49 protein-coding genes, 5 tRNA genes and 2 pseudogenes (1 of these 56 running past the window's edge) are annotated in these 56567 nt (G+C 72.5%); 15 read left to right on the top strand and 41 right to left on the bottom strand.

The window, feature by feature from the left end; genetic code table 11:
* Nucleotides 1-323: the 5' portion of a hypothetical protein gene (locus AB0469_RS33130; RefSeq protein WP_366455174.1), read on the bottom strand. The gene continues 274 nt to the left of window position 1, outside the view; only the first 323 of its 597 coding nucleotides appear in the window; the start codon lies at nucleotides 321-323; the stop codon falls past the left edge of the window.
* Between the two features lie 203 nt (nucleotides 324-526).
* Nucleotides 527-1939, bottom strand: a complete 1413-nt coding sequence (proS, locus tag AB0469_RS33125; RefSeq protein ID WP_366455173.1) for a proline--tRNA ligase — start codon at nucleotides 1937-1939, stop codon at nucleotides 527-529.
* A gap of 131 nt (nucleotides 1940-2070) precedes the next feature.
* Between proS and AB0469_RS33120 the strand changes: the two genes are divergently transcribed.
* Nucleotides 2071-2778 (top strand): methyltransferase type 11, encoded by a 708-nt coding sequence (locus AB0469_RS33120; RefSeq protein ID WP_366455171.1) that lies wholly within the window; start codon nucleotides 2071-2073, stop codon nucleotides 2776-2778.
* A gap of 3 nt (nucleotides 2779-2781) precedes the next feature.
* Here the strand turns inward: AB0469_RS33120 and ftsH are convergent, their stop codons facing one another.
* The 6 genes from ftsH to AB0469_RS33090 all read right to left on the bottom strand — a co-directional run bounded on the left by ftsH (nucleotide 2782) and on the right by AB0469_RS33090 (nucleotide 12385).
* Nucleotides 2782-4713, bottom strand: coding sequence for an ATP-dependent zinc metalloprotease FtsH (ftsH, locus tag AB0469_RS33115; RefSeq protein WP_366455170.1), 1932 nt, complete (start codon nucleotides 4711-4713; stop codon nucleotides 2782-2784).
* Between the two features lie 118 nt (nucleotides 4714-4831).
* Complete coding sequence (gene ffh, locus AB0469_RS33110) at nucleotides 4832-6406, bottom strand: signal recognition particle protein (protein WP_366455169.1); 1575 nt, start codon at nucleotides 6404-6406, stop codon at nucleotides 4832-4834.
* Nucleotides 6407-6509: 103 nt separating this feature from the next.
* Nucleotides 6510-8942 carry a [protein-PII] uridylyltransferase gene (locus AB0469_RS33105; protein WP_366455167.1) on the bottom strand — a complete coding sequence of 811 codons (2433 nt, stop codon included), beginning with the start codon at nucleotides 8940-8942 and terminating at the stop codon, nucleotides 6510-6512.
* A gap of 16 nt (nucleotides 8943-8958) precedes the next feature.
* Nucleotides 8959-9297, bottom strand: coding sequence for a P-II family nitrogen regulator (locus AB0469_RS33100; RefSeq protein WP_042811392.1), 339 nt, complete (start codon nucleotides 9295-9297; stop codon nucleotides 8959-8961).
* Nucleotides 9294-10640, bottom strand: a complete 1347-nt coding sequence (locus tag AB0469_RS33095) for an ammonium transporter (RefSeq protein ID WP_366455166.1) — start codon at nucleotides 10638-10640, stop codon at nucleotides 9294-9296. Before AB0469_RS33095 ends, AB0469_RS33100 begins: the two co-directional genes overlap by 4 nt.
* A gap of 263 nt (nucleotides 10641-10903) precedes the next feature.
* Entirely contained in the window at nucleotides 10904-12385 is a 1482-nt protein-coding gene (locus AB0469_RS33090; protein WP_366455165.1) for a hypothetical protein, read from the bottom strand.
* 406 nt (nucleotides 12386-12791) lie between these two features.
* On the opposite strand from AB0469_RS33090, the gene AB0469_RS33085 reads away from it, so the two are divergent.
* Nucleotides 12792-13460 (top strand): bifunctional DNA primase/polymerase, encoded by a 669-nt coding sequence (locus AB0469_RS33085; RefSeq protein ID WP_366455164.1) that lies wholly within the window; start codon nucleotides 12792-12794, stop codon nucleotides 13458-13460.
* 105 nt (nucleotides 13461-13565) lie between these two features.
* Here the strand turns inward: AB0469_RS33085 and ftsY are convergent, their stop codons facing one another.
* Nucleotides 13566-14783, bottom strand: a complete 1218-nt coding sequence (gene ftsY / locus AB0469_RS33080; RefSeq protein ID WP_366455163.1) for a signal recognition particle-docking protein FtsY — start codon at nucleotides 14781-14783, stop codon at nucleotides 13566-13568.
* A 143-nt stretch (nucleotides 14784-14926) separates the two neighbouring features.
* Between ftsY and AB0469_RS33075 the strand changes: the two genes are divergently transcribed.
* Both AB0469_RS33075 and AB0469_RS33070 read left to right on the top strand, forming a co-directional pair.
* Entirely contained in the window at nucleotides 14927-16384 is a 1458-nt protein-coding gene (locus tag AB0469_RS33075; RefSeq protein ID WP_366455161.1) for a cytosine permease, read from the top strand.
* A gap of 61 nt (nucleotides 16385-16445) precedes the next feature.
* Nucleotides 16446-17432: an LLM class flavin-dependent oxidoreductase gene (locus tag AB0469_RS33070; protein ID WP_366455160.1), complete on the top strand. Its 987-nt coding sequence runs from the start codon at nucleotides 16446-16448 to the stop codon at nucleotides 17430-17432.
* Nucleotides 17433-17475: 43 nt separating this feature from the next.
* Here the strand turns inward: AB0469_RS33070 and AB0469_RS33065 are convergent, their stop codons facing one another.
* The 4 genes from AB0469_RS33065 to AB0469_RS33050 form a co-directional block, all read right to left on the bottom strand.
* A complete protein-coding gene (locus AB0469_RS33065; RefSeq protein WP_366455159.1) occupies nucleotides 17476-18906 on the bottom strand; it encodes a sugar porter family MFS transporter in 1431 nt (476 codons plus the stop codon).
* Between the two features lie 182 nt (nucleotides 18907-19088).
* The gene (locus AB0469_RS33060) at nucleotides 19089-22895 is read right to left on the bottom strand and encodes an AAA family ATPase (RefSeq protein ID WP_366455158.1); all 3807 of its coding nucleotides are present in this window, start codon (nucleotides 22893-22895) and stop codon (nucleotides 19089-19091) included.
* 218 nt (nucleotides 22896-23113) lie between these two features.
* Nucleotides 23114-23329: a hypothetical protein gene (locus AB0469_RS33055; RefSeq protein ID WP_042810367.1), complete on the bottom strand. Its 216-nt coding sequence runs from the start codon at nucleotides 23327-23329 to the stop codon at nucleotides 23114-23116.
* Between the two features lie 372 nt (nucleotides 23330-23701).
* Entirely contained in the window at nucleotides 23702-23983 is a 282-nt protein-coding gene (locus AB0469_RS33050) for an acylphosphatase (protein WP_079429972.1), read from the bottom strand.
* A 130-nt stretch (nucleotides 23984-24113) separates the two neighbouring features.
* Here AB0469_RS33050 and AB0469_RS33045 point away from each other — a divergent pair, with 130 nt between their 5' ends.
* Entirely contained in the window at nucleotides 24114-24962 is an 849-nt protein-coding gene (locus AB0469_RS33045) for a CAP domain-containing protein (RefSeq protein WP_366455157.1), read from the top strand.
* Nucleotides 24963-25053: 91 nt separating this feature from the next.
* On the opposite strand, the gene AB0469_RS33040 is transcribed toward AB0469_RS33045, so the two are convergent.
* Nucleotides 25054-25665 carry a flavodoxin family protein gene (locus AB0469_RS33040; protein WP_366455156.1) on the bottom strand — a complete coding sequence of 204 codons (612 nt, stop codon included), beginning with the start codon at nucleotides 25663-25665 and terminating at the stop codon, nucleotides 25054-25056.
* A 126-nt stretch (nucleotides 25666-25791) separates the two neighbouring features.
* On the opposite strand from AB0469_RS33040, the gene AB0469_RS33035 reads away from it, so the two are divergent.
* Nucleotides 25792-26208, top strand: coding sequence for a helix-turn-helix domain-containing protein (locus tag AB0469_RS33035; RefSeq protein WP_366455155.1), 417 nt, complete (start codon nucleotides 25792-25794; stop codon nucleotides 26206-26208).
* On the opposite strand, the gene mutM is transcribed toward AB0469_RS33035, so the two are convergent.
* The 9 genes from mutM to AB0469_RS32990 form a co-directional block, all read right to left on the bottom strand.
* Nucleotides 26181-27050 (bottom strand): bifunctional DNA-formamidopyrimidine glycosylase/DNA-(apurinic or apyrimidinic site) lyase, encoded by an 870-nt coding sequence (gene mutM, locus AB0469_RS33030; RefSeq protein WP_366455154.1) that lies wholly within the window; start codon nucleotides 27048-27050, stop codon nucleotides 26181-26183. The genes AB0469_RS33035 and mutM overlap by 28 nt on opposite strands.
* 193 nt (nucleotides 27051-27243) lie before the next feature.
* Nucleotides 27244-28074: a ribonuclease III gene (gene rnc / locus AB0469_RS33025; RefSeq protein WP_366455153.1), complete on the bottom strand. Its 831-nt coding sequence runs from the start codon at nucleotides 28072-28074 to the stop codon at nucleotides 27244-27246.
* A 19-nt stretch (nucleotides 28075-28093) separates the two neighbouring features.
* Entirely contained in the window at nucleotides 28094-28267 is a 174-nt protein-coding gene (gene rpmF, locus AB0469_RS33020; protein ID WP_003965982.1) for a 50S ribosomal protein L32, read from the bottom strand.
* A 2-nt stretch (nucleotides 28268-28269) separates the two neighbouring features.
* Nucleotides 28270-28938 carry a DUF177 domain-containing protein gene (locus AB0469_RS33015; RefSeq protein WP_366455152.1) on the bottom strand — a complete coding sequence of 223 codons (669 nt, stop codon included), beginning with the start codon at nucleotides 28936-28938 and terminating at the stop codon, nucleotides 28270-28272.
* Between the two features lie 110 nt (nucleotides 28939-29048).
* On the bottom strand, nucleotides 29049-30101 hold the full coding sequence (locus AB0469_RS33010) for a cell division initiation protein (protein ID WP_366455151.1): 1053 nt from the start codon (nucleotides 30099-30101) through the stop codon (nucleotides 29049-29051).
* Nucleotides 30102-30216: 115 nt separating this feature from the next.
* Entirely contained in the window at nucleotides 30217-30696 is a 480-nt protein-coding gene (coaD, locus tag AB0469_RS33005; protein WP_042809258.1) for a pantetheine-phosphate adenylyltransferase, read from the bottom strand.
* Between the two features lie 14 nt (nucleotides 30697-30710).
* Nucleotides 30711-31289, bottom strand: coding sequence for a 16S rRNA (guanine(966)-N(2))-methyltransferase RsmD (rsmD, locus tag AB0469_RS33000; protein WP_366455150.1), 579 nt, complete (start codon nucleotides 31287-31289; stop codon nucleotides 30711-30713).
* Nucleotides 31290-31362: 73 nt separating this feature from the next.
* Nucleotides 31363-33564, bottom strand: a complete 2202-nt coding sequence (gene recG / locus AB0469_RS32995) for an ATP-dependent DNA helicase RecG (RefSeq protein ID WP_366455149.1) — start codon at nucleotides 33562-33564, stop codon at nucleotides 31363-31365.
* A gap of 26 nt (nucleotides 33565-33590) precedes the next feature.
* Entirely contained in the window at nucleotides 33591-35237 is a 1647-nt protein-coding gene (locus AB0469_RS32990; protein WP_366455148.1) for a DAK2 domain-containing protein, read from the bottom strand.
* Between the two features lie 241 nt (nucleotides 35238-35478).
* Here AB0469_RS32990 and rpmB point away from each other — a divergent pair, with 241 nt between their 5' ends.
* On the top strand, nucleotides 35479-35664 hold the full coding sequence (gene rpmB, locus AB0469_RS32985; RefSeq protein ID WP_007266795.1) for a 50S ribosomal protein L28: 186 nt from the start codon (nucleotides 35479-35481) through the stop codon (nucleotides 35662-35664).
* A 133-nt stretch (nucleotides 35665-35797) separates the two neighbouring features.
* Here the strand turns inward: rpmB and thiD are convergent, their stop codons facing one another.
* The gene (gene thiD, locus AB0469_RS32980) at nucleotides 35798-36598 is read right to left on the bottom strand and encodes a bifunctional hydroxymethylpyrimidine kinase/phosphomethylpyrimidine kinase (RefSeq protein ID WP_366455147.1); all 801 of its coding nucleotides are present in this window, start codon (nucleotides 36596-36598) and stop codon (nucleotides 35798-35800) included.
* Nucleotides 36595-37575: a thiamine-phosphate kinase gene (locus AB0469_RS32975; RefSeq protein WP_042816782.1), complete on the bottom strand. Its 981-nt coding sequence runs from the start codon at nucleotides 37573-37575 to the stop codon at nucleotides 36595-36597. Before AB0469_RS32975 ends, thiD begins: the two co-directional genes overlap by 4 nt.
* 245 nt (nucleotides 37576-37820) lie before the next feature.
* Between AB0469_RS32975 and AB0469_RS32970 the strand changes: the two genes are divergently transcribed.
* On the top strand, nucleotides 37821-38054 hold the full coding sequence (locus tag AB0469_RS32970) for an Lrp/AsnC ligand binding domain-containing protein (RefSeq protein ID WP_042816780.1): 234 nt from the start codon (nucleotides 37821-37823) through the stop codon (nucleotides 38052-38054).
* Between the two features lie 23 nt (nucleotides 38055-38077).
* Nucleotides 38078-38569 (top strand): DUF3515 domain-containing protein, encoded by a 492-nt coding sequence (locus tag AB0469_RS32965; RefSeq protein WP_366455191.1) that lies wholly within the window; start codon nucleotides 38078-38080, stop codon nucleotides 38567-38569.
* Nucleotides 38570-38662: 93 nt separating this feature from the next.
* Here AB0469_RS32965 and AB0469_RS32960 read toward each other — a convergent pair whose 3' ends face one another.
* Genes AB0469_RS32960 through AB0469_RS32950 form a run of 3 tightly spaced genes read right to left on the bottom strand, consistent with a single transcriptional unit; the run spans nucleotide 38663 to nucleotide 41619 of the window.
* Nucleotides 38663-39820, bottom strand: coding sequence for a D-alanine--D-alanine ligase family protein (locus AB0469_RS32960; protein WP_042816778.1), 1158 nt, complete (start codon nucleotides 39818-39820; stop codon nucleotides 38663-38665).
* Between the two features lie 39 nt (nucleotides 39821-39859).
* On the bottom strand, nucleotides 39860-40870 hold the full coding sequence (locus tag AB0469_RS32955) for an NAD(P)H-dependent glycerol-3-phosphate dehydrogenase (protein ID WP_042816776.1): 1011 nt from the start codon (nucleotides 40868-40870) through the stop codon (nucleotides 39860-39862).
* Nucleotides 40867-41619, bottom strand: a complete 753-nt coding sequence (locus tag AB0469_RS32950; RefSeq protein WP_366455146.1) for a lysophospholipid acyltransferase family protein — start codon at nucleotides 41617-41619, stop codon at nucleotides 40867-40869. The genes AB0469_RS32955 and AB0469_RS32950 overlap by 4 nt, the downstream gene beginning before the upstream one ends.
* A gap of 216 nt (nucleotides 41620-41835) precedes the next feature.
* Between AB0469_RS32950 and cofC the strand changes: the two are divergent.
* Nucleotides 41836-42486 (top strand): annotated as a pseudogene (cofC, locus tag AB0469_RS32945) (2-phospho-L-lactate guanylyltransferase); the annotation flags it as partial.
* A 305-nt stretch (nucleotides 42487-42791) separates the two neighbouring features.
* Here the strand turns inward: cofC and AB0469_RS32940 are convergent.
* From AB0469_RS32940 to leuC, 4 genes are all read right to left on the bottom strand, one after another.
* Nucleotides 42792-43478 carry an HU family DNA-binding protein gene (locus AB0469_RS32940; protein WP_366455145.1) on the bottom strand — a complete coding sequence of 229 codons (687 nt, stop codon included), beginning with the start codon at nucleotides 43476-43478 and terminating at the stop codon, nucleotides 42792-42794.
* A gap of 144 nt (nucleotides 43479-43622) precedes the next feature.
* Nucleotides 43623-43850, bottom strand: coding sequence for a hypothetical protein (locus AB0469_RS32935; RefSeq protein ID WP_042816772.1), 228 nt, complete (start codon nucleotides 43848-43850; stop codon nucleotides 43623-43625).
* Nucleotides 43851-43987: 137 nt separating this feature from the next.
* Nucleotides 43988-44581: a 3-isopropylmalate dehydratase small subunit gene (gene leuD / locus AB0469_RS32930; protein ID WP_366455144.1), complete on the bottom strand. Its 594-nt coding sequence runs from the start codon at nucleotides 44579-44581 to the stop codon at nucleotides 43988-43990.
* Between the two features lie 3 nt (nucleotides 44582-44584).
* Nucleotides 44585-46009: a 3-isopropylmalate dehydratase large subunit gene (gene leuC / locus AB0469_RS32925; protein WP_366455143.1), complete on the bottom strand. Its 1425-nt coding sequence runs from the start codon at nucleotides 46007-46009 to the stop codon at nucleotides 44585-44587.
* A 188-nt stretch (nucleotides 46010-46197) separates the two neighbouring features.
* Between leuC and ndgR the strand changes: the two genes are divergently transcribed.
* The gene (gene ndgR / locus AB0469_RS32920) at nucleotides 46198-46914 is read left to right on the top strand and encodes an IclR family transcriptional regulator NdgR (protein WP_007266782.1); all 717 of its coding nucleotides are present in this window, start codon (nucleotides 46198-46200) and stop codon (nucleotides 46912-46914) included.
* A 175-nt stretch (nucleotides 46915-47089) separates the two neighbouring features.
* On the opposite strand, the gene AB0469_RS32915 is transcribed toward ndgR, so the two are convergent.
* From AB0469_RS32915 to AB0469_RS32875, 9 genes are all read right to left on the bottom strand, one after another.
* Nucleotides 47090-47162, bottom strand: a tRNA-Glu gene (locus AB0469_RS32915).
* Nucleotides 47163-47183: 21 nt separating this feature from the next.
* Nucleotides 47184-47255, bottom strand: a tRNA-Gln gene (locus AB0469_RS32910).
* Nucleotides 47256-47277: 22 nt separating this feature from the next.
* A tRNA-Glu gene (locus tag AB0469_RS32905) sits at nucleotides 47278-47353 on the bottom strand.
* 61 nt (nucleotides 47354-47414) lie between these two features.
* Nucleotides 47415-47487, bottom strand: a tRNA-Glu gene (locus AB0469_RS32900).
* A 27-nt stretch (nucleotides 47488-47514) separates the two neighbouring features.
* Nucleotides 47515-47586: transfer RNA gene (locus tag AB0469_RS32895), tRNA-Gln, on the bottom strand.
* 88 nt (nucleotides 47587-47674) lie between these two features.
* Nucleotides 47675-48403, bottom strand: coding sequence for an HAD family hydrolase (locus AB0469_RS32890; RefSeq protein ID WP_366455142.1), 729 nt, complete (start codon nucleotides 48401-48403; stop codon nucleotides 47675-47677).
* A gap of 266 nt (nucleotides 48404-48669) precedes the next feature.
* Nucleotides 48670-50145: a glutamate--tRNA ligase gene (gene gltX / locus AB0469_RS32885; protein WP_366455141.1), complete on the bottom strand. Its 1476-nt coding sequence runs from the start codon at nucleotides 50143-50145 to the stop codon at nucleotides 48670-48672.
* Nucleotides 50138-50926 carry a fumarylacetoacetate hydrolase family protein gene (locus AB0469_RS32880; protein ID WP_042816643.1) on the bottom strand — a complete coding sequence of 263 codons (789 nt, stop codon included), beginning with the start codon at nucleotides 50924-50926 and terminating at the stop codon, nucleotides 50138-50140. Before AB0469_RS32880 ends, gltX begins: the two co-directional genes overlap by 8 nt.
* A gap of 87 nt (nucleotides 50927-51013) precedes the next feature.
* Nucleotides 51014-51202, bottom strand: a complete 189-nt coding sequence (locus AB0469_RS32875; RefSeq protein WP_366455140.1) for a hypothetical protein — start codon at nucleotides 51200-51202, stop codon at nucleotides 51014-51016.
* Nucleotides 51203-51781: 579 nt separating this feature from the next.
* Between AB0469_RS32875 and AB0469_RS32870 the strand changes: the two genes are divergently transcribed.
* From AB0469_RS32870 to AB0469_RS32855, 4 genes and pseudogenes are all read left to right on the top strand, one after another.
* On the top strand, nucleotides 51782-55543 hold the full coding sequence (locus AB0469_RS32870) for a nitrate- and nitrite sensing domain-containing protein (protein WP_366455139.1): 3762 nt from the start codon (nucleotides 51782-51784) through the stop codon (nucleotides 55541-55543).
* 9 nt (nucleotides 55544-55552) lie between these two features.
* Nucleotides 55553-55966 carry a roadblock/LC7 domain-containing protein gene (locus AB0469_RS32865; RefSeq protein WP_042820501.1) on the top strand — a complete coding sequence of 138 codons (414 nt, stop codon included), beginning with the start codon at nucleotides 55553-55555 and terminating at the stop codon, nucleotides 55964-55966.
* Between the two features lie 152 nt (nucleotides 55967-56118).
* The gene (locus tag AB0469_RS32860; protein WP_267012008.1) at nucleotides 56119-56511 is read left to right on the top strand and encodes a DUF742 domain-containing protein; all 393 of its coding nucleotides are present in this window, start codon (nucleotides 56119-56121) and stop codon (nucleotides 56509-56511) included.
* Nucleotides 56492-56567, top strand: a pseudogene (locus tag AB0469_RS32855) (ATP-binding protein); the annotation flags it as partial. The gene AB0469_RS32860 and the pseudogene AB0469_RS32855, both read left to right, overlap by 20 nt.

Raw genomic sequence — 56567 nt, 5'->3', positions numbered from 1 at the left:
GGGTTGAGGAAGACCAGGGAGAACCCGCTGCTGGCGTGCGGCTCCTCGGAGTGGTCCAGCCCCATCTCCTCGGCGATCGCGAGGAATCTGCGGTTGTGGTAGCGGCCCGCTCGCGAGGTGTCACGGACTCCGCGGGCGGCCGCGATGCCGTGGACTGCCTCGTGCAGCAGTCGCTCGAAGGAGAGTTCGGCGCCACAGGCGGACGAGGACTCTCCGATCAGGGACTCGGGCGCGGCAAGGTCAGGCAGCTCGGGGTGGTACCGCTGAATGTCGGCCCACGCCTGCGCCAGCTCTGCGGCGAGAACAGGTGGTGTCGTGCTCACGTCGTGACAACGAGCCGGGGTGCCCCGGTGTTCCGATTCCGGGCCATTCCAAATTTTTTGCACGTACCAGTCAGTTCAGTCTCATGCGTCCCGACGAGGACGGGTGCGCCGATCCCAGGAGGAGTCGGTACGTAACGCCGACCAAAAAAATCAGCCCCCGGCGTGCGGCCGAAGCCGCGCGCCGGGGGCGTGGAAGCTGGGGCTCAGTACGAGCGCGCGACGATCGCGAGGGTACCGGGGGCGTCGTCCGCCTCCGGAACCGACCCGTCCTCGGCCACCAGGCAGCGGACGGTCACGGCCTGCTCGCCGAGCTTGGCCTCGCCCTCCGGGCCCAGGACGCTCCACGGGATCCGCGCCCAGCCGCCGGCGAGGGCGGCCTCGGCGGCCTCCTCGATGGTGGCGACGTCGGTCGTGCGGGACACCCGGCGCTCGCGGGACTCGCGCAGCAGCTGGGCCTGGTCCTCGTCGAGGACCTTGGGCAGCAGGTCGGCCAGCGCGTCGATCTGCACCGGCTCCTTCCCGCCGGGGATCCGGCGGGCCAGCATCGCGGTGCCGTTCTCCAGGTCGCGGGGGCCGATCTCGATGCGGACCGGTACGCCCTTGAGCTCCCAGTCCACGGCGCGGCGGCCGAACGGGGTGTCGACGCGGTCGTCGACGTGCACGCGCAGGCCCGCGGCCTTCAGCTGCGCACCGATCTCGCGGACCTTGGCCACGGCCTCGTCGCCCTTGATCGCCATGACGACGACCTGGACGTGCGCCAGGCGCGGCGGGACGCGCAGGCCGTTGTCGTCGCCGTGGGACATGATCAGACCGCCGACCATGCGGGTCGAGACGCCCCACGAGGTCTGCCAGACCAGCTCCTGCTGCCCCTCCTTGGAGAGGTAGGAGGTGTTGAAGGCCTTGGCGAAGTTGGTGCCGAGCTCGTGGCTCGTGCCCATCTGCAGGGCCTTGCCGTCGCCCATCATGCCCTCGAGGGTGAGGGTGTTGATGGCGCCGGCGAAGCGCTCCTTGGGGGTCTTGCGGCCGAGCACGACGTCGATGCCGAGCACGTTGGTCATGAAGTCGCCGTACACGTTCCGGTGGATGTGCGCGGCGTAGTCGCGGGCGTCCTCGTACGTGGCGTGGGCGGTGTGGCCCTCCTGCCAGAGGAACTCGCTCGTCCGGAGGAACACGCGGGGGCGCATCTCCCAGCGGACCACGTTGGCCCACTGGTTGATCAGCAGGGGCAGGTCCCGGTAGCTCTGGACCCACTTGGAGAAGTAGTCGTTGATGATCGTCTCGGAGGTGGGCCGGACGACGACCGGCTCCTCGAGCTCCTTGCCGCCGCCGTGGGTGACCACCGCGAGCTCGGGGGCGAAGCCCTCGACGTGCTCCGCCTCCCTGGTCAGGTACGACTGGGGGATGAACAGCGGGAAGTAGGCGTTCTGGGCACCGGCTTCCTTGATCCGGGCGTCCATCTCCTGCTGCATCCGCTCCCACAGGCCGTAGCCGTACGGTCGGATGACCATGGTGCCGCGGACCGGACCGTTGTCGGCCAGCTCGGCCTTGTTGATCAGATCCTGGTACCAGCGGGGGAAATCCTCCGCCTGCGGGGTGAGAACGGGTGCCTTTGCCATGGCGCGAATGGTACGGCGCCGGGCACCGGATGCGTGAATCGGGTGGCGCACTCCTCTGGACGCGGGGGCCGATGGGGAGTTCTCTGGCAACGGGGGCAAGGGGGCGAGACGGAATCAGGAGCGCTCTTTCGATGACACCGACGCCGACGGCGACGCTCGTCGCCCGTGACTGGGCGGAGATCCAGGAACGGATGCTGGTACCGCTGTACGAGGCGGTCTACGACCGGCTGGAGGTCGGGCCCGGAACCCGGCTGCTGGGGCTCGACTGCGGGGCCGGGCTGGCCCTGCTGCTGGCCGCCGGACGGGGCGCCGCCGCCACGGGCGTGGAGGCGGACCCGGCCCGGCGGGCGCTGGCCCGCGAGCGGCTGCTGGAGGTGGTGGCCGCTCCCCCGGTGCCCGCGGCCCGCCCCTACGACGTGCTGCTGGCCTTCTCGCCCGCCGAGGGCGCCCTGGAGGCGGCCCTGCCCGCGGTCCGGCGGGGCGGGGCGGTGGTGCTGGCGGGCTGGGGTCCGGCCGAGCGGTGCACGGTGCCGGCGGTGCTCGGCGGCGGGCCGGTGGTCCGGGACCTGGACGCGGTGGTGGAGGGTGCCGGGCTGGTGCCGGACGGGTCGGGGCGGGTGTTCTGCCCCTTCGGGTACGCCGACGCGGACAGCGCCGTGCGCGGGCTGCTGTCGACCGGGATGTACCCCGTCGCGGGGACCGGGTCCGGGCCCTGCCCGGCGGCGGACCCGGCGCTGGCGGAGAAGGAGCTGGCGGAGGCCCTTCACCCGTACGAGCGGTCCGACGGGGCGGTGTGGCTGCCGAACATCCTGCGGTACGTCATCGCCCGGGTGGCGTAGCGCTCAGCGCGTGCCGTGGTTCTTGGCGGTCCGGGGGATGCCGGCCGCCTCGTACGCGGCGTGCTCGTCGAGGGTCTCGGCCGCCAGGAGGGCCTCCGCCAGGGCGTCGAGCTTCGGGCGGTGCTCGGTCAGCAGGCGGCAGGCCTCCTCGTAGCACTCGTCCACGATCCGCCGCATCTCGTGGTCCACGGCGTCGAGGGTGGCGGGGGCGGCGGTCAGGCCGTAGGGGCCCTGGCCGTCGGACGGGATCGCGGTCAGGCGGCCGACGCGCTCGCTCATGCCCCAGCGGCCGACCATGCCGCGGGCGATGTTGGTGACCTGTTCGAGGTCGCTCTCGGCGCCCGTGGTGATGACGTCGTAGACGACGTGCTCGGCGGCCATGCCCCCGAGCGCGCCGATGATCCGGCCCCGCAGGTAGGGCTCGGTGTACGCGTAGCGGTCGGCGTCGGGGGTGGAGAGGGTGACGCCGAGCGCGCGCCCGCGCGGCACGATGGTGATCTTGCGTACGGGGTCGGCGCCCGGCTGGAGCATGCCCAGCAGGGCGTGGCCGCTCTCGTGGTAGGCCGTGCGGCGGCGCTCCTCCTGCGGCATCACCAGGGGGCGCTCGGCCCCCAGCTGGACCTTCTCCAGGGCGTCGGAGAGGTCGGCCTGGGTGACCGCGTCCTGTCGGCGCCTGACGGCGAGCAGGGCGGCCTCGTTGGCGAGGTTGGCGAGCTCGGCGCCGGTCATCCCGGGGGTGGTGCGGGCCACCTGGGCCAGGTCCACGCCGGACGCGAGGGGGATCTCGCGGGTGTGGATGCGCAGGATCGCCTCGCGGCCGGCCTTGTCGGGCGGGGCGACGACGACCACGCGGTCGAAGCGGCCGGGGCGGGTCAGGGCGGGGTCGAGGACGTCGGCGCGGTTGGTGGCGGCCACCACGACCACGCCCTCGGAGCCGGAGAAGCCGTCCATCTCGGTGAGGATCTGGTTGAGGGTCTGCTCGCGCTCGTCGTGGCCGCCCATGGCGGCGGAGCCGCCGCGGACCCGCCCGATGGTGTCGATCTCGTCGATGAAGATGATCGCCGGGGCCACCTTGCGGGCCTCGGCGAAGAGCTCGCGCACCCGGGAGGCGCCGACGCCGACGATCATCTCGATGAACTCGGAGGCGGACGCCGAGAAGAACGGCACTCCGGCCTCGCCCGCGACGGCGCGTGCCAGCAGGGTCTTGCCGGTGCCGGGCGGGCCGGCGAGCAGTACGCCGCCGGGCATGCGGGCGCCCAGCCGGCGGTACTGCGCGGGGTTCTTCAGGAAGTCCACGACCTCGCTGAGCTCGCCCTTGACCTCGTCGATCCCGGCCACGTCCGCGAAGGTGGTGCGTCCGGCGCCCTCCAGCTCGACGGGCCGGGGCGGCGCCTTGCGGCCGAAGCCGCCGGGCCCGCCCAGGGCGGAGCCCATCCGGCGGGCGATGAGCAGCCACAGGGCCACCAGGACCAGCATCGGGGCGAGGGAGAACAGCAGGTTGGCCAGGAAGCTGCGCTGCTCGACCACCGGGGAGGCGGTGACGGTGACGCCCTTGGAGGTGAGGCCTGACCACAGCTGGTCGTCGGCGAAGGCGGGGCGCTGGGTGACGAACTTGGTGTAGTCGCCCTCGCCGCCGGGGACGGGCTGCTTGGTCTTCAGCTCGCCCTGGATGGCGTCGCCCTTGGAGTAGATCTTCTCGACGTTGCCGTCGGCGACCTGTCTGCTGAACTCGGTGTACGAGATCGTCGGCCCGTCCCCCTCGTTGAAGAAGGAGAGCACGACGTTGGCGATCAGGTAGACGATCAGGGCGGCGACGATCAGCCCGCGCCAGCCGCCGGGCGGCCTCCTGCGGGGCGGCGGGCCGGGCGGGGCGCCCTCCGAGCGCCAGGGGGTGTCGGCCCGGTCGCGCGGCGGTACGGGGGTGGGGCTGGGCACGGGGGCGCCTCCTTATGCCGTCCTCCCGGCCGACCCTAAGCGACGCGGCATCCCCGTGCCCGCCCAGCGGAAGGGCCCCGCGGTGCGTGCACCACGGGGCCCTTCGCCGTACGGACCGCTACTTCATGAACTTCTTGAACTCGTCCGGCAGGTCGAAGTCCTGGCCGGGCTGGCCGCCGCCCGCCGGGAGGCCGAACGGGTTGCCGCCGGCGGCGGGGAGGGCGGGCTGGCCGCCCTGCTCGCGCCGGGCCGCGGCCGCGGCCTCCTCTTCCTTGCGCTTCATCGGGTTGCCGCTCTTGCGCTTGCCCTTGGCCTGCTTGACCTGCTTCTTCTGCCGGCCGGGGCCGCCGCCCATCCCGGGGATGCCGGGCATGCCCGGCATGCCGCCGCCCTGGGCCATGCGGGACATCATCTTGCGGGCGTCGAAGAACCGCTCGACGAGGTTCTTGACGGCGCTGACCTCGACGCCGGAGCCCTTGGCGATACGGGCGCGGCGCGAACCGTTGATGATCGTCGGGTCCTGGCGCTCGGCCGGGGTCATCGACTTGATGATCGCGGCGGTGCGGTCCACGTCGCGCTCGTCGATGTTGTTGATCTGTTCCTTGATCTGCCCCATGCCCGGCAGCATGCCGAGGAGCTTGGAGATGGAGCCCATCTTGCGGACCTGCTCCATCTGGGCCAGGAAGTCGTCGAGCGTGAACTCCTTGGGGCCCTTGGCGAGCTTGGCCGCCATCTTCTCGGCCTCGGCCTGCGAGAAGGTCTTCTCGGCCTGCTCGATGAGGGTGAGCATGTCACCCATGTCGAGGATCCGGCCCGCCATGCGGTCCGGGTGGAAGGCGTCGAAGTCGTCGAGCTTCTCGCCGTTCGAGGCGAACATGATCTGCTTGCCGGTGACGTGCGCGATGGAGAGCGCGGCACCGCCGCGGGCGTCGCCGTCGAGCTTGGAGAGCACGACGCCGTCGAAGCCGACGCCGTCGCGGAAGGCCTCGGCGGTGTTGACCGCGTCCTGGCCGATCATGGCGTCGACGACGAAGAGGATCTCGTCGGGGCTGACGGCGTCGCGGATGTCCGCGGCCTGCTGCATCAGCTCGGCGTCGATGCCGAGGCGGCCGGCGGTGTCGACGATGACGATGTCGTACTGCTTGGTGCGCGCGTACTCGATCGAGTCCTTGGCGACCTGGACCGGGTCGCCGACGCCGTTGCCGGGGGCGGGGGCGTAGACGGCCACGCCGGCCCGCTCGGCGACGACGCTGAGCTGGTTGACGGCGTTGGGGCGCTGGAGGTCGCAGGCGACGAGGAGCGGGGAGTGGCCCTGCCCCTTGAGCCAGAGGCCGAGCTTTCCGGCGAGGGTGGTCTTACCGGCACCCTGGAGACCGGCCAGCATGATCACGGTGGGCGCCGTCTTGGCGAACCGCAGGCGGCGGGTCTCTCCGCCGAGGATGGAGACCAGCTCGTCGTTGACGATCTTGAGGACCTGCTGGCCGGGGTTCAGCGCCTTGCTGACCTCCTCGCCGCGGGCCCTTTCCTTGACGTTCGCGATGAAGGAGCGGACGACCGGGAGCGCGACGTCGGCCTCGAGGAGGGCGATACGGATTTCCCGCGCCGCAGCGTCGATGTCCTGCTCGGAGAGGCGGCCTTTGCCCCGGAGGGACTTGAAGGTCGCGCTGAGGCGGTCGGAAAGCGTATCGAACACGGTGGTCGCGATTCCTCGGGTCGGGGGCGTGGTGGTCGTCCCCCAGGGTATCCGGCCCCGCCACCCCCCGGGGGCGGGGCCGGGGTCCCGCCGCGCGCAGCGGCTACGACAGGGCCGACTGGATCCGGGCGGCCAGGGCGGCGGCCGCCGCCGGCGGGAGGGGCTTGCCGTCCGGGTCGACCACGTAGACGGTGTCCACGGCGTTCGCGCCCAGCGTGGAGACGTGGGCGCTGCGCACCCGGACGCCCCCCTCCTCCAGAGCGCGGCCGATGCGGTGCAGCAGGCCCACCGCGTCGGGGGCGCGGACCTCCAGGACGGTGGCCAGGGGGGAGACGTCCGGGACCACGGTGACGCGCGGCGGCGGGGGGACCACGCCCCGCCGGCGCGGGTACGCCGCCTCGCGGCCGGCCAGCTTGGCCGGGACGTCCAGCGAGCCGTCCAGCGCCCGCACCAGGTCGGTCCGCAGCCGGGCCGCCTGCGGCAGCGTCCCGTACTCGGCCGCCACCCGCCACCGCAGCACCAGCACCTCGCCCAGATGGTCGGGCAGCTCCAGGAAGCGCAGGTCCGCCGCCCGCACCGTCAGCCGGTGCAGCGCCAGCACCCCGGCCACGGCCGGGAGCACCCCGGGCCGGTCCGGGACGGCCACGGCGAGCTCGGCCCCGACGGCGTCGTCCTCCTCCTGCCGGGCGTGCAGGGTGAGCACCGGCTCCCCGGTGCGCAGCGCCTCCAGGGCCAGGCGCTCCTGCTCCGCGGTGGGCCGCTCCGGCTGCGGGTCGGCCGCCGGGGCGCCGCTCAGCACGGCGGCGACCCGCCGCACGAGGTCGGCCACCAGGGAGCCGCGCCAGGTGCTCCAGGCGGCCGGCCCGGTCGCCAGGGCGTCGGCCTCGGTCAGGGCGTGCAGGACCTCCAGGGTGGCGGTCGAGCCGACGGCGCGCGCCACCGCGGTGACGGTGGCGGGGTCGTCGAGGTCCCGCCGGGTCGCGGTGTCCACCAGCAGCAGGTGGTGGCGTACGAGCGTGCCCAGTACGGCGGTGTCCTCGGCGTCGAAGCCGACCCGTGCGGCCATGTCGCGGGCGATGGTCTCGCCGACGACGGAGTGGTCGCCGGGCCAGCCCTTGCCGATGTCGTGCAGGAGGGCCGCCATCAGCAGCAGGTCGGGCCGGCCCACCCGGCGGGTCAGCGCCGAGGCCCGGACGGCCGTCTCGATCAGGTGCCGGTCCACCGTCCAGGTGTGGACGGGGTTGTGCTGGGGGCGGCAGCGCACCCGCTCCCAGTCGGGCAGCAGCCGGCTGATCAGGCCCTCGGCCTCCAGCGCCTCCCACACCCCGACCATCGGCTCCCCCGCGCCCAGCAGGGTGAGCAGCTGCTCCCGTGCCTCGGCGGGCCAGGGCACGGGCAGCGGCCGGGCCTGGGCCGCGAGCCTGCGGACGGCGTGCAGCGAGACGGGCAGCCCGGCCTGGGCGGCGGCCGCGCCGAACCGCAGGGGCAGGACGGGGTCCCGTTCGGGCCGGGCGGCGAGCGCCAGGACGGCCTCCCCGTCGGACTCGACGACCCCGTCGGCCAGCGGCGCCCGTTCGGCGGCGGCCGCCGCGCCCCGGGTGCCCAGCAGCCCGCGCAGCCGCGGCCGGGCGGCCCGGGCCCGCAGGACCCGTCCGACCTCCCGCCAGGTGACGTCACCGGCGTAGGCGACGACCCGGGCGGCCTCGTACACCTCGCGCAGCAGGGCGTCCGCGTCGAGGAGCCCCAGCCGGGCGGCGACCTGGGACTGTTCCTGGAGGGCCAGCCGGTCGGTGGCGCGGCCGGTGACCAGGTGCAGGGCGTCCCGCGCGTCCAGCAGCCGGCGCCGGGCCCCGTCGAGCCCCTCGCGCGGGGCGTCGGCCAGCCAGGAGGCGGCGACGGCCCGCAGTGCGGTGGCGTCCCGGATCCCGCCGCGCGCCTCCTTGAGGTCGGGCTCCAGCAGGAACCGCAGCTCCCCGGCCCGTTCGGCGCGCTCCCGGCACAGGGCGTGCAGCTGGGGCAGCCTCCGGGGGGCCTGGTTGCGCCAGTCGGCGAGCACCGAGGTGCGCAGTCCGGCGAGGAGTCCGGCGTCGCCGGCGACGAGCCGGGCGTCGAGCAGCCCGAGGTGGGCCTTGAGGTCCTCGGCGGCGACCTTGCGGGCCTCGGCGGGGGTCCGCACGGAGTGGTCGAGGGCCAGCCCGAGGTCCCAGACGGGGTACCAGAGGCGGTCGGCGAGGGCGGCCAGCGCCCGGGGGCCGGCCTTGCCGTCGTGGAGCAGGAGCAGGTCGAGGTCGCTGCGCGGGGAGAGCTCCCCGCGGCCGTAGCCGCCGACGGCGACCAGGGCGGCCCCCCGTACGCCGGTCTCCTGCGCGGCGGTCGTGAACGCGTCGTCCAGCCACCGGTCGGTCAGGGCGGAGAGGGCGGAACGCCGTGACGGCCCGGACCGCGACTCCTCCCCGAGGAGTCGCAGCCGGGCCGCGGCGTAGCCGCCGGGTCCCGAGCCGGTGGGGTCCTGCGTGGTCGCTTCGGCGCTCGTCACCGGGGGCTCCCGTCCGCTAGAGGGCGTCGGCGCCGCGCTCGCCGGTGCGGACCCGGACGACGGAGTCCACGGGGACGCTCCACACCTTGCCGTCGCCGATCTTCTCGGTGCGGGCGGCGCTGACGATGACGTTGATGAGCTCCTCGGCCTCGTCGTCGTCGGCGAGGACCTCGATGCGGATCTTCGGTACGAGGTCCACGGTGTACTCGGCGCCGCGGTAGACCTCGGTGTGGCCGCGCTGGCGGCCGTATCCGCTGGCCTCCGAGACGGTCAGGCCCTGGATGCCGAAGGCGTGGAGGGCCTCCTTGATGTCGTCGAGCTTGTAGGGCTTGACGATCGCGGTGATCAGCTTCATGCGTCGACCTTCTTGTTGGCTGCGGCCGCGGGGGCCTGGGAGGCGGTGCTGCGTGCGGAGATCCCGCCGCCGGCGCCGCTGAAGTCGTAGGCGGTCTCGGCGTGCTCGGCCTGGTCGATGCCGGAGACCTCGACGTCCTCGGCGACCCGCATCCCGATGGTCTTGTCGAGGAGGAAGGCCATGATCGCCGATACGACGAGGGAGTAGGCGAGGACGGAGAAGACTCCGACCGCCTGCTTGCCGAGCTGCTCGAAGCCGCCGCCGTAGAAGAGGCCCTTGGCGTCGGACTGGACGCCGCCGGTGGCGAAGAGGCCGACGAGGAGGGAGCCCGCGACGCCGCCGACGAGGTGGACGCCGACCACGTCGAGGGAGTCGTCGTAGCCGAACCGGTACTTCAGGCCGACGGCCATGGCGCACAGCACGCCGGCGATGGCGCCCACGGCGATCGCGCCGAGCGGGCTGACGGAGCCGCCGGCGGGGGTGATGGCGACCAGGCCGGCGACCGCGCCGGAGGCGGCGCCGAGGGTGGTGAAGGAGCCGTGGCGCAGCTTCTCGTAGCCGAGCCAGGCGAGCATGGCGGCGGCGGTGGCGACCTGGGTGTTGACGAACATGACGGCGCCGACGCCGTCGTCGTTGCCGAGCCAGGATCCGGCGTTGAAGCCGAACCAGCCGAACCAGAGCAGGCCGGCGCCGAGCATCACGAGGGGGAGGCTGTGCGGGCGCATCGGGTCCTTCTTGAAGCCGACGCGCTTGCCGATGACCAGGATGACGCCGAAGGCGGCGGCGCCGGCGTTGATGTGGACGGCGGTGCCGCCGGCGAAGTCGATGACGCCGAGCTCGAAGAGCCAGCCGCCGGCGCCCCACACCCAGTGGGCGACGGGGAAGTAGACGACGGTGACCCACAGGGCGGTGAAGAGCACCCAGGCGCTGAACTTGACGCGGTCGGCGAGGGCGCCGCTGATCAGGGCGGGGGTGATGACCGCGAACATCAGCTGGAAGACGGCGAAGACGTAGACGGGGATGGTGTAGCCGTCCCAGAGCTCGGTGATGCCGATGCCGCTGAGGCCCACGTAGTCGGAGTTCCAGCCGATGACGGAGCCGGAATCGGTGCCGAAGGCGAGGCTGAAGCCGAAGAGCACCCACAGGATCGTCACGATCCCGAGGCTGACGAAGCTCATCATCAGCATGTTGAGGCTGCTCTTGACGCGGACCATGCCTCCGTAGAAGAAGGCGAGTCCCGGGGTCATCAGCATGACCAGGGCGGAGCAGATGAGCATGAACCCGGTGTTCGCGGCAGACAGGGTCGGGGCGTCTGCTGCGAGGGTCGTGATGGCTGGTGCCATCGGCGTCTCCTCGTCGTCGGTACGTTCGCGTGCGGGCGATCGTGGGGTACCTGAGCGGCGGCGCAGGGTCTGGCCGGTTATTGGCCCTGAGGTTCGCGCAGGCCGGTTTCCGGCGGCGCCGCTCGGTGTTTCGCTCCGATGACGAAGAGGTCGGGCGTGTTACGCCTGAATGAACCGGTGAGGTACGGGTCCGGTCCGTGTCATGTGAGGGTCAGGCGGGGCCCGGGCGCGCGTCAGGCGCGCGCCCGGGCCGCAGGGGCGGCTCAGACGGCCTCGGCGGCCTCGGGGAGCCGGGAGGCGAGGAGGTCGGTCAGCCGGACCACCTCGGCGACGTCGCCGTATTCACGGGCGGCGGTGTCCACGGTCTTGCGGAGCCGGGTGTTCACCCGTTCGGAGCGCACCTTTCGCGCCACGTCGAGGGCCTGGTCGACGAGGACGGTCGCCTGCTCGGGTTCGCGCTGGAGCAGGTGGACGGTGGCCATGCCGATGAGGTTGAGGGCGTAGGAGCGCTGGTGGACCTCGTCCTTGGCGAAGAGCTCGACGGCCTTCTCCATCACGGGTTCGGCGAGGGAGGCGTAGGTGGGGCTGCGTCCGGCGACGTAGGCCAGGTCCCGGTAGGAGTGCGAGTTCTCGCCGTTGAGTTCCGCCTCGGAGAAGAAGCCGATCCAGTCGGGTTCCGGTTCGCCCCCGAGACCGACGTCGCCGAAGGTGTCCTCGGCCATGCGCACGGCCCGCTTGCAGCGGCTGGGCTGGCCCATGTTGGCGTAGGCGCGGGCCTCCATCGCGTAGAGCATGGCCTGGGTGCGCGGCCCGGCGCAGTCGCGGCTGCCGTACTGGGCGAGGTGGATGAGCTCCAGGGCGTCCTCGGGGCGGCCGAGGTGGATCATCTGACGGCTCATGTTGGAGAGGATGTACGAGCCCAGCGGCTTGTCCCCGGCCTCCTTCGCGGCGTGCAGCGCGAGGACGAAGTACTTCTGGGCGGTGGGGTGCAGGCCGATGTCGTAGCTCATCCAGCCGGCGAGCTCGGCGAGTTCGGCGGCCACCTTGAAGAGCCGCTTCATGACCGGGGCCGGGTGGTTCTCCTGGAGCAGGTCGGTGACCTCGTGGAGCTGCCCGACGACGGCCTTGCGGCGCAGTCCGCCGCCGCACTGGGCGTCCCACTGGCGGAACATCACGGTGGTGGCCTCGAGGAGGTCGAGCTCGGGTTCGGAGAGGCGGGGCGGCCGGTGGCCGGACGGGGCTCCCCCGTCGCGCGGCACGGGGTCGGCGGCCGGCATCGGGACGAGCCAGCGCTGCATGGGCTCGATGAGGGCGGGGCCGGCGGAGAGGGCGAGGGAGGTCCCGAGGAAGCCGCGGCGGGCCAGCATCAGGTCGCTGCGGGAGAACTCGCCGAGCAGTTCCACGGTCTGGGGGCCGGCCCAGGGCAGGTCGACGCCGGAGACGGAGGGGGTCTGGTGGGCGCTGCGCAGGCCGAGCTGTTCGATGGCGACGACGGCACCGAAGCGTTCGGAGAAGAGCTCCGAGAGGATGCGCGGCACGGGTTCGCGCGGCTGCTCGCCGTCGAGCCAGCGGCGCACGCGGGAGGTGTCGGTGCTGATGTGGTGGGCGCCCATCTGGCGGGCCCGGCGGTTCACCTGACGGGCGAGCTCGCCCTTGGACCAGCCGCTGCGGACGAACCACGAGGTCAGCTGTTCATTGCGGCCGGCCGCCTCGCCACTCGTTCCGCCTGCGCCGCTGCCGCCCACTGGAACGCCCCCATCCGGATCGCCTCTTCACACGAAACCCTGGCCGGGGCGGCCCCTGCCGCCTGGGACCTTCACAGGTCCTCCACACATTGCCTCCGGCATACCCACGGATGGGCCCGCCTCCGGGGTTCGTGAACCGAAAGTAATCCTACGATCACCCCGTCGGCGAGGTCGATTCCAGAAACGCCACCATTCGCCACCCCTTCGAATGAACTCGCCACCGGCCAGGCGCGATTCACTTGACAGGAAGGCGAAACGGAACGGTTGGACGGGAGCGCACCGGGGGCGCGCGCGGCGGGGAGTGCGCCGGGCGGCCCCGGTGGACGGGGCGCTCCGCCCGACCCCCGACAGGTCTCGCCGACGTCGTAACCACCGGCGCGTCCAACCCGTTGGAGGGGGCATGGGCATGGGCTTCACGATCGGCGGCAGCCGCGGCACCAAGGAATTCCGTTCCGGCGTCCGGCGCCGCGGCCGTACCTCGGAGTGCACGACGGTGGCGGAGTACACCGGCCTGTGGGGCTGGGACGCGGTCCCCGGCGCCCGCGCCGCGGCTCCGGCCCGCGCCTGCTCCTGCGGCCGCGCGGACTGTCCCGCCCCGGGGGCGCATCCGCTGGACTTCGCCCCGACCGTCCCGGGCGGCGCCACCCTGGACGAGGTCACCGGGATCTGGGGCGAGTACCCGGGCGCGGCGATCCTGCTCCCGGTCGGCCGCGCCTTCGACGTGATCGAGGTCTCCGCGGAGGCCGGGCGGCGGGCCCTGGTCCGCATGGAGCGGATGGGGCTGCCGCTGGGGCCGGTGACGGCGACCCCGGACGGGCGGGCGCAGTTCTTCGTGGCCCCCGGCGCGGCGGCCGAGCTGCCCGAGCTGCTGTACCGGATGGGCTGGGACGACGCGGACCTGGACCTGCGCGCCCTGGGCCACGGCGCCTTCCTGACGGCCCCGCCCTGCGACCACGCGGGCCTCGGCCCGGCCGTCTGGCTGCGCCCGCCCGCGCTGGACTGCGCGGGCGGGCCCCCGCAGGCGCGGCTGCTGCTGGGCACCCTCGCGTACACGTGCCACCGCTTCCGCCGCTGACCCCGCGCCCCCACCCCCGCGGCCCGCACCCCCGCACGGAGCAGTGCCCCCGCGCCCGGAACGCCGGGACGCGGGGGCACTCGTCTGCGGGGCGGGCGGGGCCGCTCAGTCGCCGATCAGGGCGTCCACGAACGCCTCGGGCTCGAAGGGGGCCAGGTCGTCCGCGCCCTCACCGAGGCCGACGAGCTTGACGGGGACGCCCAGCTCGCGCTGGACGGCGACGACGATGCCGCCCTTGGCGGTGCCGTCGAGCTTGGTCAGCACGATGCCGGTGATGTCCACGACCTCGGCGAACACGCGCGCCTGGGTCAGGCCGTTCTGGCCGGTGGTGGCGTCGAGGACCAGCAGGACCTCGTCCAGCGGGCCGTGCTTCTCCACGACGCGCTTGACCTTGCCGAGCTCGTCCATGAGGCCGGTCTTGGTGTGGAGGCGGCCGGCGGTGTCGATGAGCACGACGTCCGCGCCCTCGGCGATGCCCTCCTTGACCGCGTCGAAGGCGATCGAGGCGGGGTCCCCGCCCTCGGGGCCTCGTACGGTACGGGCGCCGACGCGCTCGCCCCAGGTCTGGAGCTGGTCGGCGGCGGCGGCGCGGAAGGTGTCGGCGGCGCCGAGGACCACGCTGCGGCCGTCGGCGACGAGCACCCGGGCGAGCTTGCCGGTGGTGGTGGTCTTGCCGGTGCCGTTGACGCCGACGACCATCACGACCGCCGGGGTGTCGACGCCGCTCTCGGTCTTCACGGCGCGGTCGAAGTCGGTGCCGACGAGGGCGACCAGCTCCTCCTTCAGCAGGGTGCGCAGCTCGGCGGGGGTCCGGGTGCCCAGCACCTTGACCCGCTCGCGCAGCCGCTCCACCAGCTCCTGGGTGGGCGCGACGCCGACGTCGGCGATGAGGAGGGTCTCCTCGATCTCCTCCCAGGTGTCCTCGTCGAGGTGCTCGCGCGAGAGCAGCGTGAGCAGGCCCTTGCCGAGGGAGTTCTGCGAGCGGGCGAGCCGGGCGCGCAGCCGGACCAGGCGGCCGGCCGTCGGCTCGGGCACCTCGATCTCGGGCGCGGCCGGGGCCTCGGGCTCCGCAGCCGGCGCCTCGACCGGAGCCTCGGCCCCCGCCTCCGGGAGCACGACCTCCTCGATGGTGCGGCGCGGCTCTTCCGCCGTCTCTACGGCGTCCTCCCCCACCTGCGGTTCGGCAGGCGGGGCAGTGATGGTCGGCGTGCTCGGCGGCGCCGTGGGGGGCAGCTGCTTCTTCTTGCGGCTGCTGACCACGAGCCCGCTGATCACGCCGACCGCGACCAGGGCGATGACTACAGCAAGGATCAGGATTTCCATAACGCCCCCAGTATCGGCCACGGCGCACCCCTGGCCCCGGACCTTGGACGTTCCCACCCGGCAGCGATCCGCCATTTGTGGTCTTAACGTCACATCTACGATGATGGGCGGATTGTCCCCAGCCACGCTTCCACGGAGTACGCATGCCTGCCGAACAGACCGCCGCCGACGGCGCCGTCGAGACCCGGGGTCTGGAGCCCGTACCGGACGGCGAGCGCGGCGGCCGGGTCCGCGAGCTCGTGCCCACCTGGGTCGCCGCGAACATCAGCGTGCTGCTGCTCACCATGGGCGCGGGGCTGGTCATCTTCAACGAGCTCAACATCTGGCAGGTGCTGGTCGTCGCCGTGGCCGCGCCGGTCGTCTCGTACGGGCTCGTCGGGCTGATCTCGATCGCCGGCAAGCGCGGCGGCGCCCCCGGCATGGCGCTCTCGCGGGCCGTCTTCGGCCAGCGCGGCAACCTCTTCCCGGGGGCGCTGATCTGGGTGGCCCGCTGGGGCTGGGAGACGATCAACGCGGTCAGCGGCGCCTACGCCGTCCTGACCGTGCTCGACCTCCTCTTCGGCGTGAAGGCCAACACCGCCCTGATCGTCGTCACCCTGCTGCTCTTCGTGGGCTGCACCTTCGTGGTGTCCGGGCTCGGGATCAACGCGCTGCGGGTCTGCTCGACCTGGTCGACGTACCTCTTCGGCGCCTTCAGCGTCCTCGTGCTCGGCTACCTGGTCTTCACCACCGACTGGTCCGCCGTCCTCGGCAAGCCGGCCGGCTCCACGGCGATGATGGTCGCGGGCATCGGCACCATCGCGGCCGGCGGCATCAGCTGGGTGCCGTCCGGCCCGGACTTCACCCGCTACCTGCCCCGTACGGCCTCCGCCAAGGGCGTGGTCGGGGCCACGATCGGCGGCGCCGGCGTGGTCGTGCTGCCGATGGTGCTGATGGGCGCGGTGATGGCCGTCGGGACCCCGGACCTGGCCAGCGCGCAGGACCCGGTCTCCTTCATCGGCGAGCTGCTGCCGACCTGGATCGCGGCCCCCTACCTGCTGATCGCCCTCCTCGGCATGCTGCTGATCAACTCGATGTCGATGTACTCCGCCGGCTTCACCGCGCAGACCCTCGGCATCAAGGTGCCGCGCGCCTGGGCCGTCAGCGTCAACGCGGTCATCAGCCTGGTCTTCGGCTTCCTGCTGATGGTGGTCGCGACCAGCTTCTTCGGCTCGTTCATCTCCTTCCTGACCCTGCTGGCCGTGGCCTTCTCCGCCTGGATCGGGGTCTTCGGCGTGGACATGCTGCGCCGGACCTCGTACGACGGCCCCGCCCTGCTGGACACCACGCGCACCAGCGCCTACTGGTACCGGGGCGGCTTCGCCTGGCAGGCGATGACGGCCTGGGCGCTGGCGCTGGTGATGGGCACGCTGTTCACGAAGGTGGACTGGTTCACCGGGCCGCTCGCCGGGACCTGGATCGGGGAGAACGGGCTGGGCTGGGTGGCCGGCATCCTCACCTCCGCCGCGCTGTACGCGGTCCTGCCGCGCGACGCCGCTCCCGCCCCGGCGGAGCCGGAGCCCGCCGACGGCCGCGAGCCCGCCGGGACCCTGTCAAGCTGACGCTCCGTCAGCTAACCTCCCTTCGCCCGACCGACCGCATCCGGCGAAGGGGAACCCCTCCATGCCCATCACCGTGGCCCGCTTCAACCTCGTCGACCCGAACGGCACCCCCGAGAGCCTCGCCGCCCGCTACCAGGCGGCGGTGGAGATGGCGCGCTACGCCGACGGGCAGGGGATCGACACGGTCCAGACCGAGGAGCACCACGGCACGGACAACCACTGGCTGCCCTCCCCCTTCGCGTTCGCGGGCGCGGTGCTCGGCGCCACCCGGCGGATCGCGGTCACGGTCTCGGCGATCATCGGTCCGCTGCACGACCCGCTGAAGGTGGCCGAGGACATCGCCGTCCTGGACCTGATCGGCGGCGGGCGGCTGGTGACGGTGGCGGGCATCGGCTACCGGCCCGAGGAGTACGAGCAGCACGGGGTGGAGTGGGGCCGGCGCGGCCGGCTCCAGGACGAGCTGCTGGAGACCCTGCTCAAGGCCTGGACCGGCGAGCCCTTCGAGTTCCGCGGCCGCACCGTGAAGGTGACCCCGGTGCCCTTCACGCGGCCGCACCCGATGCTGCTGGTGGGCGGGAGTTCGAAGGCGGCGGCGCGACGGGCGGCCCGGCTGGGTCTCCCCTTCTTCCCGAGCGCGCACCTGCCGGAGCTGGAGGAGTACTACGAGGAGCGGCTCGCCGAGTACGGCACCGAGGGCTTCTGCATGATGCCGGCGGAGCGGACCCCCCTGCTGCACATCGCCGAGGACCCCGACCGGGCGTGGGCGCAGTACGGGAGGCACTTCCTGCACGAGGCGGGGGCGTACGCCGCCTGGCAGTCCAAGGACATCCGCTCGGCCGTCCGCTCCGGCGCCCGCACGGTCGAGGAGCTGCGGGCCGAGGGGGTCTACCGGATCCTCTCGCCGCAGGAGGCGGTGGACTTCGCCCGGGACGCGGGCGAGGCGGGGAACCTGGTGCTGCACCCGCTGTGCGGCGGCATGCCCCTGGAGGAGGGGTGGCGCAGCCTGCGGCTGTTGTGCGAACGGGTGCTGCCCCGGCTCAGGGACTGAGCCGGGGCAGCACCGCGGAGGAGAGGGGTGGTGGCGGGGGTGGTTACCCCATCTCCTCCAACGCCTTGCCCTTGGTCTCCGGCACCCACTTGAGGATGAAGGGGATCGAGAGCACGGCGAAGACCGTGTAGATGACGTAGGCGCCGGAGAGGTTCCAGGCGGCCAGGGACGGGAAGGTGACGGTGATCACCCAGTTGGCGATCCACTGGGCCGAGGCGGCCACGCCGAGCGCGGCGGCCCGGATGCGGTTGGGGAACATCTCGCCGAGCAGCACCCAGACCACCACGCCCCAGGACAGGGCGAAGAAGAGGACGAAGGAGTGCGCGGCGATCAGCGCGATCGTGCCCTGGGTCTCGGGCATGGAGATCTCGCCGCCGGTCTCGGTCTTGTACGAGAACGCCCACGCGCACAGGCCCAGGGAGATCGCCATGCCCACCGAGCCGATCAGCGCGAGCGGCTTGCGGCCGAGCCGGTCGACGAAGATCATCGCGATCACGGTGCCGATGATGTTGATGATCGACGTGGTGAAGGAGTACAGGAACGAGCTGGTCGGGTCGATGCCGACGGACTGCCACAGCGAGGAGCTGTAGTAGAAGATCACGTTGATGCCGACGAGCTGCTGGAAGACCGAGAGGCCGATGCCGATCCAGACGATGGGCAGCAGGCCGAAGCGGCCGCCGAGCAGGTCCTTGAAGGTGGACTTGTGCTCGGAGTGCATGGCCGTCTCGATCTCGGCGACGCGCGCGTCGAGGTCGACGTGGGAGCCCTCGACCTCGGCGAGCACCTTGCGGGCCTCGGCGTTGCGGCCGACGGAGACCAGGAAGCGCGGGGACTCCGGGATGACGAAGGACATCAGTCCGTAGAGCACGGCGGGGACGACCATCACGCCGAGCATCCACTGCCAGGCCTCGAGCCCGCCGATCACGCCGCGCTGGTCGCCGTCGGCGAGGTTGAGGATGCCCCAGTTGACCAGCTGCGAGACGGCGATGCCGATGACGATGGCGGCCTGCTGGAAGGAGGCGAGGCGGCCGCGGTAGGCGGCCGGGGAGACCTCCGCGATGTAGGCGGGGCCGATGACGGAGGCCATGCCGATGCCGAAGCCGCCGATCACGCGCCAGACGGCGAGGTCCCAGAGGGCGAAGGGCAGGGCCGAGCCGATGGCGCTCGCGGTGAAGAGGACGGCGGCGATCTGCATGCAGCGGATGCGGCCGAGCCGGTCGGCGAGCCGGCCCGCGGTGGCGGCGCCGACGGCGCAGCCGATCAGTGCGGCGGCGATCACCTGGGCGAGCACGGCCGGTCCGACGTCGAAGCGTTCGCGGATGGCGACGACGGCACCGTTGATCACGGAGCTGTCGTATCCGAAGAGGAAGCCGCCCATCGCGGCGGCCGCGGCGATGAAGATGACGTGGCCGAGGTGGTCGGGGTGGGGCGCGTTCCCGCCGCCCGACGCCGGCTTCGCTGTGCTGCTGGTCAAGGTGTGCTCCGTGGGGGGTTCTGTCCGTTCTCCTAGTGGCGCACAGGTCAAGATCGGGCACCACCCGGAGCCGGGAGACAGCCCAGAGCTTATGTGTTCATTTCCTGAAGTCAATAGCCCGTGTGAAGGTCGGGTTAACTTCAGAATCGGCACCTTGACTTCATTTCTTAAATGATCAACCTTCAGCGGAGCCGCTGGCTGATCACCTTCGAGACCCCGTCGCCCTGCATGGAGACGCCGTAGAGGGCGTCCGCGACCTCCATGGTCCGCTTCTGGTGGGTGATGACGATCAGCTGCGAGCTCTCCTGGAGCTCCTCCATGATCCGGATCAGCCGCTGGAGGTTGGTGTCGTCCAGGGCGGCCTCGACCTCGTCCATCACGTAGAACGGGCTGGGGCGTGCCTTGAAGATGGAGACCAGCAGCGCCACGGCCGTCAGGGACCGCTCGCCGCCGGACAGCAGGGACAGCCGCTTGACCTTCTTGCCCGGCGGGCGGGCCTCCACGTCCACGCCGGTGGCGAGCATGTCCTCGGGATCGGTGAGCACCAGGCGGCCCTCGCCGCCGGGGAACAGCCGCGCGAACACGCCCTCGAACTCGCGGGCGGTGTCCCGGTAGGCCTCCGTGAAGACCTGCTCCACCCGCTGGTCCACCTCCTTCACCACTTGAAGGAGGTCGGCACGCGTCTTCCTCAGGTCCCCCAGTTGCTCGCTGAGGAACCGGTGGCGCTCCTCCAGGGCCGCGAACTCCTCCAGCGCCAGCGGGTTGACCTTGCCGAGCTGCTGGTAGGCGCGCTCGGCGGCCTTGAGCCGCTTCTCCTGCCGGGCCCGGTCGAAGGGGCCGGGCCGGTTGCGGGGGTGGTCCGGGTCCTCCGGGAGCACCTCGCCCTCGGCGGGCGGGGACGGGGGAACCGGCTGGTCGGGGCCGTACTCCGCCACCAGTGCGGCCGGCTCCACGCCGAACTCCTCCAGGGCGCGGGCCTCCAGCTGCTCGATGCGCAGCCGCTTCTCGGCGCCGAGCACCTCGCCCCGGTGCACGGAGTCGGTGAGCTTGTCGAGCTCGCCCTTGAGGTCGCGGCCGCGGCCGCGGGCCTCGCCGAGCTCCCGCTCGCGCAGCCCCTTGGCCTGCTCGGCGGCCGCACGCTCCTGCTCCGCCCGGCCGACGGACACCTCCAGGTGTGCCAGCAGCTGGCGGGCCCCGTCGGCGACGGCCCGGGCGACCCCGGCCTCGTACCGCATCCGCTGCCGGCGCCGCTCGGCGCGCGCCCGCGCCTCGCGCTCGGCCCCGGCCCCGCGGTCGAGCGCGTCCGCCCGGCCGGCCAGGCCCTTGACCCGCTCCTCGTGGGTGCGCAGCTGGAGCCGGGCCTCCATCTCGGTCTGCCGCGCGTTGGCCCCGTCGGCGGCGAGGCGGTCCCGCGCGGAGGTGTCGGGGTCCTCCGCAACCGGCATCTCCTCCACGGCCGCGAGCCGCTGCGCGCACTCCTCCACGTCGGTCCGCGCGCGCTCCTGCGCCTCCTCGGCGGTGGTCACCGCCAGCGCGCCGCGCTCGGCCTCCCCGAGGGCCGCCTTCGCCTGCCCGGCCAGCCGGCCGAGCTGCTGTGCGACCCCGGCGCGTGCCTGTTCGCCGGCCCGCCGCAGCTCACCGAGCTCCTCGACGCGCGCGGCGGCGGCGGACCGCCGCGTCCGGGCGTCCTCCTCCGCGGCGGCCAGCTCCCCGCACTCCCGGTCCAGCCGCTCCAGCTCGGCGCCCGCCTCGTCCACGGCGGCCTGCACCTCGATGAGGCTGGGCGCCCTGGCGGAACCGCCGTGCGCGAGGCGCGCCCCGAGCACGTCCCCGTCGGCGGTCACGGCGACCAGCTCGGGGCGCGCGGCGACCAGGGCCTCCGCCTCCTCCAGCGTCCCGACGACCACGTGCCGGCGCAGCACCCACGCCAGGGCCCGCAGCACCTCGGCGTCCCCGCCCACCAGGGCCGCTGCCTCCCGGTACCCGGGCGAAACCGACTCCGCCCCGCGGGACCCGGGCACGGCGTCCGCCCCCACGGCCGACACGAGCTCCAGCCCGCCCCGACCCCCCACCCCGACGGCAGCCGGCTCCGGGAAAACGCCGGCCCGGGCCTGCCCGGGCAGCCCGGCGCCGCCCGGAACCGGCGCACCGGGCCCCGGCTCCTGCCCGGGGACCGGCCCGAAGCCGGGGGCCGGAACCGGAGCGGAGGCCGGACCGGGGCCGGAGCCGACGACGGGGCCGGAGCCCGAGCCGACGGCCGGCCCTGGGCCGGGAATCGGGGCGATCAGGAACGTGGCGCGGCCCGCGTCGGACTCGCGCAGGTGGCGGATGGCGCCGGCCGCCGCACCCGTGGAGGCCACGGCCACCGCGTCCGCGGCGGAGCCGAGCGCCGCGGCCACCGCGGCCTCGTACCCCGCCTCCACCGACACCCGCTCCGCCGCCGGCCCCAGTACCCCCGCCAGCCGCTCCCGCACCGCGAGCAGCGCCCCCGTGCCGTCCTTGCGCCGCAGCCCCAGCGCGAGCGCGTCCCGCCGCGCCGAGACGGCCGCGCGGGAGCGCTCCGCCGCGGTCCGGGCCTCCCGGGCCGCCGCCAGCGCGGCCTCGGCCTGCGCCAGTCCGGCCCGCGCCGCCTCGTACTGCCCCTCCTCCGAGGAGGCGTCCTCCAGCCCGCCGACCTCCTCGGCCAGCGCCTCGTACTCCCGCCGGGCCTCCTCCGCCCTGGACCGCGCCCCGTCCCGGGCCGCCACGAGCCGCTCGATCTCCGCGTCGGCGGCCCCCGCGCGGGAGCGGGCCGCGCCCAGCCGCCCGGTCAGCCGGGCCAGCTCCTCGCGCCGGTCGGCCACGGCCCGCGCGGCGTCCCGCAGCCGCCGCTCCTCCTCGGCGAGGGCCCGCTCCAGTTCGGCCCGGTGCGCGGCCGTGTCCTCCAGGGCCCGTTCGGAGGCTTCGAGCGCCGCCGTCAGCTCCGCCTCCTGCTCCCGGATCCGCGCGGCCTCCCGCTCCATGTCCTCGGGGTCGCGGCCCCGCCGCTCCTCCTCCACCGGCGCCGACGCGCTCTTGACCCGCGCCTGCGCCAGCGATTCGGTCCCGCGCACCCGCTCGGCCAGCTGGGCGAGCTCGTGCCAGGTCTGCTGGGCCCGCTGGAGCCGGGGCACGAGGCGCCGTACCGATTCCTCCAGCTCCGCCTCGCGGCGCAGCGCCTGCGCGAGGTCCCGCTCGGCCGACTCCTTGCGCTCCTTCAGGGCGGCTTCGTCGGCGATCTCCGCGTCGAGCGCGGCCCGCAGCGCGACCAGGTCGTCGGCGAGCAGCCGCAGCCGCGCGTCCCGCAGGTCCGCCTGGATCACGGCCGCCCGCCGGGCCACCGCCGCCTGTCGCCCCAGGGGCTTGAGCTGCCGGCGCAGCTCGTCGGTCAGGTCCTGCACCCGGGCGAGGTTGGCCTGCATCGCGTCGAGCTTGCGCAGCGCCTTCTCCTTGCGCTTGCGGTGCTTCAGTACGCCGGCGGCCTCCTCGATGAAGGCGCGGCGCCCCACCGGGTCGGCGTGCAGCACGGAGTCGAGCCGGCCCTGCCCGACGATGACGTGCATCTCACGGCCGATTCCGGAGTCGGAGAGGAGTTCCTGGATGTCGAGGAGCCGGCAGGTGTCCCCGTTGATCTGGTACTCGCTGCTGCCGCCGCGGAACATGATCCGCGTGATGGTGACCTCGGCGTACTCGATCGGGAGGGCGCCGTCGGAGTTGTCGATGGTGAGGGAGACCTCGGCGCGGCCCAGCGGCGGGCGGCCGGTCGTCCCGGCGAAGATGACGTCCTCCATCTTGCCGCCGCGCAGGGACTTCGCCCCCTGCTCCCCCATGACCCAGGACAGTGCGTCCACCACGTTGGACTTGCCCGAGCCGTTGGGGCCCACGACACAGGTGATGCCCGGCTCGAAGCGGAGGGTGGTGGCGGAGGCGAAGGACTTGAAGCCGCGCAGGGTGAGGGACTTGAGGTGCACGCCGCCGGACTCTACCTTTCACGTCCGGTTTCACCCGTGAAGGTGCAGGGCAGATCAGACCTCGAAGGAACGGGCCCCCCACCTGGCCCAGTGCGCTCGTGGCCCACCGGGCGCGGTGGTCGGACCGCCGCAGGGCGGATCTCGGCAAGAAAGAAGGGACGCCGGAGCGTCCCTTGCAGATCGTGCGGGTCAGGAGTCGACGACGGGTGAGTCGCTGATCAGGTGAGCGCAGGCTCCGCCTGGGATACGTCGAGGTCCATGCTGCCGAGCAGCGAGTCCCCGTGCTGAGCGGCGGCCGCGGTCAGGGCGTCGTTCTCGGACTGGATCCGTCCGAGTTCGGACTCGAGGTCCTGGACGCGCTGCTGAAGCCGTCGCATCTCGGCGAGGAGTCGCGGGTCGGAGCCGCCGACGTAACCGAGAAGCGCCTTTGCCATGATGGATGGTCCTCCACACTGAGTGACCGACCGAAGCGGTGTGGGTCGTGAGGGAATCGCACCCGCGGATGTCCGACAGCGACTGTCAGTCACTGCACTCAACTCGTTCTTTTGCTGACGCTGCCTACTGCCAGCACTGCCAAACAGCTCAGGTGCGCGGGGCTTCCAGCGTCTCACCAAAAAGTTTGACGGTCAACACGATCACGCCCCGTATCGGCGGGCGTCCCGGCCCTCGGAGGGGGCGTGGAGATCATCCTCGTCTCCGAGCCTTCCACGGTTCGCCGCCGACGGCAACGGGTCGACGGCGAATGCGCAGTTCCGACCGGGTGTGGCCGGTCCCGGGATCTGATCAGTCCATGATCGTTCGATAGGTCACCGGATCTCGAACCCGTCGTAGCCGCCGCGCGGTGTGCCCCAGATCTCCGTCACCCCGTCCACCCTTCCGGGCGTGTCGCCGTCGCGGAGCCAGTCGAGCAGCCGGTGGCAATTCTCACGTTGACCTTCGGCCACCACCTGCACCCGGCCGTCGTCGAGGTTGAGCGCGAAGCCGGACAGCCCGCCGATCTCCAGAGCGTTGGCCCTGGTGAACCAGCGGAAGCCCACTCCCTGTACACGGCCGCGCACCCAGGCGGTCATGCGGACATCTTCATTCATGCAAGAACGCTAACCGTGCCGGGACTCCTTGATCCCATCGCCCCTTCGCGCCATGGGCTACAGTCCCCCACCAATGACTCACCCGTTCGGATGAGCAAACGTTGATCCTGCAAAGAAGGGGCCGCGACCGATGGGACGCCACCGACTCCACGCCGCGCCGCGCCGCGGCGTCAGGCGCACCGCCGTGCGCACCGGCCTGCTCGGCGTCTCCGTGGCCGTGGTCCTCGGCACGGCGGCCGTGACCACCGGCTTCGTGCCCGTCGGCGGCTCCTTCCCGTACGTCGGCACGGGCTCCGCCGACCGGACCGAGGCCCGCGCGAAGCCCACCCCGACCCCGAACCGGGGCCTGGAGCAGGGCGGCCTCGCCAACCTGTCCGGCCGCGCCTCCGCCGGCCCCGCCGCGGGCACCGCGCCGGCCTCCCCCAGCCCTTCGGCCACGCCGACCCCCTCGGCCTCACCGACGCCCACGCCGACGCCGACGCCCACGCCCTCCGCGTCGGCCTCCACCAGGGCGCCGGAGAAGACGAGCGCCCCGCAGGCCCCGAAGGCGGCGGCCGCCCCCAAGCCTGCGGCGCCCAAGCCGCCTGCCGCCGGGGACGCGAACCCCTCCGCCGAGGCGGAGGTCCTCGCCCTGGTCAACCAGGAGCGGGCCCAGGCCGGCTGCGTCGCGGTCCGTGCGAACCCGCCGCTGGCCGCGCTGGCCGCCGCCTTCAGCAAGGACATGGCCGCACGGGGCTTCTTCGACCACACGGACCCGGACGGCAACACCCCCTGGCAGCGCGCGCAGAACGCCGGGATCTCCGGGCTGGGCGGCGAGAACATCGCCCGCGGCCAGGGTGACGCCAAGACGGTGATGGAGTCCTGGATGAACAGCCCGGGCCACCGCGCGAACATCCTCAACTGCGAATACCGCACCCTCGGCGTCGGCGTCTACTTCGGCGCCGGCGGCCCCTGGTGGACCCAGGACTTCGGCTTCTAGAGCCGGACCGCCGGCGCCCGGTGCCGGTCGGCCCGGAGCGGGGTCGGCCCGGAGCGGGGTCGGCCCGGAGCAGGGTCGGCCCGGAGGCGGGTCAGGCCGAGGCCGCCGCCAGCGCCGCCCGGCCCGCGACGACCACGCGGGTGTGCTCGGCGACCCGGCGGCCGAGGTGCTCGGCGGTCTCGATGTCGGCCTTGTGCACGGCCTCCGGACCCTCGTCGGCGTTGGTCTGGGCGGCCGCGCCGGAGGAGAAGCCGAGGCGGTTGAGGTCGTACTCGCTGCCGGTGGAGGAGTTCCAGCCCGGCTTCAGGCCGAGGTTCACCCAGCTCATGCCGTGCTGCGAGGCCAGCATCTGGAAGTACTGGAGGGTGTTCAGCTTGTCGCCGGACTTGGAGGCGGAGTTGGTGAAGCCCGCCGCCACCTTGTCCCGCCAGGCGTCGCCGAACCAGCGCTTCGAGGTGGCCTCCGCGAAGACGTGGAAGGCGCCGGACGCGGTGCCCATGTAGGTCGGGGAACCGAAGACGATCGCGTCGGAGGCGTCCAGGAGGGCCCACTCCGCTTCGGTGATCGCGTCGACCTTGACGACGTGCACGGTCGCCCCGGCCGCGGCGGCGCCGGCCCGCACGGCCTCGGCGACGACGGCGGTGTGCCCGTAGCCCGAGTGGTAGGCGATCGAGACGACGGGGGCGGGGATGGTGGCAGACATGGCTGTACTCCTAGAGGGCTGTTCCGGTGCGCCGCGGTGGGCCGCGGGGCGACACGGACCAGAGAAGCACTAACTTTTCGAAAGCGCAAGCAGACAGTTAGCGCTACCCGGGGGTACGCTAGGGCCATGGAGACCCCTGCCTGTACCGACGTCTGCGCCGAGAGCGCCGCGGCCGACCTGCCGTTCGACGTCTTCGCGCGCGCCTGCCCCTCGCGGGAGACCCTGGAGCACGTCACCGGCCGCTGGGGCAGCCTCACCGTGGGCGCCCTGCGCGACGGCCCCCGCCGCTTCAACGAGCTGCGCCGCCGGGTCGAGGGGGTGAGCGAGAAGATGCTCTCCCAGACCCTGCACGCGCTGGAGCGCGACGGCATCGTCACGCGCGAGGCCCAGCCCACGAACCCGCCCCGCGTCGACTACGAGCTGACCCCGCTCGGCAGGGAGGTCGCCGACCGCCTGCTCTCCCTGATCCACTTCCTGGAGGGCAGCATGGACGGGGTCCTCGCCTCGCGGCAGGCCTACGACACCGCGCGCGGCGGCCTCTGACAGCGCGGGCAGAAGTAGCTGGACCGGTTCATCCAGGCCCGGCGCCGCATCGGCGTGCCGCAGCGGCGGCAGGGCTCGCCCTCGCGCCCGTAGGCGTCCAGGGACCGGTCGAAGTAGCCCGACTCGCCGTTCACGTTGACGTACAGGCTGTCGAAACTGGTCCCGCCGACGGCGAGCGCGGCGTTCATGACCTCCCTCACATGGGTGAGGAGTTCCGTGCTCCGGGGGCGGGTGAGGGTGGCGGTGGGGCGCTCGTAGTGCAGCTTCGCGCGCCACAGGGCCTCGTCTGCGTAGATGTTGCCCACCCCGCTGATCAGCGACTGGTCCAGCAGCGCCCGCTTGAGGGTGGTCCGCTTCGCGCGCAGGGCCCGGTGGTAGGCGCCCTCGTCGAAAAGGGGGTCCAGCGGGTCGCGGGCGATGTGCGCGATGACGTCCGGGAGCCCCTCCTCGCTGCCGGGGACGACCTCGTGCAGCGAGAGCCCGCCGAAGGTCCGCTGGTCGACGAAGCGCAGCTCGGTCCCGGCGTCGTCGGCGAAGCGGACCCGGATGCGCAGGTGCTTCTCGTCGGGGGCGCCGGCCGGCTGCACCAGCAGCTGCCCGCTCATCCCGAGGTGACCGAGGACGGACAGGTCCCGGCCCTCCAGCGGCAGCCACAGGTACTTCCCGCGCCGGCGCGGCACCCCGATGGTCCCGCCGGCCAGGCGCGCCGCGAAGTCCGCCCCGCCCGCCGGGTGCCGACGCACGGCCCGGGGGTGGAGCACCTCCACGCCGGCGACGGTCCGCCCGGCCACCCAGCGCTCCAGGCCGCGCCGCACCACTTCGACTTCGGGCAGCTCGGGCACGGTGTTCCTCCGGAGGGAAAGCGGTCTTCGCGGGACGCGGCCCCGCGGGAACGCGGGCGTCCGGCCCTGCCGCGAGCCTACCCGGCGGCCCGGGGCGGCAGGGGCCCGTCCGGAAGGACGGCACCCGGAAACGGGACCGCCCGCCCCTGCCGGTGGCAGGGGCGGGCGGGAGGTACCCGAAGGAAGTGGTCGGTCAGGCCTTGGGCGCGGGGGCGGCGGGAGCAGCTGCCCCGCCGGCCTCGGCCGGTGCCCCGCCGGCTGCCGCGGACGCCGCTTCCGCGGCCTTCCGCTCGTCCGCGGCGGCACGGATCCCGCGCCACGCGGACTCTGCCGCCTGCTGTTCCGCTTCCTTCTTGCTGCGGCCGGTGCCGGTGCCGTACGAGACACCACCGACGCGGGCGGCAGCGGTGAAGGTCTTCTCGTGGTCCGGACCGGTCTCGGTGACCAGGTACTCGGGCACGCCGAGGCCTTCGGCCGCCGTGAGCTCCTGGAGGCTGGTCTTCCAGTCCAGGCCGGCGCCGAGGTTCGAGGACTTCTCGATGAGCGGGTCGAAGAGCCGGTGGACCAGCTCCGAGGCCGCGTCGAGGCCCTTGTCGAGATAGACCGCGCCGATCACCGCTTCAAGGGTGTCGGCGAGGATGGAGGCCTTGTCCCGGCCGCCCGTGCCCTCTTCGCCCCGGCCGAGCCGGATGAAGGAGCCGAGGTCGAGGCCGCGGCCGACCTCCGCCAGCGCACGCGAGTTGACCACCGCGGCCCGGAGCTTGGCCAGCTGGCCCTCCGGCAGGTCGGGGTGGGTGGTGTACAGCGTGTCGGTGACCACCAGGCCCAGGACGGAGTCCCCAAGGAACTCCAGCCGCTCGTTGGTGGGCAGACCGCCGTTCTCGTACGCGTACGAACGGTGGGTCAGCGCACGCACCAGAAGGGCGGACTCGAGTTGATACCCGAGCCGCCCTTCCAGAAGCGTGTGGGACGAGGCCGCGTTGTTACTGTCTGCCTGCTTCTCAGCGTTGGACAGCTCAGACATTGCGCCTCTCACCAGCCGCTCAGACCTCGAGGACCTGGCGCTTGTTGTAGGTGCCGCAGCTCGGGCACGCGATGTGCTGGAGCTTCGGCTCCTGGCAACGCTCGCACGAAACCAGGGTGGGGACCGCAGCCTTCCACTGCGACCGGCGGTGGCGCGTGTTGCTGCGCGACATCTTCCGCTTCGGAACAGCCACGGCTACTTCTCCTGCTTCTCGGCGGCGCTCTGAACTCCGTCAGATGCAGTGCCGCTCATGTTGTCCTTCTCGTCGTCCTGATCGGTCACGACGAGTTCCTGCAATGCCGCCCAACGGATGTCGACGGCGTCGTGGTGGTGCTCCGGGTCGTCGTTCAGGCTGACCCCGCAATCGGGGCACAGTCCGAGACAGTCCTCCCGGCACACCGGCTGCATGGGCAGTGCGAGCACCACCGCGTCCCGCAGCACGGGTTCGAGGTCGAACAATCCGTCCTCGAGGAAGAGCATGTCCTCGTCGTCCTCGGCGTCGTCGGCCGGCTCCGCCTTGGGGCGGCCCCGGTCGTCGGCGTCAGGGTACGAGAACATCTCCTGGAAGTCCGCCTTGAGCTCGCGCTCGACGGTCTCCAGACACCTTACGCACTCCCCCACGGCCTTCGCACGGACGGTGCCTGTGACAAGCACCCCTTCCATGACCGACTCCAGGCGGAGCTCGATCTTCACCGGAGCGCCTTCCGGCACTCCGATGACGTCGACGAGACCGAAGTCCGCCGGCGCCTCGATCTCACGGGACAGCCGCTGCATGGCACCAGGACGCCGACCCAGCTCGTGCGTGTCGAACACGAGGGGGTTGCGGTGGTCGAGGCGGGTGTTCAGGGCCGTTCCTGCTTTCACAGATCGCTGAAGATCAAAGATTTCACTGCTCAAGGGCAGCATGGATCGCGGTGCATACGCGCGACCGAACAGCCAGGATACCCGGCGCTTCGCTCTGAGCCCAATCCGGTCTAACGACCTTGTTCGTACTGGCGCAGCTGATCCAGGTTGATCATGCTCGTGTCGAAGAAGCTGGTCTCGTCGAGCGCGGGCTGCTGGGGCTGCTGCGACTGGTGAGGCTGCTGGGGCTGCTGGTAGGCGGCGTACGGATCGGGCTGCTGCGCGTAGCCGCCGTAGGGGTCCTGCTGCTGCGCGTAGCCCGCGTAGGGGTCCTGGTAGGCGTACGCGTCCGGCTGGGGCTGGTGGGGCTGCTGCTGCGGGTACGGGGCCGCATAGGCCGCCGGGGCGTAGCCGTCGTAGGCCGGCGCCGCCCGGGCGGGGACCGCGGGCGGCTCGGGCTCGGCCAGCCCGGCCAGGAACTCCGCGTCGCTGGACGGGCGGGCCTGCTGGTCGCCGGCCGCGTCCTGGGCGGCCATGTGCGCGCCGAGGTCGTCCGTGGGCACCCGGCCCAGCAGCTTCTGGCGGCCCCTGCCGACGGCCTCCAGGGTCTTGGCGAGCACCGCCTCGACGGTGGCGAGCTTGGTGTCCACGTACGCGTCCGCCTGCTCGCGCCGGGCCTGCGGGTCGGGGCTGGGCTCGGGGGCGCCGCTGTCGTCGTGGCCCTGGGCGTCCAGGCCCGGGCCGCGGCCCAGCAGCTTCTCGCGGCCGCGGTCCACGGCGCCGATGGTCTTGCTGAGGACGACCTCGAAGTTGGCGAGCTTGCCGTCCACGTAGTCGTCGGCCTCGGCCCGGATCTCCGCCGCCTCGCGGCGGGCGTCGGCGAGGATCCGGTCCGCCTCGTCCTGCGAGCGGCGGGCGATCTCGGTGTCGGAGATCAGGGAGCCCCGCTGGGCGTGGGCGGACTCGATGATCCGGTCGGCCTCCCGGCGGGCCTCCTCCACCATCTGGTCCCGCCCGCCGATCAGCTCCCGGGCCTGCGCGAGCGAGCCGGGCAGGGCCTGGCGTACCTCTTCGAGCCGGGCGAGGAGCTCCGCGCGGTTGACCACGCAGGAGGCCGACATGGGCATCGACCGGGCGCCGCCGACGGCCGCGACGATCTCGTCCAGCTTCTTCTGTACGTCCATGGGGGCTCGCGCTCTCTCTGCCTCGGACTCCGTCTCGGGCTGACGGGACGACTGTAGGCCCACCGGGGGGACGCGCGGGACGGGCCGGGCAGGGCTCAGCCCGGCCGCCGCCGGGTCACTTCGCGCGCAGCCGCTCGACCAGCGCCGCGTGGACGTGCGCGGGCAGCAGGTGGGCGACGTCGCCGCCCCAGGCCGCGACCTCCTTGACCAGCGAGGAGGACAGGAAGCTGTAGGTCGGGATGGTCGGGACGAACAGCGTCTCGACGCCCGACAGGCCCATGTTCATCTGGGCCATCTGGAGCTCGTAGTCGAAGTCGCTGACCGCGCGCAGGCCCTTGACGATGGCCGGGATGTCCCGCTGCTTGCAGAAGTCGACGAGCAGGCCGTGGAAGGACTCGACCTCGACGTTGCCGTAGTCGGCGGTCGCCTCGCGGATCAGCTCGATCCGCTCTTCGACGGTGAACAGCCCCTTCTTGGACGGGTTGATCATCACGGCGACGTGCACGACGTCGTACAGCCTGGAGGCGCGTCCGATGACGTCGAGGTGTCCGTTGTGGATGGGATCGAAGGACCCCGGACAGACCGCGCGGCGCAACTGAACTCCCTCGTTCATGAGTCTTCGCTGGTGGAAGCGGCGCGACCGTACCAAAGGGTGCCTTCGCCGTACTTGCGCGAACGCAGCGGCTCGAACCCCTCGGGCCACGGGAACGGACCGCTCCTGGTGCTGCGCTCCACGGTGACGAGGGCGTCGCCGGTGAGCCAGCCATTGGCGCGGAGTGTGAGGAGGATCTCGCCGAGCTCGCCGTGGTCGACGGCGTACGGGGGGTCCAGGAAGACGATGTCGTACGGGTCCCCCGGCGCGGGGGCCGCCACGACCTGCTCGGCCTTGCCGGCCCGGAACTCGGCGCCGGGCAGGCCCAGGGTCCTGATGTTGTCGCGGATGGCCTTGGAGGCCTTGGCGTCGGCCTCGACCAGCAGGGTGTGGGCGGCGCCGCGGGAGAGGGCCTCCAGGCCCACGGCACCGGAGCCGCCGTAGAGGTCGAGGACCCGGGAGTCCTGGACGCCGTGCAGCGACTCCCAGGTGGAGAAGAGCCCTTCGCGCATCCGGTCGGAGGTCGGGCGGGTGCCGGTGCCGGGCGGCACGGCCAGGCGCCGGCCGCCGGCGGTGCCGGCGATCACGCGGGTCATCTGGGGTCCTTCTCTGCGGCGGTCGTCGGAGGCCGGGGCCTCCGTTCTGGCCTCCCACCATAGGTCGTGGCGCTCAGCCCTTCTCCAGGTACTGCTCCCGCTCGGTGTCCAGCAGGGCGTCGAGCGCGGTGCGCAGCCCGGGGAGCTCCTCCAGTCCGGGGTCGGCGGCGACCACGCGGGTGGCCTCCTCGCGGGCCTCGGCGATGACCTCCTCGTCCTCGATGACGGCGAGCATGCGCAGCGAGGACCGCACGCCGGACTGGGCCTGGCCGAGGACGTCGCCCTCGCGGCGCTGTTCCAGGTCGATCCGGGAGAGTTCGAAGCCGTCGAGGGTGGCGGCGACGGCGGCGAGCCGGGCGCGGGCGGGGCTGGCCTCGTGCATCTCGCTGACGAGCAGGCACAGTCCGGGGGCGGAGCCGCGGCCGACGCGGCCGCGGAGCTGGTGGAGCTGGGAGACGCCGAAGCGGTCCGCGTCCATGATGACCATGACGGTGGAGTTGGGGACGTTCACGCCGACCTCGATGACGGTCGTGGCGACGAGGACCTTGACCTCGCCGGCGGCGAACCGGCGCATCACGTCGTCCTTGTCGGCGGGGTCCATCCGGCCGTGCAGCACCTCGACGGGGAGTCCGGCGAGGGGTCCGCGGCCCAGCTGTTCGGCGATCTCCAGGACGGCCAGCGGGGGGCGCTTCTCGGCCTCGTCCTCGGCGGAGGCCTTCTTCTTCCCCTTGGGGTCGTCCTCGCCGTCGCCGATGCGGGGGCAGACGACATACGCCTGGTGGCCGTTCTCCACCTCCTCGCGGACCCGCTCCCAGGCCCGGGCGAGGAAGTGCGGCTTGTCCTTCGAGGGCACCACGTGGGTGGCGATCGGGGAACGGCCGGCGGGCAGCTGGTCGAGGACGGAGGTCTCCAGGTCGCCGAAGACGGTCATGGCGACGGTGCGCGGGATGGGGGTGGCGGTCATGACCAGCAGGTGCGGCGGCTGCTTGCCCTTGGAGCGCAGGGCGTCGCGCTGCTCGACGCCGAAGCGGTGCTGTTCGTCGACGACGACCAGGCCGAGGTCGTGGAACTGCACCTTGTCCTCGATCAGGGCGTGGGTGCCGATGACGATCCCGGCCTCGCCGGTGACCAGGTCGAGCAGGGCCTGGCGGCGGGCGGCGGTCCCCATGGAGCCGGTGAGCAGGACCACCTTGGTGCCCAGGTCGGAGCCGCCGAGCATGCCCCCTTCGGCGAGCTCGCCCATCATCTCGGTGACGGACCGGTGGTGCTGCTGGGCGAGGACCTCGGTGGGGGCGAGCATCGCGGCCTGCCCGCCGGAGTCGACGACGGCGAGCATGGCGCGCAGGGCGACCATCGTCTTGCCGGAGCCGACCTCGCCCTGGAGGAGGCGGTGCATGGGGTGGCTGGTGGCCAGGTCGTCGAAGATCTCCTGCGAGACCTTCTGCTGGCCTTCGGTGAGGGTGAAGGGCAGCTTCGCGTCGAAGGCGTCGAGGAGGCCGCCGGGGGTCGCTCGGCGGGCGACGGCGGGGAGCTGGGAGTCGGCGTGCCGGCGGCGGGCGAGGGCGACCTGGAGGACGAAGGCCTCGTCCCACTTCAGGCGGCGGCGGGCGTCCTCGACGTCGGCCTTGGACGCCGGGCGGTGGATCTTGAGGAGGGCCTCGGTGAGCGGGACCAGTCCGCGGCCGTCGCGCAGGGCGGGCGGGAGCGGGTCGAGGGCCTCCGCGGCGCTGGGCAGGACGGCGTCCACGCACTTGGCGATCTTCCAGGACTCCAGCTTGGCGCAGGCCGGGTAGATCGGGATCAGCTGGTTGGCGAAGGCGGTGGCGGCGTCCCGGTCGGAGGCGTCGCCGCCGAGGGGTTCGTACGCCGGGTGCGCGAGCTGGAGCTTGTGGTTGAACCTGGAGACCTTGCCCGCGAACATCGCGCGGCTGCCGGGCAGCAGCTCCTTGTGCGGCTTGTGGACGCCCGCGCCGAAGAAGACCAGCTGGAGGCGGCCGCTGCCGTCGGTGATGGTGACCTCCAGGCGCTTGCCGCGGCCCCCGTTGAAGGTCAGGATCCGGGCGTCGGCGACCTGGGCGACGACCGTGACGTGCTCGTCGAGCTGGTCGGCGAGGTCGGCGAGCGAGGTCAGCTCGCCGCGTTCCGCGTACCGGCGGGGGTAGTGGTGGAGCAGGTCCAGGGCCGTGTGCAGGCCGAGCTGCTCGGCGAGCACCTTGGCGGTGGCGGGGCCGAGGGTCTTCTTGAGGTCTTCGTCGAGCGCGGGCACGTGTTCCATTGCACACCATGCCGGTGACAGGGCCGCTATTCGACTCCGATGAGCAGGGGCGCCGAGTGGCGGCCGCCGTGGTAGGTGACGGTGTCCACGGCCAGGTGGGCGTGCTGGACGTACGCCTCCAGGCGCGCGGCGAGGCCGTCCGGGACGTCGGGGCCCAGGACCAGGGTGACCAGCTCGCCGCCGGAGCCGAGCATCCGTTCCAGGACCGCCTCGGCCGTCTCGGGCAGGCCCGCGCCGATGACGGCCACGTCGCCGTCGATGAGCCCGAGGACGTCCCCGGCCTGGCAGATCCCGGCCGAGGTGAAGGACTGCCGCTCGGCGACGGCCAGCTCCCCGTAGCGGGTGGCGCCGGCGGCGGCGGTCATGGTGACGACGTCCTCGTCGAAGCCGGCCTCCGGGTCGTGCACGGCGAGCGCGGCGAGGCCCTGGACGGCGGACCGGGTGGGGATCACGGCCACCCGCACGCCGTCGGCGCGGGCCTGCCCGGCGACGGCGCCGGCGGCCTCGCGGTGCTCGGCGCCGCAGGTCAGCAGGACCACCTCGCGGGCGTGTGCCCGGCGCACGGCGTCGATCAGGTCGGCGACGGCGGGCGGCTCGCCGGGGCGGGCGGGCACGGTGGTCGCGCCCGCCTCCGCGCACAGCGCGGCCAGCCCCTCGCCGTGCACCACGGCGACCACGGCCCGCTGGACGCGCGGGGCGCTGGCGCGGCGGCGTTCGTCGCCGAAGTGGGTGATGCGGATCCGGTACGGCCGGCCGGCTTCCACCCCGGTCTCGACGGCCGCGCCGGGGTCGTCGACGTGCACGTGGACGTTCCAGAGCCCGTCGCCGCCGACCACCACGAGCGAGTCGCCGAGCCCGTCGAGGGCGGCGCGCAGCCGGTCGACGGCCTCCTCGGCGGCCTCCAGCAGGTAGATCACCTCGTAGGCGGGCCCGCCCTCCTCCTGGGCGCAGGGTTCCGGGACCCGTTCCACGGGTACGGCCGGCACCGGGACCGGCACGGGCCCGGGCTCCTGGCCGGAGAGCGCCTGCCAGAGCGCCCCGAGTACGGCGACCAGCCCGCAGCCCCCCGCGTCGACCACCCCGGCCCGGCCGAGGGCGGCCAGTTGCCCGGGGGTCTCGGCGAGGGCCGCGCGGGCTCCCTCGTAGGCGGCGCGGGCCACCTCGGCGGCGGTCCCGGGGACGGCCTGCGCGGCCCGGGCCGCGGCCCCGGCGACGGTGAGCATCGTCCCCTCGACGGGGTGCGCGACGGCCTGGTAGGCCTCCTCGGCCGCCCGGGCGAGGGCCTGGGCCAGCAGCGGGCCGGGGGCGCGTCCCGCCGGGTCCGCGCCGAGCACGTCGGCGACCCCGCGCAGCAGCTGGGCGAGGATCGTCCCGGAGTTGCCCCGGGCGCCTATGAGCGCGCCGTGCGCGTAGGCCCGTACGGCTTCGGGGAGGGAGGCCGCGGCTGTGCCTTCGGTCACGCCGGGGGCGGTCCGGGCGAGGGCCTCGGTCAGGGCGCGGTCGGCGGATTCGGCCGTCAGGTAGAGGTTGGTGCCGGTGTCGGCGTCCGCGACGGGGTAGACGTTGATCGCGTCGATGTCCGTGCGGGCCCGGCCCAGTGCGGCCAGGGCCAGGGAGCTCCAGGTGCGCACCGCTTCGGCGTCGAGGGTGTGCGGCTCGGGCTCGTGCGCCACCGGGCGTTCCTCCTTGTGCGGGCCAGGGTTCACCGCAGGGTAACGAAGGACGGCCGCCGGCCCGGGACCCCGGGGCGGAGCCGGGCCCCGTCATGGTAGTTTTCTCGGACCCAAGCAGTCGTTGTATGCTGCTCAGGTTGCCCGTCGAGAGTCGGGTCATTCGTCCGGCAAGCCACTTCAGATCTCTGATTCCGGTGTGCCGGATCCCACCGTAATTGCATCTGAAGTCTTGGAGTGACCTGTGGCTGCCAACTGCGACGTTTGCGCCAAGGGGCCGAGCTTCGGCAACAACATCTCCCACTCGCACCGCCGCACCTCGCGTCGCTGGAACCCGAACATCCAGCGCGTCCGTGCCGTGGTCAATGGGACGCCGAAGCGCCTCAACGCCTGCACCTCGTGCATCAAGGCCGGCAAGGTCTCGCGCTGACGCCTCCCGTCGTCGTAGCGCAGCCCTTTCCGGTTGCCAAGAAGGCCGGTCCACCTCTGGTGGGCCGGCCTTTTGCCTTGTCCGGGGACGGCCGAGGAGCTGGCCTTGACGTCAAGGCCAGGTCCTGACGGCTTCAGCGCCACCGCCAGGCGTGGTCCACCGGGCCGATGCCGCCGCCGAGCGCGAATCCGGCGGCGATGGCGCCGGTGACGTACTCCTTGGCGGCCGTGACGGCCTCCGGCACGGGCAGGCCCTTGGCCAGGCCGGCCGCGATCGCGCTGGCGAGGGTGCAGCCGGTGCCGTGGGTGTGCCGGTTGTCGTAGCGGGGCGCCCGCAGCCACAGCTCCTCCGAGCCGTCGGTGAGCAGGTCAACGGCCTCCCCGCCGTGGGCGGCGAGGTGGCCGCCCTTGATCAGCGCCCAGCGGGGTCCGAAGCCGAGGACCGCGCCGGCGGCACGCCGCATGCCGTCCTCGTCCTCGACGGCCACCCCGGTCAGCTGCGCCACCTCGTCGAGGTTGGGCGTGGCGACCGTGGCCCGGGGCAGCAGCACCCCGCGGACGGCGTCCAGCGCGGAGGCCGCGAGCAGGGCGTCCCCGTGCTTGGAGACGCCCACGGGATCCACCACCACCGGGGCGTCGGTGTCGGCCAGCAGCTCCGCGACGGTCTCCACGAGGACGGCGGAGGAGAGCATCCCGGTCTTGACGGCCTGGACCCCGATGTCGTCGACGACGGCCCGGTACTGGGCCCTGACGGCCTCGGCCGGAAGCTCCCAGGCCCCCTTCACACCGAGCGAGTTCTGGGCGGTCACGGCGGTGACGACGCTCATGCCGTGCACGCCCAGGGCGAGCATGGTCTTGAGGTCGGCCTGGATGCCCGCGCCGCCGCCGGAGTCGGACCCGGCGACGGTCAGGCACAGCGGGGGGTGCCCGCTCACGGGGTCTCGCCCTCGACCGGGTCGGCCCCGAAGTGGTCCCAGCCGCCGGTGCTGGTCCAGGGGGCGCCGTCCACGGTCACCTGGGGCAGCGCGGAGCGGTGCTGGACCTCCCCGATGACCTTCCAGCGGGCCGGGAGCTTCACGTCGGGCGGGAAGGTGGCCACGATGGCGTGGTCCTCTCCCCCGGTGAGCACCCACTGGAGCGGGTCCACGCCGACGGCCTGGCCGATGTCGTGCATCTGGGTCGGGATGTCCACGGCGCCCGAGCGCAGGTCGATCCGGACGTGGCTGGCCTCGGCGATGTGCCCGAGGTCGGCGATCAGGCCGTCGCTGACGTCGGTCATGGCGGTGGCGCCGAGTCCGGCTGCCGCCGGGCCCGCGTGGTACGGCGGCTCGGGGCGCCGGTGCGCCTCGACGAACGCCCGCGGGGAGCGGAAGCCGCGCGAGAGCACCGCGTAGCCGGCCGCGGACCAGCCGAGCCAGCCCGTGACGGCCACGACGTCGCCGGGCCGGGCGCCGGAGCGCAGGACGGGCTCGTGGTTGCGCAGGTCGCCGAGGGCGGTGATGGAGACGGTGATGGTGTCCCCGCGGACGACGTCGCCGCCGACCACGGCCGCGCCGGCGACCTGGCACTCGTCGCGGATGCCGTCCATCAGCTCGGTGGGCCAGGTGACCGGCAGCTCCGCCGGGACCACGAGGCCCAGGAGGAGGGCGGTCGGCACCGCGCCCATGGCGGCGATGTCGGCCAGGTTCTGGGCGGCGGCCTTGCGGCCGACGTCGTAGGCGGTGGACCAGTCGCGCCGGAAGTGCCTGCCTTCCAGCAGGATGTCCGTGCTGGCCACGACCCGCCGGTCGGGGGCCGACACGACCGCGGCGTCGTCGCCCGGTCCGAGCCGGACCGCCGGGGTGGTGGTGAGCCGTGAGGTGAGCTCCCTGATGAGCCCGAATTCCCCCAGCTCGCCCACAGTGCCCTTCATCGCTGTGCCCCTTCTTGGCAAGTCCGCTTGCGGTCGCGAGCCGTCACAGCTCTGGGTACCGTCAACAGATACGTCAACTTCTGGTCTGCGTACGCCCCGCTGTGCGTGGCGCCTGGTCTGCGGGTCTCCCCGTGGCACCCGGCGACGCGGTACCGTGGCGTCCCTTCTTCCCCCGGCCCTTCCGATTCTGTCGGGCCCACCCGAAGGTTAGGGGAAATGATCCTCGTGGCCGCCCTGGAGGTTCCGTGGTACAGGCGTACATCCTCATCCAGACCGAGGTGGGCAAGGCGTCGGTCGTCGCCGAGTCCATCGGGAACATCGCGGGGGTGATCCAGGCCGAGGACGTGACGGGGCCGTACGACGTCATCGTGCGGGCCCAGGCCGACACCGTCGACGATCTCGGCCGCATGGTGGTCGCCAAGGTGCAGCAGGTGGAGGGGATCACCCGCACCCTGACCTGCCCCGTGGTCCATCTGTAGCCCCCGTCTACTCTTGGCCGGTGATGTCTTCGCACCACCGGCCCCTGCGTCTGCTGGCCCTGCCCGTCCTGTCGGCGGTCGCGGCCCTGGCGGGCTGTGCCCCCGGCGCCTCCGAGGCCCGGGTGACACCGCCCCCCGGGCCGCCCGCCGACGTGGCGGGGCTCTGTGCGGCGCTGCACGAGGTGCTCCCGGAGAAGGTGTCCGGGCTGGACCGGAGCCGGACCGAACCGCAGTCGGACCTGACCGCCGCGTGGGGCGGCTCGGCGATCGTACTGCGGTGCGGCATCCCCAAGCCCGCCAAGATGGCCGATCCGAAGGCGGACGGAGTGGAGGTGAACGGCGTCGGCTGGCTGGTGGAACGGCCGGCCGACGGCGGTCTGAAGTTCACCACCGGGTCACGGCTCGCCTACACGGAGGTCTGGATCGACAAGGAGCATGCCACGGACGCCGGCATGCTCGTGGACCTGTCCGCCGCCGTGGCCAAGACCGTCCCCGTCGGGATCTCGTCGTACTGAGCCGCCCCTCCCCCGCGCACACCGCCGCCCGCCGGCGTGCCCCTCGGTGGGGGGCCTCCCGGCGGGCGGTCGGCTGTTCGGGGCCGGGCGCCCCTAGCGCAGGCCGGTGGAGCGGCGCAGGGCGGCCTGGATCAGGCGGTCCACCAGCTCCGGGTACTCGATGCCCGACTCCTGCCACATGCGCGGGTACATCGAGATCGGCGTGAACCCCGGCAGGGTGTTGATCTCGTTGATGACGAAGGTGCCGTCCTCGGTGAGGAAGAAGTCGGCGCGGACCAGGCCCTCGCAGGACGCGGCCTCGAAGGCCTCGACGGCGAGCCGCTGCACCTCGGCGGTCTGCTCCGGGGTGAGCGGGGCGGGCACGATCCCGGCGGCGGAGTCGATGTACTTCGCCTCGAAGTCGTAGAAGTCGTGGCTGGAGACCGGCGGGATCTCCGCGGGCGCGCTGGCGCGCGGCCCGTCCTCGAACTCCAGGACGCCGCACTCGATCTCGCGGCCGCGCAGCAGCGCCTCCACGATGACCTTCGGGTCGTGGCGGCGGGCCTCGCGGATCGCCGCGTCGAGGCCCGAGGCGTCGTCGACCTTGGTGATGCCGATGGAGGAGCCGGCGCGGGCGGGCTTGATGAACAGCGGCCAGCCGTGCTCGGCGGCGAAGTCCAGGACCTTGGCCGTCGCCGCGTCCTGGTCGGCCTCCCACTCGCGGGGGCGGATGGTCACGTACGGGCCGACGTTCAGCCCGAAGGAGGTGAACACCCGCTTCATGTAGTCCTTGTCCTGGCCGACGGCCGAGGAGAGGACGCCGCAGCCGACGTAGGGGATCCCGGAGAGCTCCAGGAGGCCCTGGAGGGTGCCGTCCTCGCCGTAGGGGCCGTGGAGCACGGGGAAGACGACGTCGACCTCGCCCAGCGCCTTGGGGACGCTGCCGGGCTCGGTGTAGACGACCTCGCGGCTGGCGGGGTCCACGGGCAGCACGACGGTGCCGTCCGGGGACTCCGCCAGCGACTCCACGTCGGGGAGCCGGCGGTCGGCGATGGCCATGCGCTCGGGTGCGTCGGCGGTCAGGGCCCACCGGCCGTCCGTGGTGATGCCGATGGGCAGCACCTCGTACTTGGAGCGGTCGATGGAGCGCAGCACAGCGCCCGCGGTGACGACCGAGATGGCGTGTTCCGAGCTGCGGCCGCCGAACACGACGGCCACGCGGGGCTTGCGGCCCTGCTGCTCAGGGGTCTGGGGGAGGTTCTCGCTGCTCATATCGCCACGAGAGTACCCGCTCAAGCGTCCGGAAAGGTGTCAGTGGCGTTCCGGTTTGGCGCTGCGGCCCATGAGCTCCTTCAGTGCGACCAGCGTGGGCTTGCCGTGGTGGACGATGTCGACGACCGTGTCGGTGATCGGCATGTCGACCCCGTGGCGGCGGGCCAGATCGGCCACCGACTGGCAGGACTTGACCCCTTCGGCGGTCTGCCGGGTGACCGCGATGGTCTCCTCCAGGGTCATCCCCCGGCCCAGGTTGGTGCCGAAGGTGTGGTTCCGGGAGAGCGGCGAGGAGCAGGTGGCGACGAGGTCGCCGAGGCCCGCCAGGCCGGAGAAGGTGAGCGGGTCGGCGCCCATCGCCAGGCCCAGGCGGGTGGCTTCGGCGAGGCCGCGGGTGATGAGCGAGCCCTTGGTGTTGTCGCCCAGGCCCATCCCGTCGGCGATGCCCACGGCGAGGCCGATGACGTTCTTGACGGCGCCGCCGAGCTCGCAGCCGATGACGTCGGTGCTGGTGTACGGGCGGAAGTACGCGGTGTGGCAGGCGGCCTGGAGGCGCTGGGCCACGGCCCCGTCCACGCAGGCCACGACGGAGGCGGCGGGCTGGCGGGCGACGATCTCGCGGGCCAGGTTGGGGCCGCTGACGACGGCGACGCGCTCGGCGGGGACCTTGGCCACCTCCTCGATGACCTCGCTCATCCGCTTGGCGGTGCCCAGTTCGATGCCCTTCATCAGGGAGACGAGCACCGTGTCGGGCTCCAGCAGCGGGGCCCATTCCGCGAGGTTGCCGCGCAGGGTCTGGGAGGGCACGGACAGCACCGTGAAGTCCGCGCCGCGGGCGGCCTCGGCCGGGTCGGTGGTGGCGCGCAGGTTCGCCGGGAGCTCCACGCCGGGGAAGTAGTCCGGGTTGGTGCGGCCGGTGTTGATGGCCTCGGCGACCTCCGGGCGGCGGGCCCACAGGGTGACCTCGCAGCCGGCGTCGGCGAGCACCATGCCGAAGGCGGTGCCCCAGGAGCCCGCCGAGAACACGGCTGCCTTGACGGGACGCGTCACTTGGAACCCTCCCCCCGGGCGTCGCGCCGCTGCTGGGCGCGGGCCTTGCGGTGGTCGTACGGCTGGTCGGGGGCCCGCTCGCCGCGGAGCTCCTCCAGCAGCTTCGTGATGTCGGCCATGATGGCCTCGGTGGCTCCCTTGAGGACCTCGGGCGTGGGTTCCTGGCCGTAGTACGCGGAGAGGTCCACGGGCGGCCCCGCGAGCACCCGGAGGGTCTTGCGGGGGAACAGGCGGACCTTGTTCTCCTTGGCGTACGGCGGCATCACGAGGTTGGCGCCCCACTGGGCCACCGGGATGACCGGGGCCTTGGTGATCAGCGCCACGCGGGCCACACCGGTCTTGCCGGCCATCGGCCACATCTCCGGGTCCCGGGTGAGGGTGCCCTCGGGGTAAAAGGCGACGCATTCGCCGCGCTCGACGGCGTCCACGGCGGCCCGGAATGCGTCCAGGGCGTTGGTGGTCTCGCGGTAGACCGGGATCTGTCCCGATCCGCGCAGGATCGCGCCGACGAAAGGCACCTTGAAGAGTCCGGCCTTGGCCAGCAAACGGGGCACCCGGCCGGTGTTGTACTGGAAGTGCGCGTAGGACAGCGGGTCCAGATACGAGTTGTGATTGACGGCGGTGATAAAGCCGCCGTCGGCCGGAATGTGCTCCATTCCCCGCCAGTCCCGCTTGAAGAGCACCACCAGCGGCGGTTTTGCGATGACCGCCGCCAGGCGGTACCAGAAGCCGATTCTGCGGCGGGACACTCGGAGCACCTTCCTCTAGGACCGGGGCGTGGGGCACCTCCCAGCAGCGGCTGGGGGAGCTCGGCACCTCATGGGCCGGACAAGTGTCGCCCCGGGTCCGGTCTCTGTCGAGAACACCGTACGCCCCGCCCGGACCGCCGGGCCCCCCTCGATGCGGTCTGAGGCGACAATGGGCCGACTGATGACCGGGCCGTGACCCGCCCGTGGCCGGGGCGGGTGCGGCCGCGCACCGGAGCGAAGGAGCCCGCCACGAACGCCGTCTGGAGCCTGGTGGTCCCGCTGAAGCCCCTGGCGCTGGCCAAGAGCCGGCTGGCGGACGCCGTGGGCGCGTCCCGTCCGGGACTGGCCCTGGCCTTCGCGCAGGACACGGTGGCGGGGGCGCTGGCCTGCGCCTCGGTCGCGGATGTGGTGGTCGTCACGGACGACGCCGAGGCGGGCGCGGAGCTGGCCCGGCTGGGGGCGCGGATCGTGCCGGACGCCCCGGGCGCGGGGCTCAACGCCGCGCTGGACCACGGCGCGCGGGCCGTGCGCGCCGGGCGGCCGGGAGCACGGCTGGCCGCGATGAACGCGGACCTGCCCGCACTGCGCCCTCCGGAATTGCTACGTGTGCTCGATATCGCCTCCGCATTTCCACGGGCATTTCTGGCGGATGCGGCGGGAATCGGGACGACCCTCCTTTCCGCCGGTCCGGACGTGGAATTGGCACCGGCGTTCGGCGGCCCGTCCCGGGCCCGGCATTCCGCCTCGGGGGCGGTGGAAATAGCCCTGGAGGACGTCGAGAGCGTGCGCCGGGACGTGGACACGGGGCCGGACCTGCGCAGGGCCCTCTCCCTCGGCGTGGGCCGGCACACGGCCCGATACAGTGCGCTCATGCAGGCGACCGCGTACACGTACGACTCCCAGACCCGCAGTGGCAGCGTGCTGCTGGACGACGGCACCCCGGTGCCCTTCGGGGCCGAGGCCTTCGACGCGGGGGGCCTGCTGATGCTGCGGCCCGGACAGCGGGTGCGCATCGAGACGGACGGCGAGGGCGCCGGCCTGCGGATCACCCTGGTCACCCTGCAGACGTTCTAGCCCCGGCGGCACCGCCCGCCCCCGCGGCCTGCGAAGGAACGCACCGCGGGCCGGCTTCCCCCGGGGGGAAGCCGGCCCGGCGTGTGTGACTCGTGCCCCTACTTCTTGCGGGCGGTGGTCTTCTTCGCGGTGGCCTTGCGCGTCGTCGTCTTCTTGGCGGGCGCCTTCGTCGCGGTGGCCTTCTTGGCCGCCGGGGCGGTCTTCTTCGCGGTGGCGGTGGTCTTCTTGGCCGCCGCCGCCGTCGTCTTCTTCACCGGGGCCGCCTTCTTGGCGGTGGCCGTGGCCTTCTTCGCGACCGTGGTCTTCGCGGCCGTCTTCTTGACCGTCGCGGTGGCCTTCTTGGCCGTGGTCTTCTTCGCCGCGGCCTTGGTGGCCGTGGTCTTGGCGGCGGCCTTCTTGGCCGTGGTGGCCTTCTTCGCGGCGGCCTTCTTGACCGTGGCCGAGGCACCGCCCGAGAGGCTGCCCTTCGGGGCCTTCTTCACGGCCACCTCGTCGCCCTTGGGGAGCTTCTTGGTGCCGCTGACCAGGTCCTTGAAGCCCTGACCCGCGCGGAAGCGGGGAACGGAGGTCTTCTTGACCCGGACGCGCTCACCCGTCTGCGGGTTGCGGGCGTAGCGGGCCGGACGGTCCACCTTCTCGAACGAGCCGAAGCCCGTGACCGAGACCCGGTCGCCCGCGACGACCGCGCGGACCATCGCGTCCAGTACCGCGTCGACGGCGTCCGCGGCCTGCTGGCGGCCGCCCAGCTTGTCGGCAATCGCTTCTACGAGCTGCGCCTTGTTCACGTCTTCCCCTTCGGAGACCTCGCCAGAACGAATGTGTTCAAGCTTATTTCGCACGTTAGGCGGATATATACCGCAAATCAAACACGAAACGGGCTAATCACCCTAGTGCCGCAACGCTGTGAGCCGTTACGGAGTTCCTTCGCATCAGTCGCCTTCAGGGAATCGACCCTCGTCGAGGTCCTTCATCAACCTGTCCAGGCGCCTTGCCGCATCGGCGAGATCATGCTTCGACGCGGCAGTGACGACCAACAGCTTCCGGGACAGCGCCATCCTTACGCCCTCCGGGACTTGCAGTGCGCGCACCCTGGTGTGTGCTTCTTTCAACCGGTCCGCGACGAGTTCGTAGAGCTCGAGTTGACTGTCGCGTTCCATGCACAGATTGTGCCATCTGGGGCGAGTTGTCGCCTCACGGGGCCTCAACATACGGCTGTGCCCCCCGCCGGAAGGCGGGGGGCACAGTGTTGCCGATGTGATCACCCGAAGGCGAATAATCGCTGATCAGGCAGGAATCAGGCGCGAATCGTACGCGGCTTGAAGGCCGGGCGGGTGCTTTCGTAGGCGTCGATGTCGGCTTCGTTCTGAAGGGTGAGCGAGATGTCGTCCAGTCCTTCCAGCAGACGCCAGCGCGCGTTGTCGTCGAGTTCGAACTCCGCCTCGACGCCCTCGGCTCGGACCTTCCGGTCGACCAGGTCGACGGTGATCTCGGCGCTCGGGTCGGCCTCGGTGATCTCCCACAGCCGGTCGACGGTCTCCTGCGGCAGGACGACGGTCAGCAGACCGTTCTTCAGCGAGTTGCCGCGGAAGATGTCGGCGAAGCGGGAGGAGATGACGGTCTTGAACCCGAAGTTCTGCAGGGCCCAGACGGCGTGCTCGCGGGAGGAGCCGGTACCGAAGTCGGGGCCGGCGACCAGCACGGTCGCACCGGCGCGCTCGGGGCGGTTGGTGACGAACTCCGGGTCCTTGCGCCAGGCCTCGAAGAGCCCGTCCTCGAACCCGTCACGGGTGATCTTCTTCAGCCAGTGGGCCGGGATGATCTGGTCGGTGTCGACGTTGCTGCGGCGCAGCGGGACGGCACGGCCGGTGTGGGTGGTGAAGGCTTCCATGGCTCAGACTCCGGCGGTGGCGTTGGCGTCGGACAGGTCGGCGGGCGAGGCCAGGTGGCCCAGCACCGCGGTGGCGGCGGCCACCTGCGGGGAGACCAGGTGGGTCCGCCCGCCCTTGCCCTGCCGGCCCTCGAAGTTGCGGTTGGAGGTGGACGCGGAACGCTCACCGGGGGCCAGTTGGTCGGGGTTCATGCCCAGGCACATGGAGCAGCCCGCGTGCCGCCATTCGGCGCCGGCGTCCTTGAAGACCTTGTCCAGGCCCTCCTCGACGGCCTGGAGGGCGACCCGGACGGAGCCCGGGACGACCAGCATCCGTACGCCGTCGGCCACTTTGCGGCCCCCGATGATGCCGGCGACGGCGCGCAGGTCCTCGATGCGGCCGTTCGTGCAGGAACCTACGAAGACGGTGTCGACCCTGATCTCGCGCAGCGGCTGCCCGGCCGTCAACCCCATGTACTCCAGGGCCTTTTCGGCGGCGAGGCGCTCCGAAGCGTCCTCGTACGAAGCCGGGTCGGGGACGCTCGCCGACAGGGGCGCGCCCTGGCCCGGGTTGGTGCCCCAGGTGACGAACGGGGAGAGCGCGGAGCCGTCGATGACGACCTCGGCGTCGAAGACGGCGTCGTCGTCGGTGCGCAGGGTCTTCCAGTAGGCGACCGCCGCGTCCCAGTCCTCGCCCGTCGGGGCGTGGTCGCGGCCCTCCAGGTAGTCGAAGGTGGTCTGGTCGGGGGCGATCATGCCCGCGCGGGCGCCGGCCTCGATCGACATGTTGCAGATGGTCATGCGGGCTTCCATCGAGAGCTTCTCGACGGCCTCGCCGCGGTACTCCAGGACGTAGCCCTGGCCGCCGCCGGTGCCGATCTTGGCGATGATCGCCAGGATCAGGTCCTTGGCGGTGACGCCCTCGGCCAGCTCGCCGGTGACGGTGATCGCCATCGTCTTCGGGCGGGCCAGCGGCAGCGTCTGGGTGGCCAGCACGTGCTCGACCTGGCTGGTGCCGATGCCGAAGGCCAGCGCGCCGAAGGCGCCGTGCGTGGAGGTGTGGGAGTCACCGCAGACCACGGTGGTGCCCGGCTGGGTCAGGCCCAGCTGGGGACCCACCACGTGCACGACACCCTGCTCGACATCGCCCAGCGAGTGCAGGCGGACACCGAACTCGGCGCAGTTCTTGCGCAGCGTCTCCAGCTGGGCCCGGGAGACCGGGTCCGCGATCGGCTTGTCGATGTCGAGGGTGGGGGTGTTGTGGTCCTCGGTGGCGATGGTGAGGTCCAGTCGCCGGACCTTGCGGCCGGCCTGCCGCAGGCCGTCGAAGGCCTGCGGGCTGGTCACCTCGTGCAGCAGGTGGAGATCAATGAAGAGGAGATCGGGCTCGCCCTCGGCGCGCCGGACGACATGGTCGTCCCAGACCTTCTCCGCGAGTGTCCTACCCATCGCTCTTTCCCTCCGGCCGGCCGGTTGGGCCGGCGCTTCTTAGAGATCTGGTGCGCCTGACCGCCCCGCTACCCCACGTGCGGAACGGCGGCTCGGACCCAGTGGTTCGTGGACCCGCACATACAGACTCGCTCGTTCTTGGAAAATTTGAACTTGCGTTTCACAGTGTGAGACGTGAATATCGTTTCATGGACAACTCTAGCGGCGTCGGCGTTCTCGACAAGGCAGCTCTGGTATTGAGCGCACTGGAGTCCGGTCCGGCCACCCTCGCCGGGCTGGTCGCGGCGACAGGGCTCGCACGACCCACGGCACATCGCCTTGCCGTGGCACTGGAACACCACCGGATGGTGGCGAGGGACATGCAGGGCCGGTTCATCCTCGGCCCGCGGCTGGCGGAGCTCGCCGCCGCGGCCGGCGAGGACCGCCTGCTGGCCACGGCGGGACCGGTGCTCACGCACCTCCGTGACGTGACGGGCGAGAGCGCGCAGCTCTACCGCCGTCAGGGCGACATGCGCATCTGCGTGGCGGCCGCCGAGCGGCTGTCGGGCCTGCGGGACACCGTCCCGGTGGGCTCCACGCTCCCGATGAAGGCCGGATCGGCGGCGCAGATCCTGATGGCCTGGGAGGAGCCCGAGCGGCTCCACCGCGGGCTGCAGGGCGCGCGCTTCACGGCGACGGCCCTGTCGGGCGTACGGCGCCGCGGCTGGGCCCAGTCGATCGGCGAGCGGGAGCCCGGCGTGGCGTCCGTCTCGGCGCCGGTGCGCGGCCCCTCGAACCGCGTGGTGGCCTCCGTGTCGGTCTCGGGCCCGATCGAGCGCCTGACCCGGCACCCGGGGCGCATGCACGCCCAGGCCGTCATCGACGCGGCCGCCCGCCTGACGGAGGCCCTGCGCCGCTCCGGCTGACCCCGCCCGTTCCCACCCCCACCCCCGGGCCCGGGGGCGCGTACGACGCCGCACACGTCCGAACTCGCGCCCCCGGGCCCACACTTGTCCCCGGGACCGGCGGCCTTCCGGCGCGACCCGCCCGGGAACGGCGAAGAGGCCCTCCGCGATGATCGCGGAGGGCCTCTCCCTCATGTACCCCCGACCGGATTCGAACCGGCGCTACCGCCTTGAGAGGGCGGCGTGCTAGGCCGCTACACAACGGGGGCTAGCTTTACTGCGGTACTGCGCTGGGCTACCAGGACTCGAACCTAGAATAAGGGAACCAGAAACCCTCGTGTTGCCAATTACACTATAGCCCAATGGTCTAGACCTGCCAGACCTTGGTACCCCCGACCGGATTCGAACCGGCGCTACCGCCTTGAGAGGGCGGCGTGCTAGGCCGCTACACAACGGGGGCCCTAGCGATCCTGCATCAAAACCTCCGGGAGCGACCCTGGAGATCCTGCGGGAAGGATCTGTACCCCCGACCGGATTCGAACCGGCGCTACCGCCTTGAGAGGGCGGCGTGCTAGGCCGCTACACAACGGGGGCAAAGCACTGCGTTACTGCTGCACTGCGCTGGGCTACCAGGACTCGAACCTAGAATAAGGGAACCAGAAACCCTCGTGTTGCCAATTACACTATAGCCCACCGAACTTCAAGCCCCTGGGGGCCTTTCGTTTGGTTAGCGCCTCCGGTTTCCGGCCTTTCGGCCCGTCTCCCCGGCGCAGAAAGAACATTACCGGATGCCTGACCGTGCTCCAAAACGGGTATCAGCGGCCAGCAGCGCGGGGAGAGCTACGAGCCCCTCGATCCGGTGGACGCCCGCGGGTCCGGGCCCCCGTCCGCCGTCCCGGTCGAGCCAGACGGCGGTCAGTCCCGCGTCGCGCGCGCCGCGCGCGTCGATCTCCGGCTGGTCCCCCACGTACGCCACCTCGGCCGGGCGCAGCCCGAGCGCTCCGCAGGCGGCGAGGAAGGCCGCGGCGTCGGGCTTGCTGACCCCGAGCTCGGCCGCGCACACCAGCACCTCGAAGCGGTCGCGCAGGCCCAGGTGGCGCAGCTTGGGGTCCTGGTTGGCCTCGGAGGAATTGGAGAGCACGCCGTGCCGGTAGCGGCCGGCGAGGGCGTCCAGGGCGGGCAGGACGTCCGGGAAGAGGGCCCAGGCGGCCTGGTAGTGGGCGACGTAGCGGTCGAACCAGGCGTCGGCCTCGTCGTCGCCCAGGTCGGGCCGGCCCAGGAAGTCCCGCACCCGGTCCTGGCGCTGGCCCCGGAAGGTGACCTCGCCGGCGGCGAAGCGCGCCCAGTGCAGTTCCGTGACCCGCCGCCACTCGGCCAGGGCCTCGGCGGGGGTTCCGTGGCGCTCCCCGAGGCCCTCGTCCCGCAGGTGCTGGGCCAGCCCGGCCGCATCGGCCCCCGTGTAGTCGAAGAGGGTGTCGTCGATGTCCCACAGCACGGCGCGGATCGGCATACCGGCGAGCCTACGCCCGGGCGGGGGCGCGCGGGGGCGGGACGGGAAACCCGGCCGCGCCGTGGGCCGCGTCACACCCCGGCGGGCCGCGCGGCGGGCCGGCGCTCCCGCCGGGTGGGCCGCGTCACACGCGCGGTCGCGCGCGGTGCGGGCGGCGGGCGCCGGACGGTGTGAGCGTTCTCACCGCGCGCCCCTCCCGGCGGGCGCGCGGGAACGCCGAAGGGGCGGCAGCCGGGTCGGCTGCCGCCCCTTCGGAAGGGCGCGGGTCAGGCGGCGAGCTTCGCCAGGGCCGCGTCGATGCGCGCGATCGAGCGCTCCTTGCCCAGGATCTCCAGGGACTCGAACAGCGGCAGGCCGACGGTGCGGCCGGTGACGGCCACGCGGACCGGCGCCTGGGCCTTGCCGAGCTTGAGGCCGTGGGCCTCGCCTGCGGTCAGGACGGCCTGCTTGAGGGACTCCGGGTCCGCCCAGTCGGCGGCGAGGAGGTTCTCCCGGGCCGTGGTCAGGAGGGCCGCGGGCTCGCCCTTCATGGCCTTGTCCCAGGACGCCTGGTCCTCGACGGGCTCCTTGAGGAAGAGGAAGTCCACGTTGGCGGTGATGTCCGAGAGGACGGTCACGCGGGTCTGGGCGTGCGGGGCGATCCGGTCCCAGGCGGCGGCGTCGAAGTCCTCGGGCGCCCAGTTGGCGTGCGGGGCCCGCAGCCACGGGGCGCAGGCGTCCGCGAAGGCCTTCGGGTCCAGCCGGCGGATGTGGTCGGCGTTGATCGCCTCGGCCTTCTTGAGGTCGAAGCGCGCCGGGTTGGCGTTGACGCCGTCGATGTCGAACTTCGCCACCATCTCCTCGATCGAGAAGATGTCCTGGTCCTTGGAGAAGGACCAGCCGAGGAGCGAGAGGTAGTTCAGCAGGCCCTCGGGGAGGAAGCCGCGCTCGCGGTAGAGGTTGAGCGAGGACTCGGGGTCGCGCTTGGAGAGCTTCTTGTTGCCCTCGCCCATCACGTACGGCAGGTGGCCGAACTGCGGGGTGTCCTTGGCGACGCCCAGCTCGATCAGCGCCTTGTAGAGGGCGATCTGGCGGGGGGTGGAGGAGAGCAGGTCCTCGCCGCGCAGGACGTGGGTGATCTCCATCAGCGCGTCGTCGACCGGGTTGACCAGCGTGTAGAGCGGGGCGCCGTTCGCGCGGACGATGCCGAAGTCCGGCACGTTCTCCGGGGTGAAGGAGAGCTCGCCGCGGACCAGGTCCGTGAAGGTGATGGTCTCGTCGGGCATCCGGAAGCGGACGATGGAGGTGCGGCCCTCGGCCTCGTAGGCGGCGACCTGCTCGGAGGTCAGCTCGCGGCAGTGGCCGTCGTAGCCGGAGGGCCTGCCGGCGGCGCGGGCGGCGTCGCGGCGGGTGTCGAGCTCCTCGGTGGTGCAGTAGCAGTGGTAGGCGTAGCCGCCGTCCTGGAGCTTCTGCGCGACGTCCTTGTAGATGTCCATCCGCTCGGACTGCCGGTACGGGGCGTGCGGGCCGCCGACCTCGGGACCCTCGTCCCAGGTGAAGCCGAGCCAGCGCAGCGAGTCGAGCAGCTGGACGTACGACTCCTCGGAGTCGCGGGCCGCGTCGGTGTCCTCGATGCGGAAGACGAACGTACCGCCGTGGTGGCGGGCGAACGCCCAGTTGAAGAGGGCGGTGCGGACCAGGCCCACGTGGGGGTTGCCGGTCGGGGAGGGACAGAAACGTACGCGGACGTTCGCGTTAGCCACGCTTGATCACCCTGTTGGTGAGAGTGCCGATGCCTTCGATGGTGACGGCGACCTCGTCGCCGACGTTGAGGGGGCCGACTCCGGCCGGGGTCCCCGTGAGGATGACGTCGCCCGGGAGCAGCGTCATGGCCTCGCTGATGTGCACGACCAGGTCCTCGACGGAGCGGACCATGTCGCTGGTGCGGCCGAGCTGGCGCTGTTCGCCGTTGACGGTGCACTGGACCGTCAGGTCGGACGGGTCCAGGTCGGTCTCGATCCAGGGGCCGAGGGGGCAGGCGCTGTCGAAGCCCTTGGCCCGGGCCCACTGCTTCTCCCGCTGCTGGACGTCGCGGGCGGTGACGTCGTTGGCACAGGTGTAGCCGAGGACGACGTCCTTGACGCGCTCCTTCGGGACCTCGCGGCACATGCGGCCGATGACCACGGCGAGCTCCGCCTCGTGGTGGAGGTCCTGGGAGAAGGAGGGGTAGACGATCGGGTCGCCGGAGCCGACCACCGAGGTGGAGGGCTTGAAGAAGGTGATGGGTGCCTCGGGGAGCTCGTTGCCGAGCTCCGCCGCGTGCTCCGCGTAGTTGCGGCCGACGGCCACGACCTTGTTCGGGAGCACGGGCGGCAGCAGCCGGACCTTGCTCAGCGGGACCTTCGTGCCGGAGAGCTCGAAGTCCGCGAACGGGATGCCCTTGATGATGTCGAGGACGAGCTCGCCTTCGGCGCCGGGGGCAGTGCTGCCCTCGACCGCGCCGAACGCGACGTTGCCGTCGATCGAGAACCTGGCGATGCGCACCTGCTGCGTCTGCCCCTCTTGTGTTTCCGCTGGCTGGAGTCTGCGGACTCCAGGCTAACGCGGTGGGGGCCGGCGCTTCGCGCTCCTTTACTGCTGCGCGGCGGCGACCGGCGCGTCCTTGAGGACGGTGCGGCGCGGGTTCGCGGTCTGGGTGGGCAGCTCGACGCGGTGCTCCGGGGTGGCCGGGGCCGCCTGCAGCTCCTCGGCGTCCGTGAGGTGCGCGAGGGTGGTGCGGCGGGGGTTGGCTATGTTGCGGATCATCGACGTCGTCTTCATCGGAGTTTCGGGCCCTCGGCTCGCTGGTGGGGTGCGGGTCGTCTGCTGCGCCGGATGGGGCGCCAACCCTTTAACAGGCAAGGCTAAACATCCGAATCCCCGACTGAACCGGTAAGTAACAGCCATAGTCATGTGAGTTTCCTCACCAGTGAGCGGGCAATACGGACATAACTGACAGTCAACTGGCGCCCCCGAAACGGACATTGCGCCACTGAATGCAGCATTCCGCTCCTGATCATCTCGACTGGGACACCTTGCCAGGCGCGAGCTTTGATTGGCGTAAGTCCGATTCATCCCCATTGGACTTCCACGTCGCGTAGCTCGTCCGTCACAAGCCGTGACCGGCTCGCCGGGGCGACACGCGCACCTTGTTGGAGATCCCCCACTGTGCTGGAATTCGCGAGACCGCCGCGGGTATCAGCCGGCGCGCAGGTGGCGCAAGAGAGCGCCGAGCGCGGTGGCATCGACAGGGAAACGCGCCGGTCACCGACGACCACCATGGGGCCGTCAGTGCCCCACGACTCGACACCGTTCCGCCGCTCATCCGGTGGGACGCCTGGTCCAGAGGTTGCGACGCTAGTGCAGGGACGATTCAAGAGGGATGGCAAGGGGTCTCCCCAGGCCCTTCAGGGCCGAGGGGAAGCTGCGGCGGAGCAGGAGCCGCTCGGCGGGACCGACCGTGGCGCCTCGCCCCAGCACGCCCCGGGCCGCGGCCCGGCACTCGAAGGGGCGGGGCCCGACTCCGCCCCCGCGGGGAAGGCCAAGGGCCGCGGGAAGTCCGGCAAGGCCCCGAAGGCCGGCCGGACCAAGGGCAAGGCCAAGGCCGAGCCCCTCCCGCAGGACGAGGCGATACCCAAGGCCCCCAGTTCGGGTTCGCGTCTCGCGATGCAGAACTGGCGCATCAGCACGCGACTGGTGTCGCTGCTGACCCTGCCCGTCGTCGCGGCCACCACCCTCGGTGGCTTCCGCATCAACGACTCGCTCAACGACATCGCCCAGCTGGAGCACATGCAGCTCCTGACGACGATGACCCGGCAGGCCACCAACCTGGCCGCCATGCTCCAGGAGGAGCGGGACAAGTCGGCCGGTCCGATGTCGATCACCAAGGACGGCAAGGCCAACAGCCTCGTCCAGGGTGTCCGCGACCAGACCGACGCGGCCGCCAAGGCCTTCGCCGCCGCGACCGACAAGGTCGACAGCGCGGAGGACAAGGACGAGACCCTCAAGTCGATCCGCAACAACATCCTGCAGATCGGCCGCCAGCTCACGGGCATCGAGGACATCCGCAAAAAGGCGTACATGAACGGCGCCCAGCAGACGGTCACCGAGTACAACGCCCTGATCGTCTCGCTGCTCTCGCTGTCGCAGGACATGGCCCAGGCCACCTCCAACCCGGAGATGATCAAGCGCACCCGCGCCCTGGCCGCCTTCTCCTCCGCCAAGGAGTACGCCTCCATCCAGCGCGCCGTCATCGCCGCCTCCCTCCTGGAGAGCTCCGACAAGCCCGGCAAGCTGGACGAGAACGACCGCCTCTACGGCCTCTCCGCCCTCCGCGGCGAGAGCCAGGCGAAGAAGACCTTCGAACTCGTCTACCAGGGCAAGCCCGAGGAGCTCCTCGCGGCGCTCGGCGACGGCAACACCGAGATCGGCAGCGCCGACCACTACGCCCGCCGCGTGCTGAGCACCCAGGGACAGTTCCTCAAGGAGAAGAACCGGTCCTGGATGGACTGGTACGACGCGGACGACACCAAGCTCCAGGCCATGAAGGTCATCGAGCTGACCCTGCTCGAGGACATGGAGCAGAAGGCCCGCGAGCTCAAGAACGAGTCGCAGCAGGACGCCATCATCAACGGTGCCCTGATCCTCCTCGTCCTCGGCGTCTCGCTGGTCGGCGCCTTCGTCATGGCCCGGTCCATGATCCGCTCGCTGCGGCGCCTCCAGGACACCGCGACGCGCGTCGCCCAGGACCGCCTGCCCGAGCTCGTCAAGCAGCTCTCGGAGTCGGACCCGCAGGACGTCGACACCTCCGTGGAGTCCGTCGGCGTGCACACCCGCGACGAGATCGGCCAGGTGGCCGCGGCCTTCGACGACGTGCACCGCGAGGCCGTCCGCCTCGCCGCCGAGCAGGCCCTCCTCCGGGGCAACGTCAACGCGATGTTCACCAACCTCTCGCGCCGCTCCCAGGGCCTCATCCAGCGTCAGCTCTCGCTCATCTCCGAACTGGAGTCCCGCGAGGCCGACCCGGACCAGCTCTCCTCGCTCTTCAAGCTCGACCACCTCGCCACCCGAATGCGGCGTAACGGTGAGAACCTCCTCGTCCTCGCGGGTGAGGAGCCGGGCCGCCGGTGGACCCGCCCCGTCCCGCTCGTCGACGTGCTCCGCGCCGCGGCGTCCGAGGTGGAGCAGTACGAGCGCATCGAACTGGCGGCGGTGCCCGGCACCGATGTCGCCGGCCGCGTCGTCAACGACCTCGTGCACCTGCTCGCCGAGCTGCTGGAGAACGCCACCTCGTTCTCCTCCCCGCAGACCAAGGTCAAGGTCACCGGTCACGCGCTGCCGGACGGCCGCGTGCTCGTCGAGATCCACGACACCGGTATCGGCCTGTCCCCCGAGGACCTCGCCGCGATCAACGAGCGGCTCGCGTCGCCGCCGACCGTGGACGTCTCCGTCTCCCGCCGCATGGGCCTGTTCGTGGTCGGCCGCCTGTCCCTGCGACACGGCATCCGCATCCAGCTGCGCCCCTCCGACTCGGGCGGTACGACCGCGCTCGTCATGCTCCCGGTGGACGTCGCCCAGGGCGGCAAGAAGCCGGGTCCGATGCCGGGCCAGGGCGGCGCTCAGGGCGGCCAGGGTGCTCCCGGCGGCCAGGGCTCGGTGCCCGGCGCCGGCGCGCGTCCCCCCGTGGGCGCGGGCCAGCAGCGCGGCCAGGTCGGCGGCGGCCAGCGTCCGGCGCTGCCGGGCCAGGGCGGCCCGGCCGGCGGTCCGCAGCAGCGTCAGCAGGGCCAGGGTCCCCGTCCGCAGGGCGGCCCGGCCGCCCCCACGGGCCAGGGCCAGGGCGGCTTCGGCGGCGGTGCCCCGCTGCCGACCCGCGGCCAGGGCGGCCCCGCCGGCGCTCCGCCGGCCCAGGACAACAACCTCTTCAGCGGTCCGCAGGCCCGTCCCTCGGGCGTGCCCCAGGCCTCCGGCCCCGGTGTCTTCCCGGCCCAGGGCAGCGGCTTCGAGCGTCCCCAGCAGCAGCCCCAGGGCGGCCCCGGCTTCGGCCAGCAGCCCGGGCAGGCCCCGCAGCAGCAGGGCCCCGCGGCCCCGGTCAAGCGCCGGCGTCCGCAGCTTCCGCCGCAGGGCGGCGCCGCGGCCCGTCCGGAGCTTCCGGGTGGGGGCGGCCCGTCCGCCGGGATGCCGCAGGCCACGAGCTGGGGTGCCGGCCAGGCCGGGCAGGAGGCCCCGCGCGGCCACGACGAGCTGTCCGGCCCCGGTTCGACGGCGGAGTTCGCCCGCCCCGACTTCAACGCCCCGTACCCGCCGGCCGCCGGCGGCACGCCGGTCGGCTCCACGACGGGCCAGTTCGAGCGCCCCGACATCCGCGGTCCGCAGGACCCGTCCGCCACCGGGCAGTTCGAGCGCCCGCAGGCGGGCGGCCCCCTGGACCCGTCCTCGACGGGCCAGTTCGCCCGCCCCGGCGGCCCCGGTGCCGGCGGGTACGCGGACCAGCAGCCCCAGGACCGCCAGCCCGGCGGCTACGCCCCCGCGCCCATGCCGGCGCCGCGTGCCGAGGCCCCGCAGCTCCCGCAGGCGTACCAGCCGGAGGCGCTGCCGCCGGCCCCGGCCCAGCCCGGTGGTGAACTGCGCAGTCCGATCTTCGATACGCTGGACTCGAACTGGTCCGGCCAGAACGGCGGTCCGTCCGCCGGACAGGCGCCGGCCGTTCCGCAGCAGCCCCAGCAGGCGCCGGCCCCCCAGCAGCAGCAGTCGCTGCCGCAGCGGGGACAGGAGCCCGCGGCCGAGCCCGCCACGGCGGTCACCGGCAGCACGCCGACGGTCAGCTGGCGGTCCTCCCCCAACGACGAGCTGATGCGGCAGGCCGAGCGCGTGCGCCAGCCCGCCGCCGGCGGGATCACCACCTCGGGGCTCCCCCGGCGGGTGCCGCGGGCCAACCTCGTCGCCGGCACCGCCCAGCAGCAGGCCGACGCCCCGGCCGGGCCGCAGGTGTCGCGCGCCCCGGACGACGTGCGCGGCCGTCTCACCAACCTCCGACGCGGTATCCAGCAGGGACGGCAGGCCGGCGGATCCGGCCCGGCGACCGGCAGTTACCCCATCGACCCCACTTACCAGCAGGAGCGATAGTTGAGCTCGATGAGCCAGGCGGCACAGAACCTGAACTGGTTGATCACCAACTTCGTGGACAACACCCCCGGGGTGTCCCACACCGTGGTGGTCTCCGCCGACGGACTCCTTCTGGCCATGTCCGAAGGGTTCCCCCGCGACCGCGCCGACCAGCTGGCGGCCGTGGCCTCCGGTCTGACCTCGCTGACCGCCGGGGCCTCCCGGATCTTCGAGGGCGGCGCCGTCAACCAGACCGTGGTGGAGATGGACCGGGGATTCCTCTTCCTCATGTCCGTCTCCGACGGGTCCTCGCTGGCCGTCCTGGCGCACCCCGAGTGCGACATCGGCCTCGTGGGCTACGAGATGGCCCTCCTCGTCGACCGCGCCGGCAACGTCCTCACCCCGGACCTGCGCGCGGAGCTCCAGGGAAGCCTGCTCACCTGACACCCCCTCTCCCGGCCGGACGGTACTTCCGGCCGGGAGGACCGGGACCGCGTCCCGGAACCCCAGTACCCCCGAAGGCCGTCATCAAGTCCCCCCCACCGGCCGCCCCGTCAGACGGCACGCTGACCACTGCTGTCCAGCCCGGAGGATCAATGACCCCGCCCCCCGCCTATCCCGATGCGTACGGAGATTCGTACTCGGAAGGCGACCAGCCGCTGGTGCGTCCGTACGCGATGACCGGCGGCCGGACCCGGCCGCGCTACCAGCTCGCCATCGAGGCGCTGGTCAGCACGACGGCAGACCCGATGCACCTGTCCAACCTGCTGCCGGAGCACCAGCGCATCTGCACCCTGTGCCGCGAGGTGAAGTCGGTCGCGGAGGTCTCCGCGCTGCTGTCGATGCCGCTCGGTGTGGCCCGCATCCTCGTCGCCGACCTGGCGGAGGCCGGCATGGTGGCGATCCACCAGCCGGGCAATGGAGAGGCCGGCGGAACGCCGGACGTTACGCTGCTCGAAAGGGTGCTCAGTGGACTTCGCAAGCTCTAACGGCGGAGCGGCTCGCTCCACCACCTCCGCGAAGATCGTGGTGGCGGGCGGCTTCG

The sequence above is a fragment of the Streptomyces sp. NPDC093801 genome, from assembly GCF_040701585.1.
GTDB lineage: Bacteria > Actinomycetota > Actinomycetes > Streptomycetales > Streptomycetaceae > Streptomyces.
This window is presented reverse-complemented; position numbering and strand designations above follow the sequence as displayed.

Excerpts from the sequence above, each read along its gene's own strand:
- proS (WP_366455173.1), bottom strand. The coding sequence starts at position 1,939 with ATGGCAAAGGCACCCGTTCTCACCCCGCAGGCGGAGGATTTCCCCCGC.
- AB0469_RS33120 (WP_366455171.1), top strand. The coding sequence starts at position 2,071 with ATGACACCGACGCCGACGGCGACGCTCGTCGCCCGTGACTGGGCGGAG.
- AB0469_RS33100 (WP_042811392.1), bottom strand. The coding sequence starts at position 9,297 with ATGAAGCTGATCACCGCGATCGTCAAGCCCTACAAGCTCGACGACATC.
- AB0469_RS33095 (WP_366455166.1), bottom strand. The coding sequence starts at position 10,640 with ATGGCACCAGCCATCACGACCCTCGCAGCAGACGCCCCGACCCTGTCT.
- AB0469_RS33085 (WP_366455164.1), top strand. The coding sequence starts at position 12,792 with ATGGGCTTCACGATCGGCGGCAGCCGCGGCACCAAGGAATTCCGTTCC.
- ftsY (WP_366455163.1), bottom strand. The coding sequence starts at position 14,783 with ATGGAAATCCTGATCCTTGCTGTAGTCATCGCCCTGGTCGCGGTCGGC.
- AB0469_RS33075 (WP_366455161.1), top strand. The coding sequence starts at position 14,927 with ATGCCTGCCGAACAGACCGCCGCCGACGGCGCCGTCGAGACCCGGGGT.
- AB0469_RS33070 (WP_366455160.1), top strand. The coding sequence starts at position 16,446 with ATGCCCATCACCGTGGCCCGCTTCAACCTCGTCGACCCGAACGGCACC.
- AB0469_RS33055 (WP_042810367.1), bottom strand. The coding sequence starts at position 23,329 with ATGGCAAAGGCGCTTCTCGGTTACGTCGGCGGCTCCGACCCGCGACTC.
- AB0469_RS33050 (WP_079429972.1), bottom strand. The coding sequence starts at position 23,983 with ATGAATGAAGATGTCCGCATGACCGCCTGGGTGCGCGGCCGTGTACAG.
- AB0469_RS33045 (WP_366455157.1), top strand. The coding sequence starts at position 24,114 with ATGGGACGCCACCGACTCCACGCCGCGCCGCGCCGCGGCGTCAGGCGC.
- AB0469_RS33040 (WP_366455156.1), bottom strand. The coding sequence starts at position 25,665 with ATGTCTGCCACCATCCCCGCCCCCGTCGTCTCGATCGCCTACCACTCG.
- AB0469_RS33035 (WP_366455155.1), top strand. The coding sequence starts at position 25,792 with ATGGAGACCCCTGCCTGTACCGACGTCTGCGCCGAGAGCGCCGCGGCC.
- rnc (WP_366455153.1), bottom strand. The coding sequence starts at position 28,074 with ATGTCTGAGCTGTCCAACGCTGAGAAGCAGGCAGACAGTAACAACGCG.
- AB0469_RS33010 (WP_366455151.1), bottom strand. The coding sequence starts at position 30,101 with ATGGACGTACAGAAGAAGCTGGACGAGATCGTCGCGGCCGTCGGCGGC.
- rsmD (WP_366455150.1), bottom strand. The coding sequence starts at position 31,289 with ATGACCCGCGTGATCGCCGGCACCGCCGGCGGCCGGCGCCTGGCCGTG.
- recG (WP_366455149.1), bottom strand. The coding sequence starts at position 33,564 with ATGGAACACGTGCCCGCGCTCGACGAAGACCTCAAGAAGACCCTCGGC.
- AB0469_RS32975 (WP_042816782.1), bottom strand. The coding sequence starts at position 37,575 with ATGAAGGGCACTGTGGGCGAGCTGGGGGAATTCGGGCTCATCAGGGAG.
- AB0469_RS32965 (WP_366455191.1), top strand. The coding sequence starts at position 38,078 with ATGTCTTCGCACCACCGGCCCCTGCGTCTGCTGGCCCTGCCCGTCCTG.
- AB0469_RS32960 (WP_042816778.1), bottom strand. The coding sequence starts at position 39,820 with ATGAGCAGCGAGAACCTCCCCCAGACCCCTGAGCAGCAGGGCCGCAAG.
- AB0469_RS32935 (WP_042816772.1), bottom strand. The coding sequence starts at position 43,850 with ATGGAACGCGACAGTCAACTCGAGCTCTACGAACTCGTCGCGGACCGG.
- leuD (WP_366455144.1), bottom strand. The coding sequence starts at position 44,581 with ATGGAAGCCTTCACCACCCACACCGGCCGTGCCGTCCCGCTGCGCCGC.
- leuC (WP_366455143.1), bottom strand. The coding sequence starts at position 46,009 with ATGGGTAGGACACTCGCGGAGAAGGTCTGGGACGACCATGTCGTCCGG.
- ndgR (WP_007266782.1), top strand. The coding sequence starts at position 46,198 with ATGGACAACTCTAGCGGCGTCGGCGTTCTCGACAAGGCAGCTCTGGTA.
- AB0469_RS32890 (WP_366455142.1), bottom strand. The coding sequence starts at position 48,403 with ATGCCGATCCGCGCCGTGCTGTGGGACATCGACGACACCCTCTTCGAC.
- AB0469_RS32875 (WP_366455140.1), bottom strand. The coding sequence starts at position 51,202 with ATGAAGACGACGTCGATGATCCGCAACATAGCCAACCCCCGCCGCACC.
- AB0469_RS32865 (WP_042820501.1), top strand. The coding sequence starts at position 55,553 with ATGAGCCAGGCGGCACAGAACCTGAACTGGTTGATCACCAACTTCGTG.
- AB0469_RS32860 (WP_267012008.1), top strand. The coding sequence starts at position 56,119 with ATGACCCCGCCCCCCGCCTATCCCGATGCGTACGGAGATTCGTACTCG.